Below are 46,450 nucleotides of genomic sequence, written 5' to 3'. Positions count from 1 at the left end.
GGCCCCGCCGCGATAGCAGGCCACAACCAAAACACATCCCATCCAGATCACCCCCATTCTGGTAGGAGCGGCGGCCCCGCCGCGATAGCGAACTACAACCAAAGCGCATCCCAGTGCGGATAATCCCCAACGCTATCAACCAACCCCGCCCGCAACGGATTGGCGATGATATAACGCGCTGCCTTCCTCAAATCTGCCTCGCGCCGCAACGCATGATCGTGAAAGCCTGCTTGCCATCTGAGCTGCCCAATCTGACGAGACGAAATGGACTTCACCCGGTGCATCAACAAATCCAGCCGATCATCCTGTAATTGCACCAGCCAATGCAGGTGATCCGGCATAACCACAAAGGCATAGCTGGCGACTTTGCCCACCTTGTGTTGGCGGGCGAGGATACGGATCAAAGCGCGAGCTGCGTGCAGGTCTGAAAACACCGGATTGCGCTGCCGGGTGACAGTCGTCAACAAATAAAACCTGCCTGACTCCGAAGTACGGCCAAGCCGCAGCCGGTGGCTTTCGGGTGGGTGTTTTGATTGCATGGGTATCATCCTTGATGTTGTAACTGCAGTTTGTTGGATGTTTAGGGTTGGTTGTAGTGGCTGGTAGAGGATTTGTGGAGTGGGTCACACCCATCGCGGCGAGGCCGCCGCTCCTACCCAGAGAGTGCACACATAGGAGCGGCGGCCCCGCCGCGATAGCAGACCACAACCAAAACACATCCCATCCAGATCACCCCCACCCTGGTAGGAGCGGCGGCCCCGCCGCGATAGCAGACCACAACCAAACCGCATCCCATCCAGATCACCCCCCACCCTGGTAGGAGCGGCGGCCTCGCCGCGATAGCGGTCCAACCGACCAGCCGCCCCACCAACCGACAAACACGCAACCCCTGACGCGCGCGCCCGCCATTGGGTACAATTGGCATCCGATTCCCGACCGATACCCATCATGACTCAAACCCAGGACCCGGCTGCCCGTGCGATTGAGTTGCGCGAGCAGATTGACCTTCACAACCATCGCTATTACGTGCTCGATGAACCCTCGATTCCCGATGCGGAATACGACCGCCTGTTCAACGAACTCAAGGCCATTGAACAAGCGCAGCCTGACCTGATTACCCCTGACTCGCCGACCCAGCGCGTGGGTGGTTCTGCTTTGGAGGCCTTTGGTACGGTCACCCACGAAGTGCCCATGCTCAGCCTGGGCAATGCCTTCGACGAGCAAAGCATGCGGGATTTCGATCGGCGTGTGCGTGAAGGGCTGGATCTGCCAGAGGGTGATCTGTTTGGTGGTGGTGTGGGAGCTGATACGCAGGTGGAATACTGCTGCGAGCCCAAACTCGACGGCCTGGCAGTCAGCCTGCTGTACGAAAATGGCCAACTGGTGCGCGGGGCTACCCGCGGCGATGGCAGTACCGGCGAAGATATCTCCAGCAACGTGCGCACCATCCGCAATGTCCCGTTAAAGCTGCGTGGTCAGGGTTGGCCCGCAGTGCTCGAAGTGCGCGGCGAAGTCTTTATCAGCAAGGCCGGGTTTGACGCGCTGAATCAGCGTGCCCGTGAAGCCGGCACAAAGACCTTCGCCAATCCGCGCAACGCTGCGGCCGGTTCGCTGCGGCAACTGGACCCCAATATCACCCGTTCGCGTCCGCTGGAGTTCTGTTGTTACGGCATCGGCCGCGTCGACGGTGACCTGCCGGACACTCAGGTCGGCATCCTGCACCAGCTTCGCGAGTGGGGGCTGAGTATCAGCAGGGAGCTCAAGCTGGCCGCTGGCGTGGACGCCTGTCTGGATTATTACCGGGATATCGGCGAGCGCCGCGCCGCGCTGGGTTACGAGATCGACGGCGTGGTGTTCAAGGTAAATAAACTGGCCTATCAGCGCGAACTGGGCTTCCGCGCCCGCGAACCGCGCTGGGCGATAGCGCACAAATTTCCGGCAATGGAAGAAGTCACCGAACTGCTGGATGTCGAATTCCAGGTGGGCCGCACCGGCGCGGTGACGCCGGTGGCGCGCTTGCGGCCGGTGCTGGTTGCCGGGGTAACCGTGTCCAACGCCACTTTGCATAATATGGACGAAGTCGCGCGGCTGGGGTTGATGATCGGCGACAGCGTCATCATCCGCCGGGCGGGTGACGTGATTCCCCAGGTCGTGCAGGTGGTTGCCGACCGCCGCCCGGCAGATGCGCGCGCGGTAGAGATTCCGCGGCAATGCCCGGTGTGTGGCTCGGATGTCGAACGCACGCAACTGGTCAAACGCGGCAGAGGCCGGGAAACCATCAGCGAAGGCGCCGTATATCGTTGCGTGGGCCGTCTCACCTGCCAGGCGCAGCTGAAGCAGGCGATCATTCATTTTGTCTCGCGGCGTGCGCTGGATATCGACGGTCTGGGTGAGAAGATCGTCGAGCAATTGGTTGATACCGGGCTGGTCAGCTCGCCAGCGGATCTGTATCTGCTGACCTATGAGCAGGTACTGGCGCTGGAAGGTTTCGCCGAAATATCGACCAAGAACCTGCTCGGCGCGATTCAGGACAGCAAGCAACCAACGCTGGCCAGGTTTATCTATGCGCTGGGTATTCCGGATGTAGGCGAAGAGACCGCCAAACTATTGGCGCGCTCGCTGGGGTCGCTAGAGCGCATCAGTCAAGCAATGCCGGAGGTGCTGGTGTACCTGCCGGAGGTGGGCGCGGAAGTGGCCCACGAGATTCATTCTTTCTTTGCCGACGAGCATAACCGCACGGTCATCAGTCAGTTGCTCGAGCGCGGGCTGGTATTGCAGGAAGAGGGCGATCTCAACCCGGACCTGGCCGCCAGTGTCAGCCTCGCCGAATTTATCGCCCGGCTGGAAATACCCGGCGTAGCCAAGACCGGCGCTGAACGATTAGCGGCAACGCTAGGCAGCCTGGAAGCCATCATGCAGGCCGACTGGCTGGAACTGAAGCGGGTAGAGCGTTTCAGCGAAAAGGCCCAGAGCGGATTGCGCGACTACTTCGCCGATCCTCAGCGCCGCGATCGCGTGCTGCAGATCGAGCAGCAGCTCAAGGCCTTCGGCATGCATTGGGAGAGTGCCAAAGCGGTGCAAAGCGAAGGCATGCCCCTGAGTGGTCAGACCTGGGTGCTGACCGGCGCGTTGGAAACCTTCTCCCGCGATGTAGCCAAGGATCACCTGGAAAGCCTGGGTGCCAAGGTCGCTGGTAGCGTATCGGCCAAGACCTACTGCGTGGTCGCCGGGCCTGGTGCGGGCAGCAAGCTGGCCAAGGCTGAACAGCTGAATGTGGCCGTGATGGATGAGCAAGGCCTGCTGGATCTGCTTAAAGACCACGGTATCGAGCCGTGATCAAGCAGGCTGCTATTGGCCAAGGCATGCCGCTTATCGTACTGGCGCCGATGGAGGGCCTGGTCGATCCGCCCATGCGCGATATTCTTACCCGGATTGGCGGTATTGATCGCTGCGTCAGCGAATTTATGCGCGTGACTGATACTGCCTTGAACCTGGGCACGGTAGAGCGCTTTATTCCCGAGATGCATCATGGCTGGAAAACCCGCGCAGGCGTTCCCGTGCACCCGCAATTGCTCGGCTCGGACGCCCACTGGCTGGGTGTGAATGCCGCGCAATTGGCGCAATGGGGCGCGCCTGCCATAGATCTGAATTTCGGTTGCCCGGCGAAGACGGTGAACCGCCATGGCGGTGGTGCGACCCTGCTGCGCGAGCCGGAGCAACTGGCACGTATCGTGACTGCCGTGCGTGCAGCCACCCCCGCGGGCATTCCGGTGACCGCCAAGATGCGTCTGGGTTACAGCGACACCAGCCTGACCCTTGACTGCGCCCAGGCGCTGGCTGAATCGGGTGCGGCAGAAATTGCCGTGCATGCCCGCACCAAGATGGACGGCTACAAACCACCGGCCCACTGGGAATGGATCGCGCGTATTCGTGAAGCGGTCACAGTGCCGGTGATCGCCAATGGCGAGGTCTGGGACCAGGCCGATCATCAGCGTATACAGGCTCTCAGTGGCTGCGAATCGGTGATGATCGGCCGCGGGCTAGTGGTGCAACCCGACCTGGCGCTACGGATCAGCCGTGCACGCGCCGGCCAACCGATCGAGCCCATGGACTGGCAGGCACTGTTGCCGTGGATCGCCGAATTCTTTGTGCAGACCCGCGCGCGCATGATTGACCGCCACTCCCCAGGGCGGATCAAGCAGTGGCTAAGCCTGATGACCCGCCAATACCCCGAAGCAACCGAGTTGTTCACGCAGTTGCGTCAGGAAGTGCAGGCGGATCTGATCGAACAGATATTACGTGAGCTGGCGGATCCACGGCGGGCGGCATAGATTTGCGGCTTGTTCTGGATAATCGTTCGCTTTCAGGCCGCCCCCTCTCTGCCTTACACCCAGGTCAAAATGGATTCCCGCCTGCGCGGGAATGACGGAGTAGGGCGGGAATGACGGAGTTGAGCGGGAATGACGGAGTAGGGCGGGAATGACGGAGTAGAGCGGGAATGATGGAGTAGGGCGGGAATGACGGAGTAGGGCGGGAATGACGGAGTAGGGCGGGAATGGCGGTGGTGGGCGGGTTAGATGCGTCCCGCCTTACACCGCCTCCGGCCGATACCCCAATCTGATCCCACCCCAGTGCCGCCCGCGCACGCGAATGGGTACGGACAGGTCGTGCATGATCTCGCCGGTATCGCGCTTGTAGGTCTGCAGCAACAGGGTTTTTTCATGGCTGCCGCAACGTGAGCCGGTCCGGTCGTTGAATAGCCGTTTGGTCCGGCAGTACTGGGTGTCATGTTGCAGATTGCCGTTAGGGCGAGCGCAAAAGGCACTGTTGTGGGTGGGCACGTAGCCGGCGATGGTGGTCGCGATGGCATACACCAGCGCGGAATTATCCCGCAGCAGCGGCTCCTGGATCCCTGGCAGTACCTGGTCGGTATAAGTGTCGAATTCGCTATGGTACTGCTGCGGCCGGGTGCCGTCGATGGGTTTGAGGGTGGTATTGAACAGCCGGTCCAGGCTGAGGTCGCCACTTTGAATATCAGCCTCGAAGCGCTCCTCAATGGCTCGGGCGGCAGCTTGCGCCGCTTCATAGCAACGCTGGTGATAAGGGTCCAGCGCGATCTCAGCCAGCATCTCACTGACTTGTTCGGCAATCTCCACCAGTTGGTTAGCTTCGTTGCCGAGTAGGCGTGTTTGTTCGTCACTGTCGGCCAGGTCTGAGCGCACCTGCTCTACTGCGGTGGAGAGGCTGTCCAGTTGGTCACGATTGGCGGCGCTGCTGTGGGCGATCAGCGCGGTAGCTTGTTTGACCGCATCACCTTGCTGGTTGATGCCCGCCAACTGTGTGTCTGCCTGTTGGATCAGTTGCACGCCCGCTTGGATTTGCCCAACCAGTTCGTTGATGCCCCCGGTGACGAGTCCGGCTTGCTGATGCATCTCATCGATAATGATGGACACTTCCGAAGTCGACTGGCTGGTGCGGCTGGCCAGCGCTCTAACTTCATCGGCCACCACCGCAAAACCACGGCCCATATCCCCTGCGCGTGCGGCTTCGATCGCCGCGTTCAGGGCCAGCAGATTGGTCTGGCTGGCGATGCCTTCGATAACTTGCGTGACCTGCACGATCTTGGCGGCCCGGTCATTCAGTTGTGCGAGCATGCCCAGGCTGTCGTCGGCCTTGCTCGCCAGCTGTTGCATCAAGGCGGTGGTGTGATCCAGTGCCTGCTTGCCGGACGCGCTGCTACTCAGCGCTGCTTCGGCGGCCTGGTCGGCGTTGGCAGCGTAGCTTGCAGCCTGTTCCACCTGTTGTGCGATGGCGCCGGCATTGCTGGCGGCTTGTGTAGTGGCAGCGAGCTGCGAAGAAATGCGCCCCGCCAGCTGTTCGACCGAGTAGGACACCTCGGCTGCGGCGATGGCGTTACTACAGGTAGATTGGGACAGTTTTCTCGCCAACTCAGCAAGGCTGTTGGCGCTATCTTCAGTGGTGGCGGCGTCTGAGCGGCCCAGTAGCGTGAGCCAGGGCAACAATGCCAGAGGCACGGCAAACCATAGGGCGGAGACACCCAAGTACCAAGCTGCTCCGATCAGGATCAGCAGTTGGGCGATGAGACAGAGCTTTTTATTATTAGACCCGTTCAGCATGGCTCTCTTCCTTGGCCAGACCAGTATGATGGCAAAGCGCAATCAACGATGGCTGAGCATTGATTATGTGGACAGGTGCCTAGCCTAACAATGCGCCTTTGGTCTAGCGTTTACTACGCCGAAAGGTTAATGGCGATGACCGTGCGTCTGGTCGAGAGATATGCGATGGCGTTGCATAAAGCCGATATCCAGACGGTCCTTCCACCAACCCATCAACCGGCCCGACGCAACCCAGCGGCCATAACTCATCAGCGCGCCACCGTCGGCGGTGGCCAGCAATGCCAGTGCCTGGCGCTGTGGTTGGTAATGCCGCAGTGCAGTGCCCTGCAGTTGGCCGAGGATATTGTCCGCCAGAAAAGCGCCCTGGCGCACCGCATATACACCCGAACGCAACGCGCCGGGGAGGCTGGCGCAATCGCCTGTGGCAAACACCTCAGGGTGGCTGGTGCTGATCAGGCTCTTGCCAATGCGGGCAAATCCGTCTGTATCCACGGCCAGGCCGCTGCCGCGCAGCCAGTCGGGAGCGCTGGCGCCAGTAGCTGCCACCACAGCCTCGCATAGCAGTAATGGCTGATCGCCATTGAACAGCTGGCCGTGGTATATGCGGGTGATTTTTTGTTGCTCGATCAACCTGACGCCGCGTTCCCTTAATAGCCGCTGAGCGCGTGCTATCAGCGCAGCGGGATGGCTTGCGAGCAGACGGGAGGCGCTTATCAATACCACGTCGGTAGCGGGCAGGCTGGCTCGCAGAGCAAGTGCCAGTTCAAATGCGGCCGGGCCACCGCCGAGTATCGCGACACAGGTCGGCGCGGTTGATGTGGGCTGCTGCCAAGCAGTCCAGGTCTGGTGAAGTTTGGGGAAGGGCTTGGCCGGCAGCAGAGCGACGCTATTGTCCCGGACCTCGGGCAGCGGCGGAATCGAGCCAGTGTTAAGTGACAGTCGCTGGTAGTCGAGCTGTGTGCCGTCGGTAAGAGACAGCGAGCGGGCATCGGCATCCAGCGCCTGGATCTTGCCCATATAGAGCTCGATATCGCAGGCCCGGCACAGTGGTGCCAGGTCGATGGCGCAATCCGCGGCGCTGAACCGGCCAGCCAATAGTCCTGGCATCATCCCTGAGTACCAGGCCGCCGGTGTTGGATTGACTAGCAGCGTACCAGCAGGCGGGCGAAAACCGCGGTCAATCCAGTTACGCAATGTCACCAGATGGGCATGCCCGGCCCCGGCCAATACTAGAGGTCGATTCATTGTCTATCCTGCGTCCAGAGGTGTCAGCTTGGCCTGGTTCTGGCGGGCATTGCAGCCCAGGGCGTCGCCTGTACGCAGTACCCTATCACGGCAATGAAAGCAGTTCCGGCGTTTGGGTTATAGCTGCGGATGATGGACCCGCATGCCACTGGGTAATTGACGATTTTCGGAATCGACTTCCGCACTGCGAACCTGATAATCTTTTTTGATGCTCACTGTCCCTCGCCCGAATGGAGTTGCTCGTGTCTAACAATAATAGTCTCTACCCAACAACGGCACGTGCCTGGGGCACGGTATCCGTTCTGTTGTTGTGTTATGTGCTGTCTTTTATTGATCGGCAAATTCTGAACTTGTTGGTAGGCCCTATCCGTCGCGATCTGGATATTACCGACACCCAGATGAGCCTGTTGATGGGTCTGTCTTTTGCGGTTTTTTACGTGATCTGCGGCATTCCCATGGGCCGGATCGCGGACAGCAAGAGCCGCAAGGGCTTGATTGCCTTTGGCGTGTTTGCCTGGAGCCTGATGACCGCTGCCTGCGGTCTGGCACAACAGTATTGGCATTTTGTGCTGTTCCGGATCGGTGTCGGCGCGGGCGAGGCGGCATTATCCCCGGCGGCCTACTCGCTGATGGCCGACAGCTTCCCGCCGGAAAAGCGCGCCACGGCAATCAGCGTCTACTCCATGGGTATCTACCTTGGTGCGGGCATGGCTTTCTTGCTGGGCGGCATGGTGGTGACCTTTGCTTCTGCCAAGGGTGACGTGCTGTTGCCTATTGTTGGCATGGTGCGCCCGTGGCAGCTGATTTTCTTGATTCTCGGCGCTGCGGGTATCGCCTTCTGTTTCGTGCTGCTGGCGCTCAAAGAGCCAACCCGCAAGGGTATTGGCGCTGGTGTCGCCGTACCGCTGAAAGATGTGGGTGCTTATCTGATGAGCATCCGTAAAGCCGTTCTCTGTCACAACTTCGGTTTCGCCTGCCTGTCGTTCGCGTCCTACGGCGCCTCGGCCTGGATACCCACGTTCTTTATTCGCAACCATGGCCTGACCCCCGGCGAAGTAGGTATGTACTACGGCAGCATTGTGATGGTCGCGGGCTCATTGGGTATCGTATTTGGCGGCCGTCTGGCGGATTATCTGGCCAAGCACGGCTACACTGATTCCAACATGCGCGTAGGTGTATTAGCCGCTGTGCTGACGCTGGGCTGCAACGTGGTCTTTCTGATCGATAATCTGACCATCGTCTGGTTCGTGATGTTCTTCAACGTCTTCACTGTGGCCATGCCCTTTGGTGTGGCACCGGCCGCGATCCAGGAAGTCATGCCCAACGCCATGCGCGGGCAAGCGTCGGCCATCTATCTGTTCACCGTCACGCTGATTGGTTTGGGCATTGGGCCGACCGCAGTCGCACTGGTGACTGACTATGTGTTCATGGACGACATGGCCGTCCGCTATTCAATCTTCTGGGTCGCCAGCATCATCACCCTGTGCTCGGTCGTCCTGCTGTGGATGGGTCTGAAACCCTATCGCGAAGCGCGCAAGACGTTAGTCCGCTGGGGCGAAAAACAGGGCCAACTGGTCTGAAAATCTGATCTGAGTAAGTGCCATCTGAATCATTAACAGGAGCGACATTATGTCTGACGCAGTTATTGTATCCACCGCCCGTACCGCACTGGGCAAGTCCTATCGCGGCGCATTGAACAACACTCACAGTGTCGATATGGCCGGTTATGTCATCGAGCACGCCGTCAAGCGCGCGGGCATCGACCCCTCACTGGTGGAAGATGTGATCCTCGGCGCGACCTTCCACGAAGGCGCCCAGGGCAAGAACATGGCGCGTCTGGCAGCCATCCGTGGCGGCCTGCCGGTGACCACTGCGGGCATGTCGATCAACCGTTTTTGCAGCTCCGGTCTGCAGTCCATCGCGATCGCCGCCCAGCGCGTGGTCAGCGAAAAGATTCCAGCCATCGTAGCTGGCGGCGTTGAGTCCATCAGCCTGTGCCAGAACGACAAACTGAACATGTTCCATGGCACCAATCAGTGGATCAAAGAGCACAAGCCCGAGCTGTACATGTCCATGATCGAGACCGCAGACATCGTCGCGGCCCGCTACAACGTCAGCCGTGCATCCCAGGACGAATACGCACTGATCAGCCAGCAGCGCACGGCCGCCGGTCAGGAGAGCGGCAAGTTCGATGATGAAATCGTGCCCTACCTGGTCAAAATGATGGTCCAGGACAAAGAAACCGGCACCATCAGCGAGAAGGAAGTGAACCTGGTCAAGGACGAGTGCAACCGTCCAAGCACCACGCTGGAAGCGCTGCAAGGCCTGCAGCCAGTGCGTGGTCCCGAGCACTTTATCACCGCCGGTAACGCCAGCCAGCTGTCCGACGGCGCCTCTGTTTGCGTGGTCATGAACAGCACGGTAGCGGAGCAGCAGAACATCGAGCCCATGGGTATTTTCCGCGGCTTTAGCGTCGCCGGTTGCGAGCCTGACGAGATGGGCATTGGCCCGGTATTCGCTATTCCGCAACTGCTCAAGCGCAATGGCCTGACCATGGACGATATCGGCCTGTGGGAACTGAACGAAGCCTTCGCCTCCCAGGTAGTGTACTGCCGCGACAAGCTGGGCATTCCGATGGAAAACCTCAACGTCAACGGCGGCTCCATCGCCATCGGCCACCCCTACGGTGTAACTGGCTCACGCCTGACCGGCCACGCGCTGATCGAAGGCAAGCGTCGCGGCGCCAAGTTCGTCGTTGTCACCATGTGTATTGGTGGTGGTCAGGGCGCTGCTGGTCTGTTCGAAGTGCTGTAAGCCGCTGCTGGCGGCTAGCTGCAAGCTTCAAGCCTTTAAGCTACAAACAAAACCCGGGTTATGCCCGGGTTTTGTTTGTCTGGGGTTTAGGTTAAGAGGTCGGATCAGGTGACTTTTCTGAAGGTCAGGTTGTAGCGTACTGCGCCAGTAAGCGGGTGTTCGGCGCGCTTGCCCAGCGGTGCGACGCCGTGGAAGTGCAGACGGCTTTTGCCGCCCCAGACCACCGCATCGCCGTGTTGCAGCAGCCAGCGCGAGGGTTTGTCGCTGCGCTGCATGCCGCCAAACAAAAAGCTGATGGGCGCGCCCAGCGATAAGGAAACGATAGGTGCGTCAAAGTCGGCCTCATCCCGGTCCTGATGCAGCGCCATGCGCGCGCCGGTCTCGTAGCGATTGATCAGACAGGCCTGGGGCTCGAAGTCGGGGTAGCCAGCCACTGTAGCGGCGCGCGCCGCGATCTCGTGCAGCAGCGCGGGCAAGGCGGGCCAGGGTTGATCGGTGAGTGGGTCCTTGGCGCTGTAGCGATAACCCTGACGGTCAGTCACCCAACCCCAGTCGCCGCAACTGCTCATGGCGGCAGACATACTGTAGCCACCCGGCGTGACCTGATGCCGGAACGGCGCCTGGCTGGCGACCTGCTGAATGGTATCCAGCAACTGCTCCGCCTCACCCAGCACAAACCCACGCAACAACCAGGCACCCTCGGCAATCTGCTCCGGTGCGGCGGGGGAGAGGTCGGCAAACAAATCGTCGGTAGGAGACATGCAAAAGCTCCGAAGTAGTAACCACCCGGTAGGAGCGGCGGCCGCGCCGCGAAGCAGTCTGCACCCATCGCCGCGAGGCCGCGGCTCCCACCGGATTGGAGTTGGCCCGGTACTATAGCGGGTGTAGTCGCAGCCCACACACCCCATGGTAGGAGCGGCGGCCGCGCCGCGAAGCGATCTGCACCCATCGCCGCGAGGCCGCGGCTCCCACCTGATTGGAGTTGGCCCGGTACTATAGCGGGTGTAGTCGCAGCCCACACACCCCACGGTAGGAGCGGCGGCCGCGCCGCGAAGCGATCTACACCCATCACCGCGAGGCCGCAGCTCCCACGGGATCGGGGCCGGCTTAGACCTTCATGCCCGGCAAATTCAGCGATGCGGTATTGCCGCCATCCACCGCCAGCGCTTGGCCGGTCACATAGCTGGCATCGTCGCTGGCGAGAAAGGCGATGGCGCTGGCGATCTCTTCAGGCCGACCGTAGCGGCGCAGTTCGCAGCGGGCGCCGAGCTTCTGCTCCTTGTTGTTGGAGCGGGCGTAGTCAAACACCGGTTTAGTCATACCGGTCTCCACCAGACCGGGGCACACCGCGTTGACGCGGATATTGAACTGTCCCAGATCACAGGCAGAGGTCATGGTGAAGTTGATCACCCCAGCCTTGGACGCGCTATAGGCATTACCGCCCGCACCCGAGCGGATGCCGGCCACCGAAGCGGTGTTGACGATGGCGCCCTGGCCCTGGGTTTGCATCTGACGTGCGGCGTATTTGGTAAACAGCATCACACCGTACAGGTTCACACCGATGATTTTCTGCCAGGTCTCCAGGCTCTGTTCGGTGGCAATATTGTAATCACCCCCGGCAATCCCGGCGTTATTGCACAACACATCCAGTTGGCCAAAGTGCGCGATGGTCTCGTTGACGCATTGCTCGACAGCCGCCTCATCAGCCACATCCACCGTACGGGTCTGTATCTGTGCACCGGCGGGCAGCTCAGCGATGGTCTCCTTGAGACCATCCTCATTGCGATCGACCAACATCAACCGTGCACCTTCGGCGGCCATACGTTTGGCCGTGGCACGCCCGATACCACTACCGGCGCCAGTGATCAGTACCACCTTGTCGAGGAATCGTTGCATGGTGTTCTCCTTGTTTTCAGTTTCACGCTTGAAACTGGGATTAATGATCAATGCTCGGATCCTGCCCCGCACCTGCCAGTTCACTGTCACTCTGGTAGGCAATGCCGAGTTTTTCCGACATGGCTTGACTGTCGATCTGCCAACTGGCGATATCGCGCTCGAAGCGCAGCGGTGAGATGCTGATCCGGCCAGCGCGCAGGGCGCCTACGTCGGTATCCAGGCCGATAATGCGCTCGGTCTGACGCTGAAAACCCAACCAGTAGTAGGGCACATCGCGGGTATCCCGGCGGCTTTCGATGTTGATGCCGCCAATGCTGCCACCGCGGGCGCGGCAGGTGGCAACGCCGGTGACATCTTCTGGCGGGCTGGCGGGGAAGTTGACGTTCATCGCGCAATCGGTCGGCCAGCCTTTTTCTAGCAGTTGCCGAACAATGCCGGCGCCGAAGTGGCTGGCTGTTTCCCAGTGAATGTCGTTGCCCTTGTGATAGGCCTGGGATAGCGCTATCGAGGGTATGCCCATAAGGGTCGCGGTCAGCGCGCCGCCAATGGTGCCGGAGTAGGCCACCGAGTCGCTGATGTTGGCGCCGGCGTTAACGCCAGACAGCACCAGATCGGGCGGTACTGGCATCAACTCGCCTACGGCGAGCAATACACAGTCACTGGGGGTGCCGCTGACGCTGAAACGCCGCTCTCCGAATGGGTGCACGCGCAGCGGCGAGTGCAGGGTAATGGACATGGATACGCCGCTTTGATCCAGGTCTGGTGAAATGATCCAGACCTCCTCGGCGATCTGCTCGGCGATGTCTTCCAGAATCTTGAGGCCTGGGCCGCGCCAGCCGTCGTCGTTAGTCAGCAGTACGCGCTTGATTGGTTTGGACATCTGTTGTTCTCCTGAAGTGGTGTGAAATCGCGGTTTTCAACCCAAAAATGGATCCTCGCGTTCGCGAGGATGACGTGGCTGGGAGTACGGATGCGAATCCATACGCGCCGTCAGTCCCGCGCAGGTGGACGTTTTTCCAACGCGTGATCCGCACGCAGGCAAGAGTCCATACAGCTAATCATTGCCGCGCGCAGAAACTATCCTCCGCGTCATTCACACCCCTTCGGGACCCCACACACCAGGTCATACCCGCGAAGGCGGGCATCCATTTTGACTTTAGCTTTGCGCTATCTCCCAGCCCCGTTCAGCCAACAGCCCGGCGCGCTTGCCCACTTCCAATGCATCGGCATTACTGGCATTACCCTGCACGGCGCGGTGATAAACGCCCTGTAGAATTGCCGCCAGGCGGAACAGTGAAAACGCGAGGAAGAAATTCCAGTCGGGTATCTCGCTGCGCCCGCTGTACTGGCAATACCATTCCAGTACCTGCTGCTCTTCAGGCAAGCCCATGCCCTTGAGGTCAGCTCCGAGCATGCCTTTGACGCCATTAATCCCGGCAGGCAGGTGGTAGGGCAGGCAGCAGTAGGCCAGATCAGACAGCGGGTGGCCGAGGGTCGCCAGTTCCCAGTCCAGAATCGACACAACCCTGGGCTCGGTGGGATGCAAAATCAGATTGCCGATACGGAAGTCGCCATGGGCGATGGTGGTGTGGTCGTCCTTTGGCATATTGTCTGGCAGCCAGGCCATCAGCGCGTCCATGGCCGGCATGTCGCCGGTGCGGCTGGCTTCGAACTGGCCGCTCCAGCGCTTGATCTGGCGTGGAATGTAGCCCTCGGTCTTGCCATAATTTTCCAGGCCGACCGCCTTCCAGTCGACGTTATGCAGTTGGGCCATGGTCTCGATCATCGAGCGGTAAATCGGCAGACGCTGGCTTTGTTCAACGTCACCCAGCAAGGGTTGCGTATGCACACGGCCCTCGACGTAATCCATGATGTAAAAAGCAGTGCCGATTATCTCGGGGTCTTCGCACAGCAGGCGGGCAGTCGGCACAGGTACATTGGTGCTGCCCAGGGCGTTGATCACTTGGTACTCACGCTCAACCATATGCGCCGAAGGCAGCAATTTGCCCGGCGGCTTCTTGCGCAGTACGTAACGGTACTCGGCCATGCTTAGCAAGTATGTCGGGTTGGACTGGCCACCCTGAAACTGCTTTACCTGCATACCCTGTTCAGCGCCGGCCAGGCGGCCAGTCAGGTAGGAAAGCAGGCGGGCTTCATCAAAACGGTGCGCAGGTAGTACGTCAATCAGGGTTGCTTCGCTCATCTAGAAGGTCCTGTGCTATTAGAATTGTCAGGTTCATAACCTATCACGCCAGACCGAAGTCTGGCGTGATAGCAAGCCGGTGAATCCATCGCCATCACGCTAAAGTGAGAATCCAAGCGGGCTACTCGAATAGCAAAAGGCAGCCTTACAAATACCGGCTCATTTCCAGCTTGGCAATCGTGCCCAGGGGCACCTCATCCGGGCCGTCGGCCAGGCGCAGGGTGCGGGCGTAGGCAGAGGCGAGGACGGGTCCTGGCATACACACGGCAGCGGCGTGAACCTGAATCGCCCGGTCGAGCACATGGCAGCGCATCGCTGCATGGAGGTGACCATATAGTCAGCTAACTACGGGTGGAACTATGTCCTATGGATGGAATGAATCTGTATAAACGGCTGTGATGTTGCCCGCACGGCATTATAAGTGGCGAGTGACCGAGCCCGAATGATTAGGCTTTGGATGCTGGCTGAAAAGCACCGAACTAGAGGGGCATAAGGGGTATGGCATCAAGGCGTGGCAGATCAGCAGGCTCGTCAAGATCCCATAATACCGGGCCTTCCCAAAGGGTCATGCCCGCTGTGGCCAGGCGCTGGCGGGTATTGGCCATAACCTGGGGGTGGCTCCAACGCATATCAGTGAACGCGGTTGTATCAGGCTGGCGCTGGCCGATCATCACATAGCCGCCATCCTCGCTGGGGATGATGGCGGTGTCGTGTGTGGCCAGTGCTTGATCTGCCTCAAGTAATACCGCGGTGCTGATCAGCGGGCAGTCGGTACCGATCAGCAATCCACCGCCCGGATGCTCGGCCAACGCCTGCGCCATACGCGAACCCAGATCGTCGCCGTACTGCTGGCGCAGTTGCAGATGATGCTCGCTGGCCAGGCGGGCAAACAGCGGATGGGTCGTATCTGGAGCGCAGTAGAGAAAACGCTGGCCCGGCCAGTCGCCGGTTTGTTTCAAGGTGTGCCGCAGCAACTGCTGATACAGATCACAGGCGCCTGCTGCGCCCAGGGCAGGCATCAGCCGGGTTTTGACAGTGCCAGGGATGGGCGCCTTGGCGAAAATCAGCAGCGGGCGGGTTGTTTGCCGATGCGGAGTCTCGGGGCGAGCTGGTGTCGAGGTGGAACTCGACACTCCCGGATTGGACTCGGGCGCTGATTGCGCTTGCTCAGTGGTTTTGGTGGTACCCGGGAAGGCCGAGTTCCATCTCGGCCAGCGGTGGCGTGGCTGACGCTGTTGTGTCGAGGTGGAACTCGACACTCCCGGGGTGGGCTCGGGCGCTGATTGCGCTTGCTCATTGGTTTTGGTGGTACCCGGGAAGGCCGAGTTCCATCTCGGCCAGCGGTGGCGTGGCTGACGCCGTTGTGTCGAGGTGGAACTCGACACTCCCGGGGTGGGCGCGGGTGCTGATTGCGCTTGCTCAGTGGTTTTGGTGGTACCCGGGAAGGCCGAGTTCCATCTCGGCCAGCGGTGGCGTGGCTGACGCTGTTGTGTCGAGGTGGAACTCGACACTCCTGGGGTGGGCTGGCTCTTGGGGGCGGCGCCGTAGTACTGGCGCACCAGACGTTCGGGTGAGACGCCGGCCCAGTACTGCAGCCGTATCCACCACATGAGGCAGATAGTTCGCCAGACGCCGTGTTTTTGCCATTTTCGGCTGGACGTGGTCACTGGTGGGCGCAGGCAGGCTGGGCTGGAGATTTTGCGCAAGCGGTGGCTGAGGTCGATATCCTCCATCAATGGAATATCGGCATAACCACCCAGTTGGTCGAACAGGTCGCGGCGCACGAAGATGGCTTGGTCGCCGGTGCAGATGCCGGTTAGCCGCGAGCGTTGGTTCATCATCCAGGCCACCAGGTTTAACAGCGGGGAGGTGGGTGTTAGTCGCACATCGAAGCGGCCCCAGAGTTTTGCTGAGTTTGGTGGGATCGCTATCGCGGCGAGGCCGCCGCTCCCGCCGGTTTGGATGGGGGGTTGGGGCTGGGCTTGGGTGGCGTGTTGGGTAGGGGCTATCGCGGCGAGGCCGCCGCTCCCACCGGTTTGGGTGGGGGGCTGGGGGTGGGGCTGGGCTTGGGTGGAGTGTTGGGTAGGGGCTATCGCGGCGAGGCCGCCGGTCCCACCGGTTTGGGTGGGGGGTTGGGGGTGGGGCTGGGCTTGGGTGGAGTGTTGGGTAGGGGTTATCGCGGCGGGGCCGCCGCTCCCACAGGTCGAGGTCGAGGTTGAGGGTGGGGTTGGGGAGGTTGCAGGGTTTGGTGTGCCAGAATTCGGTATTGCAGAATTGGGTATGGCAGGATCAGGTATTGCAGGAGTGGGTATGGCAGGGTTTGGTGGGAGCGGCGGCCTCGCCGCGATAGCGGGCTGGCCAAACACCGCAGCCTCTATCAACGCCACAAACCCATCAGGCAACTGCGTATCAGCATGCAAAAACAGCAACACATCCCCGCGCGCAGCAGCAGCCCCGACATTCATCTGCCGCGCCCGGCCCGGCCCTGACACCAGCACCCGATCGGCCAAAGGGCGCGCCAGTTCACAGCTGTTATCGCTACTGCCGCCATCCACCACTAGCAGTTCAATCCGGTCGCGTACCGGCTGCAGCGGCAGCAGGGCATTGACTATCCCCGCTGCCTCATTGAGTACCGGCAATACCACCGACAAGCGCATAAATCAGCGCCCCAGCCGCCGACGGTGCAAACGCTCAACCCAGCGCAGTACCCCGGCAGGCGCATGCGCACGTTTCCATTCGCCGGCCGCGTACTTGTTGGCTTCGGCCATGGTCGGATAGCTGTGAATGGTGCCCAGAATCTTGTTCAGACCCAGGTTGTGCTTCATTGCCAGCACGTACTCAGCCAGCAACTCGCCGGCATGCTGACCGACAATAGTCACGCCCAGGATCTTGTCCTTGCCTGGCACGGTAAGCACTTTGACAAAACCCACCGCAGCCTGATCGGCAATGGCCCGGTCCAGGTCGTCGATACCGTAGCGGGTCACTTCAAAATCGATCTCCTGCGCTCGGGCTTCGGCTTCCGACAGCCCGACACTGGCCACTTCAGGGTCAGTAAAGGTCACGCGTGGGATCACTCGATAATCGACCTTGAAGCGCTTGAAGGTGCCGAATAGCGCATTCACCGCGGCATACCAGGCTTGGTGCGCGGACACATGGGTAAACTGGTACGGCCCGGTCACATCGCCCACGGCATAGATGTTGGGAAAGCGCGTGGCCAGATACTCATTGGTTTGCAGTGTACCGTTCTCGCGTAATTCCAGTTCCAACTCCTCGGCGCCATAACCCGTGGTGTTGGCCTTGCGGCCGACAGCCACCAGTACCGCATCGAAGGGGATTGCCACGTACTCGCCGTCATCCAGCTGTTTGGCGACCAACTGCTGCTGCCCGCCTTCCAGCACCTCAAACCGCTCTGCCTGATGGCGCAGGCGCAGATCCACACCCTCGTTACGCAGATGCTGCATAACCAGGTCGCTGGCATCGGCGTCTTCTCGCGGTAGCGGCCGTGGGCCCATTTCCACCTGAATTACCTGGCTGCCCAACCGCTGGAAGGCCTGGGCCAGTTCGCAGCCGATCGGCCCGGCGCCCAGCACCAGCAGGCGTTTGGGTTGCTCGCGCAGGCCCCACAGGGTATCGGAGTTGTAAGCGGTGACCTGATCCAGACCCGGAATCTCCGGCATAAAGGGCTTGGCGCCAGCGGCGATGATGATATTGCGCGTAGTCAGCGCCCGGCCATTGACCTCGATCTGCCAGGGGCTGGTGATGCGGGCCTCGCCCTGAATCACTTCCACGCCCAGTTCGGTATAGCGCTCGACCGAATCATGGGGCTCGATATCGCCGATCACCCGCTGGATGCGATCCATCACCCGGGCAAAATTCACGCTGGCGCTGGCCTCGTTATAGCCCAGCTCATGCGCCTTGTTGATTTCCGCTGCCAGCTTGGCCGAGCGGATCAACGCCTTGGACGGCACGCAGCCAGTGTTCAGGCAATCGCCGCCCATCGCATGCTTCTCGATCAGGGTGACATTGGCCTTCACCGCCGCCGCGATATAAGCGCTGACCAAACCGCCGCTACCGGCGCCGATCACCACCAGGTTGTGGTCGAAACTGGCAGGCTTGTTCCAGCCCTTATAAACCCGCCTTGCCTTGACCCACTCAAGGATTTTGCGTGCAATCAGCGGGAACAGCCCAAGCAGCACAAAAGCACCGATCAAACCGGGAGACAGAATGCCGCCCAGCGAGTCGATCTGGCCCAGCTCGCGGCCGGCGTTTACATACACCAGCGTACCGGGCAGCATGCCGATCTGGCTGACCCACCAGAAGGTGGTGACTTTAAGGCGAGTCAGGCCCATCGCCAGGTTGATCAGAAAGAACGGGAACACCGGTACCAGGCGCAGAGCGAAGAGATAGAAGGCGCCTTCGTTATCCACGCCCTGGTTGATCGCCTTCAGCCGATTGCCAAAACGCTTCTGCACCCAGCTCTGCAGCAAAAACCGGCTGATAATCATCGCCAGGGTAGCGCCCAGTACCGAGGCAAAAGACACCAGCAACAGGCCCCAACCCAGCCCGAACAACGCGCCGCCGACTAGCGTCATCAGCGCCGCGCCAGGCAATGACAACGCCGTAACCAGCACATAAACACCGAAGAAAATCGCCGCCGCCGCTAATGGTTTAGCCGCTACCTGCGCGTCCAGGCTGGCCTGCTGGCTTTTTAGCCACTCCAGGCTGAAGTACTGATTGAGGTCGAACAGGAAAAAGCCGGCCACCAGTACAGCGATCAGCAGAACGACAATGATTTTTCCGGCTTTCATAGCACGTATCACTCCAGATTCAGTAAGGCCGCCAGACTCAGCGGTGGTAAAGCGCAGTCAGTTGTTCGTGGCGCTGTCGGTTCAAACCCATATCGGACTTGCCGGCGCGGCTGGCGGAGCGAAAGTGCACCTCTTTGTTCTCTGCATCCAGATAGAACTCAACGTCGTCACGAAAGCGCATTTTGGGTGTCACGAACACCACTCGCAGGTAATCGCTGGTTTCACTGACCTGCTCAGCGCCACCATGGCTAGCGACGGCATTCTTGATGGCTTGCATAGTCTCAGCCTGGTCAGTCTTGAACGGCCAGGTGGCCACGCGCTTGTCTGGGTCGCTGGCCTGGGTCGATACGCCATTCGGGTTGTCACTCAAAGGCTTGAACTGCCCATTGGCGTGGCCCAGCTCGGGAATCTGGCCGTTCTGCCAATAGATATAGGCAAATCCGGCGCCCAGCAGCACGATGATCGCGATTAGTATCCATTTCATAGTAGCGCTTCTCCAAACTAATTTATCTTGTGCGCAAAACAATAGGCGAGACCTCTTGACGGGTCAATACCTTGTGCGCAAAATAAATGTACTGCCTTATGCCAAGTCCTGATGCCGAGCCGCCCATGACCGATACCCATAACCCATTGCTGCTGCGTAACCAGCTTTGCCATTCGCTCTACAGCGCGAGCAACGCCATGGTCCGTGCCTACCGCCCACTGTTGGCGCCGCTCGGGCTGACCTACCCGCAATACCTGGTCATGCTGGCGCTCTGGGAACACGACAGCGTACCGATTAAACAACTGGTGGAAGACACCCGGCTCGACTCCGGCACCCTGACGCCGATTCTAAAACGGCTGGAAAGCAAAGCCCTGATCGGCCGCCGCAAGGGCGCGGAAGACGAGCGCCAATGGCTGATCATCCTCACCGCCAACGGCAGGGCCATGCGTGACCAAGCCAGTGACATCCCGCACAAAATGTTCTGCATGACCAGCATGAATCTGGAGCAGGCCCGCGCCCTCAAGCTCGCCGCCGAGCGCATCTATCAGGACGTGCTGCAGCATACAGACGCCGCCGCTACGGATTGACCCCCAGCCCTGGGAGTGTCGAGTTCCATCTCGACACAAGTGCTTGTAACGACTCAGCTGGTCGAGGTGGAACTCGACCGTCCCAGAAACTGACCCCATCGCGCCGAGGCCGGCGCTCCTACCAGAAACAACCCCATCGCGCTGAGGCCAGCGCTCCCACAAAAAAAACCGGCGCTCCCAGCAGAATCGGTATGTAGCCACATCACCGCTAGGAGCGCCCGCCTGGGCGTGGATGTCTGGGAGTGTCGAGTTCCATCTCGACACAAGTGCTCGTAACGACTCAGCTGGTCGAGGTGGAACTCGACCGTCCCAGACACTGACCCCATCGCGCCGAGGCCGGCGCTCCTACCAGAAACAACCCCATCGCGCTGAGGCCAGCGCTCCCACAAAAAAAACCGGCGCTCCCAGCAGAATCGGTATGTACCCACATCACCGCTAGGAGCGCCCGCCTGGGCGTGGATATCTGGGAGTGTCGAGTTCCATCTCGACACAAGTGCTCGCAACGACTCAGCTGGTCGAGGTGGAACTCGACCGTCCCAGACACTGACCCCATCGCGCCGAGGCCGGCGCTCCTACCAGAAACAACCCCATCGCGCTGAGGCCAGCGCTCCCACAAAAAAAACCGGCGCTCCCAGCAGAATCGGTGTGTAGCCACATCACCGCTAGGAGCGCCCGCCTGGGCGTGGAACCCTGGGAGTGTCGAGTTCCATCTCGACACAAGTGCTCGTAGCGACTCAGCTGGTCGAGGTGGAACTCGACCGTCCCAGACACTGACCCCATCGCGCCGAGGCCGGCGCTCCTACCAGAAACAACCCCATCGCGCTGAGGCCAGCGCTCCCACAAAAAAAACGGCCCCTACCACAACCGGTGTGCCTGCCCGGTCAGGCTAGCGCGCCGCCGCAGCTTGAGCCTTGGCCTGCAGTGCAGGCGAAACAGTGATCGCGCGTCACAATGGGGTTGTTCTCCATCCGCGCATCCAGCAGGTCGCGCAGGTGGCTGCGGTCGCGCGCGAGCAGGTTCATGGGTAGATCGAGCATCTGGTTGAAATCGCAGTCGTACAGGTAACCTTGCCAGTCCACACTGACCATGCTGCGGCACATCAGCGCGGCCATATTGGCGTCGCCGAAGTTGTCGCGCAGCAGCGCCATGTACTCATTGAACTGCCCTTTGCTGATCAAGGTGCTGCCAAAGCGCGCAATCGGCTGATTGGTAATGGTGTGCAACTGATTGAAGACGATGCCGAAGTCTTCGGCCAGGTGGCTCTTGTAGTCCGCCTGTAGCGCGGCCTGGGGTGGGGGTAGATTGGGGCCCTGCGGATTGTAGACCAGATTCAGTTCCAGATCGGAGCCGGGCTGGCCATAGCCCAATTTATTGAGCAGCTGCAGGCCTTCAATGCTGCGCACGAACACGCCATCACCGCGCTGTTTATCGACGTTATCGCGGGAATAGCAGGGCAGGGACGCGGATACGCGCACGCGGTGCTGAGCAAGAAACTCCGCCAGGCCTTCGTAACCAGGCTCGCTGAGAATGGTCAGGTTACAGCGGTCTATCACCTCCAGCCCCTGCTCGCGCGCATGCACGACAATATCGCGGAACCGCGGGTGCATTTCCGGTGCGCCCCCGGTCAAGTCGAGTATTTGAACCGAATGGGCATCGATCACGTCATACAAGTTGCCCAGCACGGCATCGCTCATCGCTTCCGTGCGCGTCGGCCCGGCATTAACATGGCAATGCAGACAGCGCTGGTTACAGGTATAAGTAAGGTTCACCTGCAGTGTTTGCAGCCCGCTGCGAGCGATGGCAGGAAATGACAATCGATCCAGCAGGGGTAACGTATCGCGCACAGGGATTGGCCTCTCTAGCTATTTGCTGATTGGAGTCAGGCATAGGGTGATTGTTACAGCTTGGAAAGAAAAAACCCATCAAGAACATGACCCTTATGTATCCAACTGTTAGGGTCATCGAAGAATTTTTAACATGAGGAGCGATGATGCGGCGTTTGTTGATAGGAATGGCTTGTTTGACCGCAGCCTATGCAGCCCAAGCCCAGGTAGTGCCTGACTCGGAGACTGCGCCCCCGGTATTGCAGTATGAAGACGTGGAAGTCATCCGCCAGGCGGTGGCCAGCAGCTCGCGGTCAATATCCAACATCATGCGCGATGCCCATCGCAATCCGGCGCAAACACTCAGCTTCTTCGCGCTCGAGGCCGACCACACCGTAGTGGAAATCTGGCCGGGCGGCGGCTGGTATACCGAGATCCTTGCGCCGCTGCTGCGCGAAGACGGCAAGCTCATCGCTGCGCATTTTGATCCGGAAGGCGGCCCCGAGTTTTTCGCCAAGTCGCGCAGTGACTATGAACGCAAGTTGCAGAGCCGGGCCAAAGTCTATGACCGGGTCGAGCTGGCGACCCTCAACTACGACCCCGAGCAGCCAATAACCGAGCCGAACAGCGCCGACCGGGTAGTGACCTTCCGCAACGTACACAATTGGCTGGCAGCGGGTATGGACGAGACCAAAGTGGTGTTCCAGAAGATGCACGCCGTGCTCAAACCCGGCGGCATGCTAGGCCTGGTCGAACATCGCGCGCGCCCAGGTAGCTCGTTGGAGGATATGGTCAAAACCGGTTATGTCGATGAGCAACTGGTTGTAGACCTGGCTGAGGAGGCCGGCTTTGAGCTGGTGTCGCGCAGCCCCGTCAACCATAACGCCCAGGATCTCGCCGACCACCCACACGGCGTCTGGAGTCTGCCCCCGACCTTGCGTGGCGGCACTGAAGGGCGGGCACGCTATATGGGTATTGGTGAAAGCGACCGGATGACGTTGCTGTTTGTGAAACCGGAGTAGGGCGGGGTCAGTGCCAAAGCAGCGCTGAGGTAATCGGCGGAAGCTGGGTACCCGCCTAAGGCGCCAGCAACTGCCGCTTGAACGCCGTAGGGCTCATATCCGTCCAGCGGCGGAACGCGCGGGTAAAGCTGCTTGGGTCGAGAAACCCCAGTTCATAAGCAATACTGGTCAAAGACAGCTGCCCCTCGCTGATCATGCGAATCGCCGAATCGCGGCGTACTTCATCCACCAGTTGTTCATAGGAGGTACCCTCCTGGCTTAGCTTGCGGCGCAGGTGGCGCGGGCTGATGTTCATTGGCGCCGCTACGCGCTCTTCCGACATATCACCAGAACCAAGCAATATATGAATCCGCCGCTTGACCTGTTCTACCAGGTCATTGCTCGGCATATTTGCCAACAGATCCTGCATGGCTTCGGTAAAGCGCGGTAATAGAAAGCTGTCTGCGGTGGCAAGTGGCTTGTCCATTAGCTCACGCTTGAGTTGCAGGCTGTAATGCTCGCCAGTGTTTACTGCCACTGCTTCCAACACCCGTGCGCACAGGTCAGTATCGGCATGGGTACGGCCCAGGGTAATGTTCTTGAGCAACCCTTCCTCATCCAAATCCAACTGATTGACCAGCCGACTCATATAGCCGGTAAGCGCCTCAAGATGCTGGGCATGGGGCGCACCCTGGGGAATCAGGATGATCTCCACGACATCATCAACCGCTCTGATTTCCAGCTTCACCTGTGTGCTGACAATAGAAAAAAAGCGGGTCATGTTATTCACTGCCGCGCCGAGGTTGGGGCAGGCCTGGGCGGTCAGGGCAATGGCGTTGATCGGGGTAGGGCAGAAAACCCGGTGCAAGCGCATACCAAATAAGGGATCGTCGGCCAGCCGCGTGGCTTCCTCCCATATCAGGGAGCAGCAGGCCTGGTCTATAAAGCCGCTATTAAGCTGGCTGGCGCTCAGGTTCTGCACGAGGCTGGAGCGCTCTAGTGATCGCTCGTACTGTTTAAGCGCCTGGTCAATCACCGGGATCCAGAACACCCGTTCACCTAGTTGAGTACTTGTTCCTTTCTTGCCGTCGACTCTCATTCAATTCCTTATGGCAGTATCATCATGGCGGCTTGGCCGTACTTCGTAAGCATGAAATGCCATTCCGCAATGCGGAACGGTGTTCGAGCCCCCTTGAAGGCTCGCAGTGCTACTTCAGGGCTCCCAGCTTCAAAGCAACTATTGAGCTAAAGGGCTTTAATGCCTAAGCATGCGTACGCTTCCAATAGCCAGTTAGAGTGCAGTAACTGCCTGTTTGTCCAAAGCGATTGCTGCCTGACGCTGTAACAATATCTTTCAAGCCCATTCGCAGGCTCTGTGCAACCGTTGAAATCTATAACGCAAATTCATGCCCTGAATGGCCGGCTAAGTTAATTAATTTGGCCTTTTGGGGCAAGTCTTTACTGCAGAGTGCGTGCCAGACTGCTGCTGTCCTGAACGTGTCTTCAGATACACAGGTTCATGTCACCCAAACGGAGCAGCACAATGACAAAAAAAATGCATGCTTGGTCGCTTGCGGCCTTGCCGCTGGCTATTGGCCTAGCCAGTTTCACAGGTTCTGCAAACGCAGCTAATTTCAATATCGGTCCGATTACTGGCCAGATTGACTCGCAGATGTCTATCGGCGCAAGTATGTCGACTACCGATGCGGATGATCGTTTTATTTCGGTTGATAACGGTGGGCGAGCCGCTGCACGCACTTCGGACGATGGCCGGCAGAATTACAAAAGTGGGGATATCTTCTCCAAGATTTTCAAGGGTTCCCATGACGTAGAAATGCGCTATGGCGATTCCGGCGCGTTCTTGCGCGGCAACTACTGGTACGACTTTGAAACCAAAGACGGTAGCCAGCGTTTCTATGATATCAGCGATTCCGGCCGTGACCCGCTGCAGAAGGGTTCAGGCGTTCAGCTGCTTGATGCTTTCGTTTATCACAACTACTCCATCGGCAATAACCCAGGCAACGTGCGTTTGGGTCGCCAGGTAGTGAGCTGGGGTGAAGGCCTGTTTATTCAGAACGGCATCAACTCCATCAACCCTATCGATGTGTCTGCCTTCCGTCGTCCCGGCGCAGAGCTGAAAGAAGGCTTGCTGCCTGTTGAGATGCTTTACTTCTCTCAGGGACTGACTGACAACCTGAGTATGGAAGCTTTTTACCAGATAAAATGGGCGCCAACCGTAGTTGATAACTGCGGCACCTTCTTCGCAGGAAGTGACGTTGCAGCTAAAGGTTGTACTGATCGTCTTGTTTATTCAGGCGCTGACTTCCCACAAGGTCAACAGCCAGAGCTGACCTACATCGCACGTTCCAGCAAAGATAAGGACGCAAGCGATGACGGACAGTTCGGTGTTGCATTCAGATACTTTGCTCCTGCTCTGAACGATACCGAGTTCGGCTTCTTCTTCATGAATTATCACAGCCGCACTCCGTTGTATTCCAACATAGCTGGCCGGGTTGCCGGGCCTAGTGGGCTGCTAAATGGCGGCTTTATAACACCTGAGCAGTTTGCCGCGTTAGCCGTTCCCGTCCCAGGCTACCAGGGTGACTTGGGTGGTGCAGGTTATTTCTTTGAGTACCCAGAAGACATCCGGATGTACGGTGTGAGCTTCCAGACTGACATCGCTGGGGCCTCTGTAGCGGGTGAGTTGAGCTACCGTCCGAACATGCCTCTGCAAATCAATACAGGCGATATGAGCCGCACGGCATTGCTTGCCGCCGGATCAGGCACTCCTTTCCTGACAGGGCAAGACAATACGCATCGTGGCCTGGAAAACGGAACCATGCCAGGCGATGAAATTCGCGGCTACGAACGCAAAGAGTTCTGGCAGGCGTCGATGAGCGCTGTGCATTTCATTGACCGCGTATTGGGTGCAAGCCGCCTTTCCCTGGTCGGCGAAGTAGGTGCTAACTACATCAGTGGATTGGGAACGGGTGATGGCACTACCAAGTTTGGTCGTGACTCGCTGTTTGGCCAAAGTCCTTTTGCTGATGGCACCTGCTCATCCAATGAAGGTACTGCCGCTGCGGCCAGATCGCCAAAAGCCGCCAGCTGGTGCGAAAACGACGGTTTCTACACTGACTTCTCCTGGGGTTACCGCATGCGCGCGTCCCTGGATTACAGCAACGTAATCGCCGGTATCAACCTGACCCCGAACGTTGCCTTTTCTCATGATGTAGAGGGCTACAGCCCGAACTTCAACGAAAATGGCAAATCTGTGAGCATTGGCGTCAACGCCGATTATGCGAACAAGTACAACGCCAGCCTGAGTTACACCAACTTCTTTGACGGCAAGTACAACACCATGGTTGATCGCGACTTTGCCGCCGTCAGCTTCGGCGTAAGCTTCTAAACAGGCAACTGGAGATAAAAATAATGATCCGTATGCAAAAAACTCTATTAGGTGCTGGTGGTCTGGCGTTAAGCCTGCTGGCATCTGGCGTTATGGCTCAGAGCCTGACGCAAGAAGAAATCAATAGCCTGGGCAATACTCTGACGCCAATCGGCGCAGAGAAGGCCGGTAACGCTGCAGGTACCATCCCTGAGTGGACTGGCGGTCTGGGTACTGACGCAGGCCGGGAGCTGGCGAACAACTTCCAATCCAACCCGTTCGCGGACGAGCAGCCTGAATTTGTCATCACTGCCCAGAACTACAAGGAACACAGCGACAACCTGACCCCTGGCCAGATTGCTCTGTTTGAGCGCTATCCAGAAACCTACCAGATGCCGGTCTACAAGAGCCACCGTACTGTTAATTTTCCGCAGTCGGTTTACGACCAGGTCAAGGAAACCGCTGGCCAGGCCAAGCTGGTTAACGGCGGTGATGGTATCGAGGGTTTCTCCCACGGCACCTTCGCCTTCCCGATTCCCAAGTCCGGTGCGGAAGTCGTCTGGAACCACAACACCCGCCATCGCATGAACATCAAGCGCTGGTACATGCAGGCCATGCCGCAGGCGAATGGTTCCTACACCCTCATCAAGATGGAAGAGGAAGTAGGTTACCCCGCGCAGATGTCTGACGTGGACGCGTCCACCGTGCCCAACACCCTGCTGTACTTCAAGCAGCGTGTAAACGCGCCTTCGCGTTTGGCCGGTAACGTACTGTTGGTTCACGACTCCCTGGATCAGTTGAAAGAGCCACGCATGGCGTGGGTCTACAACGCTGGCCAGCGTCGTGTACGTCGCGCACCGCAGGTAGCCTATGACGGCCCAGGCACCGCTTCCGACGGCATGCGTACTTCTGACAACTTCTCCATGTATAACGGCGCACCTGACCGTTACAACTGGAAGCTGGTTGGCAAGAAGGAAGTTTACATCCCGTACAACAGCTACGAGATGGCAAACCCTGAAGTGAAGTATGACGATGTGCTGAAAGCCGGTCACATCAATCCCGAGCACACCCGTTTCGAGCTGCATCGCGTATGGGAAGTGCAGGGTAACGTCAAGGATGGTCAGCGCCATATTTACGCCCAGCGTAACTTCTTTATGGACGAAGACTCCTGGATGATCAGCCTGGCTGACCATTACGACGGTCGTGGCACGCTGTGGCGCGTAGGTGAAGGTCACCTGGCATTCAACTATGTTGAGAAGCTGCCTGGTTACACCATCGAAACCCTGTATGACCTGCTGGCTGGTCGGTACATCGCCTTGGGCATGTACACTGAAGAAGCTTCTGCTCCTCAGTATGACTACAACCCCAGCTACAACCAGTTCACTCCGGCAGCCCTGCGGGCCTCTGGCGTGCGTTGATCTGATCACCTTCGGGTAATCAATAAAAAAGGAGCCTTCGGGCTCCTTTTTTTGCTTTGTACTTCTGCGCTCTCAAACCCGCCAATGGATCCCCGCTTTCGCGAGGATGACGAAACACTAGTCATTCCCGCGCAGGCGGGAATCCATTTTGACCTTGGTGCTCGGTAGGCACAAATTCGCGTGCCCAAACCCGCCAATGGATCCCCGCTTTCGCGAGGATGACGGGGGGGCTAGATCCCGCCTTCACGAGGATGGCAGTGGTGTTTGGGGCCCTGGCTGCGTGAGGGTGGCGGAAAATGACGGAGATATGCATTCGGCTCGCCTGGTTCTTGTGGGAGCGGCGGCCCCGCCGCGATGGAGGCTGCCTACCGCACCAGCCTACCGAATACCCACCAATCCAGCCGCACCACAAAAGGCACAAACCCGCTGTTTTTAAACCCGCCAATGGATCCCCGCTTTCGCGAGGATGACGAGGGTGCTAGATCCCCGCTTTCGCGAGGATGACGAGGGTGCTAGATCCCCGCTTTCGCGGGGATGAGGAGGGTTCTAGATCCCCGCTTTCGCGAGGATGACGAGGGTGCTAGATCCCCGCTTTCGCGAGGATGACGGGGGTGCCAGATCCCGCGTACGCGAGGATGACAGGGGTGCTAGATCCTGCTTTCGCGAGGATGAGGGCTATGCTAGATCTCGCCTGTGCGAGGATGACGACCCACCTGTCAGCCTGCGAACGGCATCACAGAGCGGTACTGTCGGTCTGCCTGAATTGATCACGAAACGCCGTCGGGCTCATATTGGTCCAGCGGCGAAAGGCCCGGGTAAAGCTACTGGGGTCCAGAAAGCCCAGTTCAAAGGCGATGCGGCCCAGATTCAGCTTGCCGTCTTGAATCAGGCGTATTGCCAACTCCATACGCACTTCGTCCAGCAGCTTTTCATAGGTGGTTTGGGTTTCGCTGAGTTTACGGCGCAAGTGCCGGGGGCTCATATTGAATGGCGTAGCGACCAGATCCTCGGATACTTCACGCTCAGCCACCAGTACGCGAATGCGCTGCTTCACTTGCTCGGCAAAGTCAACGTTCGGCATATTCCCGAGCATGTCTTCCAGCGAACTATCCAGGCGTTTAAGCAGAAAGGCATCAGCGCTCGACAGCGGGGTCGCCAATACCTGCCGGTTCAGCCTGACTGCAATCCGTTTGGAGCCCAGGCGTATGCGCTTGCCAAATACCTGCTCACAGCGAGAACGGGATTTTTCATGGTCACCGATCAGGCGGGTTTCCAATACCAGCGGCATGGACGCCGTCTCCAGGGCCCTCCATATATTCTGGCAATGGGTCACCAGCGCCTCCATATGCATGGGGTGGGGTGCGCCTTTAGGTTGGAAGTACACGGTCAGATGTTGCTCGTCTTCCACTGAGTAGAGCTGCACCTGGGTGCTGAACACCGGGAAGAAGCGAATGATGCGCTGAACCGCCTGGCCAATGGTCTCACTGGACACAGCAGCCAGCGCGAGCACCTTGAGCGTATTGGAGCGGTATACCTCACCCATCTTTATGCCAAAGCAATCGTCCTGCGAAAGCTTGGCCGCCGCATACCACAGGCGGTTCATGTCAGTCTGGCTGATCCGCGCCATGCTCAGGTCACTTGGCGAGCAGAACTCGCGCAAATCCACCGGCAGGTCAGCAACCGACCGGCCGTACTCATTTAGTGTCAGGCCAATCCCTTGAGCCCAAAAAGCCCGCTCCTGCAGCCGCGCACAGGGCAACGGATGAAGTATCTGGTTCATAGTGGCAGAGCTCTCTTTCTATTTATTTTTATGGTCGCTGAGAACTAACTCGTGTTTTAACAACATAATTCAAAAGTGCTTATTATGCAAAAGCATGCAACAGATAATTGCGGCTAACAGATAGTGGCCATTCAGACCATGAATGTCCCTGAAGGACAAAGTATTCGTCCGTTTGGGACAAATCAAAACCATTCTCCGTGACAGACTTATCCCCGATGCCAGACGCCTCCCGGCCTGCTGGTGTCCATGATTCAATCTAACGGAGCAGCACAATGACAAAAAAAATGCATGCTTGGTCCCTCGCGGCACTGCCGCTGGCCATCGGACTAGCCAGCTTTGCTGGATCAGCTAACGCAGTTAGCTTCAATATTGGTGATGTTCAAGCCCAGTTTGACTCGCAGCTGTCGATCGGCGCGAGCATGTCGACGCAGAATGCTGACAGGCGCTTCGTCCATTTCCAGACCGCAGTCGATGGCGATCCTCAGGGTGGCCAAGCTGTTGCGCGTACCTCAGACGATGGTCGTCTGAACTACAAGGCTGGTGACGTTTTCTCCAAGATTTTCCGCGGTGTTCATGACCTTGAATTGAACTATGGCGACTCTGGTGCATTCTTCCGTGGTAAATACTGGTACGACTTTGAAACCAAAGATGGCAGCCAGCGTTTCTACGATATCGATGATTCAGGTCGCCCACCGTTGGTGAAGGGTGCTGGTACTGCGCTGCTTGACGCTTTCGTCTACCACAACTACACCATCGGCAATACTCCCGGTAACGTCCGTCTGGGTCGTCAGGTCGTGAGCTGGGGTGAGAGTACTTTCATCCAGAACTCGATCAACTCGATCAACCCGGTTGACGTGGCTGCATTCCGTCGTCCAGGCGCCGAGATCAAAGAGGGTCTGCTGCCAGTTGAGATGCTCTATATCTCCCAGGGTTTGACAGATAACCTTTCCATGGAAGCGTTCTACCAGCTGAAGTGGGCGCCATTTGCTATCGATAACTGCGGTACCTTCTTCGGTGCTGACACCCTGGCCACGGGCTGTAATGACCGCCTAGTGTACGCTGGCGCTGATCGGCCTCAAGGTGATCCAAGCCTCAGCGGTGATATCATTGCCCGTGCCCAGAAGGACGAAGATGCCAGTGATAGTGGTCAGTTCGGTGTTGCCTTCCGCTACTACGCTGCGGCATTGAATGATACTGAGTTCGGTTTCTACGCGATGAATTACCACAGCCGCGCGCCTATCTACAGCAACATACAAGGCCCTTTTAACCCGCTAGTGCCTAATGGTAATGGTCCTGGGTTGGGTGGGCTGAATGGCGGAGCTGGCTATTTCTTCGAATATCCTGAAGACATTCGTCTCTTCGGCGTTAGCTTTGCTACCAATATCTCCGGCACGGCAGTCAGTGGTGAAGTCAGCTATCGTCCCAATCAGCCTATGCAGATCACTACCGGCAGCATGAGTCTTGCAGCTTTGACAGGTAGTGGTGCAGTGATTGGTCGAGACCAGGCTTATACCGGCGGCGATTACATTCAAGGCTATGACCGCAAAGGTATGTATCAGGCTCAAGTAACGGCTATTCACTTTATTGAGCGTGTTCTGGGCGCAAGCCGTCTGTCACTGGTGGGTGAAGCAGGTTACAACTACATTGAAGGCTTAAGCCACACAGACGGTTCGACCTTCTACGGTCGCGATTCGTTGTTTGGTCAGAGCCCAACTGCGGACGGCAGCTGTGCTTCTCAGGCTGCAGCTCCTTTCTCAAAGTATGCCAACAGCTGGTGTGAGTCCGACGGTTTCTACTCCAGCAGCTCTTGGGGTTACCGTGTTCGCGCTTCACTGGACTACAGCAACGTAATCGCTGGCGTCAACTTGAGCCCAAGTTTGACCTGGTCCCACGACGTAGATGGTTGGGGTCCGAACTTTAACGAAGGCTCCAAGGCCGTTAGTCTCGGTCTCAACGCCGACTACGCCAACAAGTACACCGCCAGCTTGAGCTACACTGATTTCTTTGACGGAAAATACAACACAAACGTCGATCGTGACTTCGTGTCCGCAAGTCTCAGCGTAAGCTTCTAAGACCAGCAACTGGAGAATAAAAATTATGATGCGTATGAAAAAAACTCTATTGGGTGCTGGTGGTCTGGCTCTTAGCCTGCTGGCATCCTCCGTTATGGCTCAAAGCCTGACTCAGGCAGAAATTGACAGCCTGGGCAACTCGCTGACGCCAGTGGGTGCAGAAAAAGCCGGCAACGCTGCGGGCACTATCCCCGAGTGGACCGGCGGTATTGGTCCTGATGCTGGTCAGATGCTGGGTGAGAACTTCCAATCGAACCCCTTTGCCAATGAGCAACCCGAGTTCGTTATTACTGCCCAGAACTACCAGGAACACCGTGATCACCTGACGCCTGGCCAGGTTGCCTTGTTTGAACGTTATCCGGAAACCTTCCAGATGCCGATCTACAAGACGCACCGTACTGTCGGTTACCCGCAGTCAGTGTATGACCAGGTCAAGCGTACTGCTGGTCAGGCCACGCTGGTTAACGGCGGCGACGGTATCGATAACTTCTCCCACGGCACCTTCGCCTTCCCGATTCCAAAGTCGGGCGCAGAAGTCGTCTGGAACCACAACACCCGCTATCGCGTAAACATCAAGCGCTGGTACATGCAGGCCATGCCGCAAACCAACGGTTCCTACACCCTCATCAAGCTGGAAGAGGAAGTGGGCTACCCGCAATTGATGGATGACGTTGACGCGTCGACCGTGCCCAACACCCTGCTGTTCTTCAAGCAGCGTGTAAACGCACCGGCCCGTCTGGCGGGTAACGTACTGCTGGTACACGACACCCTGGATCAGTTGAAAGAGCCACGCATGGCGTGGGTTTACAACGCTGGCCAGCGTCGCGTACGTCGCGCACCTCAGGTAGCCTATGACGGCCCAGGTACCGCTTCGGACGGCATGCGTACTTCTGACAACTTCGCCATGTACAACGGTGCACCTGACCGTTATGACTGGAAGATGGTTGGCAAGAAGGAAATCTACATTCCGTACAACAGCTACAAAATGGCTCAGCGTGATGTCAAGTACGATGACGTCCTCAAGGCAGGTCACATCAACCCCGAGCACACCCGTTTCGAGCTGCACCGCGTGTGGGAAGTACAGGGTAATGTGAAATCCGGTCAGCGTCATATCTACGCCCAGCGTAACTTCTTCCTGGACGAAGATTCCTGGCTGATCACCCTGGCTGACCATTACGACGGTCGCGGTACGCTCTGGCGCGTAGGCGAAGGCCATGTAGGCTTCAACTACAAAGAAAAGCTGCCGGGTTACTCGATCGAAACCCTGTATGACCTGTTGGCCGGCCGTTACATCGCCCTGGGCATGTACACCGAAGAAGTCTCTGCTCCACAGTTTGACTTCAAGCCGAGCTACAACCAGTTCACTCCTGCCGCTCTGCGTGCATCGGGTGTTCGTTAAGTCATAGTGCTGCTCAAGTAATCGTTTGGGTTTTAAGGGGCATCCTCGGATGCCCCTTTTTTTGTGGGAGCGCTGGCCTCGGCGCGATGGGGTTAGTGCCTGGGACGGTCGAGTTCCACCTCGACCAACTGAGTCGTTACGAGCACTTGTGTCGAGATGGAACTCGACACTCCCAGGGTTCTACGCCCAGATGGGCTCTCCTACCGGTGATGTGGGTACATACCGATTCTGGTAGGGGCGCCGGTTTTTTATTTCTGTGCATTGCGCAGTCATTCCCGCGCCTCGACGCCCCCCCCTTGATGTTGGTGGGAGCGGCGGCCCCGCCGCGAAAAAGGCCGCCCAAGATACCCAAGCCCTGAATACCCACCAAACCCTTCGCGGCGAGGCCGCCGCTCCTACCCACGCCCGCCGCTCCCAGTCATTCCCGCCCCCACTCGTCATTCCCGCCTCCCACTCGTCATTCCCGCGCCCCCGCTGGTCATTCCAGCCCCCTCGTCATTCCAGCCCCCCGCTGGTCATTCCCGCCCCTTCATCGTCATTCCCGCGCAGGCGGGAATCCATTTTGACCTTCCTCCCGCCACCACGGTGTTACACTACCCACCATTCAACCCGATCACCGCCGTCCCCCGAGGTAAGCATCCTTGTTTAGCGAATTTGCCCTGCACGAACGTCTGCTCAAAGGTCTTGAAGAACTCAAGTTCGACACCCCGACCCAGGTCCAGGAGGCAGCCATCCCCCTGGCCATCGAGGGCAACGATCTGCACGTCATCGCCCAGACCGGCAGCGGCAAAACTGGCGCCTTCGTGCTGCCCCTATTGCAGCGGTTGATGACCGAGGAGAGTCAGGCCCTTGAGCCTCGTGCTTTGATTCTGCTACCCACCCGCGAACTGGCACGGCAAATCCTCAGCGAAGTGCAGCGCTTCGCCAAGTTCACCTTTATCAAGGCAGAGCTGATCACCGGCGGTGAAGACTTCAAAGTTCAATCAGCCAAAATGCGCAAAAACCCGGACATCATCATTGCCACGCCGGGCCGTGCGCTGGAACATCTGGCCGCCAACAGCCTGATTCTTTCGTCCATCCAGGTACTGGTGCTAGATGAAGCCGATCGCATGCTCGATATGGGCTTCACCGAAGATGTCATGAAGCTGGCCAATGCCTGCCCGCCGGAACGCCAGACCATGCTGTTCTCCGCGACCAAAGGCAGTGCCGCGCTCAAGCGCGTGGTGGAAGAGGTTCAGCGTACCCCGAATCTGCTGCAACTCAGCACCGTGCGCGATGACACCCCGGCCATCACCCAACAGGTGATCGCCGCCGACGACCAGGCTCATAAAGAAGCCCTGCTCAAGTGGCTGCTGGTCAACGAAAGCCCCGGCAAAGCCATCGTCTTTACCAACACCCGGGTCATGGCGGATCGCCTCAACGGCGTGCTGCGGGCCATGGATCTGCGTGTGTATGTGCTGCACGGGGAGAAAGACCAGAAAGACCGCAAACTGGCCATAGAGCGGCTTAAACAAGGCCATGTCGGCATACTGGTCGCCACCGACGTTGCCGCGCGCGGTCTGGATATTGACGAGCTGGATCTGGTCATCAACTTCGACATGCCGCGCAGTGGCGATGATTACCTGCACCGCGTGGGTCGTACCGGGCGGGCAGGGGCGGAAGGCATCGCCATTTCGCTGGTAGCGCCGCACGAATGGAATTTGATGTCGAGTATCGAGCGCTATCTGCGCCGGCAGTTCGAGCGTCGTTTGGTCAAAGAGCTGCCCGGTAGTTACAAAGGACCGAAGAAGACCAAATCCTCCGGCAAGCCGGTGGGTAGCAAGAAGAAAAAAGACGACAAAAAGAAAGAAGGCAAAAAGCGCCCCAAATCCAAACCCGCCGCCAAACGCAAGCCCGCAGCGCCAGCTGGGCAGGTAGTCACCAGCTCAGACGGCTTCGGCCCGCCAACCAAGCGCAGCTGACTTATCAACCCACCCTGGTAGGCGCGGCGGCCTCGCCGCGAAGGGGCTGGGGGGGCGTTCGGTAGATGGGTGTTTTGGGCGGCCTCTTTCGCGGCGAGGCCGCCGCTCCCACAAGAACCAGGCGAACCGAATACACACCCGCGTCATCTTCGCCCTTATTCGGTCATTCTCGCCCTTATTCGGTCATCCTCGCTCTTGCTCCGTCATTCTCGCTCTTACTCCGTCATCCTCGCGAACGCGGGGATCCATTGTCAGGTTCTAGAAAAGTGAGTCTGTGCATCACTCCCTTGCGCTGCGCTTTCCCCACCATTGCAGCAACAAGATAACCAGCCAACCAACCACCACGCCAACGCCGTTCACCACCAGATCAAACCAATCAGCAACGCGCATCGGATGAAACGACTGCACATACTCAATGACAGCACCAAGACCGAATATCGCCAGGCCCCGCGCCCACCAGTACCAACGTGGGAAGCTCAGATAGCTCAGCAGCATCAAAGAGAATAGCCCGCCCGCGTGATACAGGTCGCTCACCCAGGTATAGCTGGCAGGGGTCGGTGAGGGGCGTAGGCCTAGGTAGAGTGCTAGCGTCAGCACCGCAAAAAAGAGCACTTTGAATAGGGGCCGCCACTGCCCGCCACTGCCTGGAATGCTCAACCGCATAGATCACGGCGAACCAGAAGTAGCCTGCATGCAATGCCAGTGCGTTGCCCGGGGAGAAAGCTTATCTGACTGTTAAACTTGAGAATTTTCATAGAGGCGAATCATAACTCGAAGTTTTTGCGAATCCGAGCCTTAGCGAGGAAAAAGGGCCGCTTCCGTGATAATTCGCGTTGGTCGGCTATAGTGAAACAGACTGGTGCCGGCCGCACACAGATCACCAGAATAACAACGAAAAACACCTGGCAATGCTCGTTCTCAAGAATCCGACAGTGAATCTTGTGGCGGTAGCGTACTTACACAGCCAACTAGCACTCCATAGCCAGCATCGGAGCCACTGTGACCACCCCCACCACCGCGCGACGATACAGCAGGAGTGACGAGATCGACTTGTTCGAGCTGGCCCAGCAACTGTGGCAGCAAAAATGGTTGATGGTCGGCATCGCCGGCTTGGTCATTCTGATCGCTGTGGCTTATGCACTGCTCGCTACGCCAGTGTATCAAGCGACGGCAAGGGTCATGCCCCCACACGCAGCTGACATCGCGCCCATTAATCTGGGGCGGGATCAGGCCGAGATTAAGCCGCTGGGCGTGGAAGAGGCTTATGCTATCTTCACTCGCAACCTGAGATCGCAAGCCTCCAGACGCTGGTTCTACCAGGAGCTTTACCTTCCTTACCTGCAAGAGCAGCGCATTTCCGGCACGCGCGGCAACCTGCTCGGGCAAAAGGGCGAGGTGTTGATTGTTTATGTGCCTGACGTGCGAAGCAATCCAGACAACTATGCAGTCCAAGTCAATCTGAGCGACCCAGAGCGCGCAGCGCAATTGGCCAACAGCTTTATAGCGGAAGCCTCTCGGCGCGCACTGGCCGATCTGGAGAAGAACACGCGTGCCCAGGTAAATAACAAACGCCGGGAGCTGGAAGAGCACATTGAAGCGCTGCGTGTTTCTGCCAATGATCAGCGTCGCGACCGGATCGCCAGGTTGCAAGAGGCCCTGTCAGTTGCTGAGGCGATAGGGCTTGAGAACCCCCAGGTGACCGGGGGCAGCACCCAGGTGACCGTGGGTGGTTCGCCTGCGGCTGATACCGCGCAGATGTCCGATGGCAGTATGCTGTTCCTCAATGGTACCAAGGCGATTAGCGCAGAACTCGCATTGCTGCAGGCGCGCAAGAACGATGATCCTTTTATTGGCCCGCTTCGTGGGTTGCAGCTCGAGATAGCAATGCTGAATCTGGTTGAGCCGCTTCCCGAACTGGCCCAGTTGTTCACATTGGATAGCGCCGCGGATGTGCCTGAAAATCCTGCCAGGCCCAATAAGGCGATGATTGTGCTGCTAGGGGTGGTACTTGGCGGGATGTTGGCCAGCGCGACGGCTTCAGTGTGCATCGCGCTACGCCGGCGTAAGAATAGAAACCACATTAATGCCCGTAGTTAATCTTCAAAAATGAAAGAAAGCGCGCAAAACCTGCCGCCCAAACGGGCAACTCAAGCTGGATGGCTTAACGTTAAATGATGATGCAAACACCTAGCCGTATGCTTTGGTTCTTGAATGCGTAGACAGCTCGCTATCAAAGCAATCTCCTTGTTGTGGCTTGGCTCAATACTCGGCGCGGGCTGTGCTTTTCTTACGCAGGTGCTCATTGCGCGTGAGCTAGGCCCCGGTGCGTTCGGCGCATTCGCCGCTGCCCTGGCGACGGTATCACTGGTCACGCCCCTGGCCAGTTTCGGCGTCGGTGGGTTCTGGCTCAAAGTGTTCGGTGAAGAAGGGTGGCAGGCCGTGCGCTGGCTGCGTGGCTCTCTCAGGTTTGCCACCTATACAACGGTGTTGGCGTTGGCGCTGATACTGATCTGGGCCCAGTTTGGCCCCCACGATGACGTCACGCGTTATCTGCTTGTACTGCTTGCAACCTATGTGCTTGGCCAGGTCGGCGTGGAGCTGGTCAGTGCAAAATTACAGCTAGAGGGCCGCTATGCTGTCTTGGCATTATGGCAATTCCTCCCTCACCTATTGCGCTTGTTGTTGGTTGCAGTCTTTATGGTAGCGGTGTTGGAAGTGATGACGCCCAACCGTGTTGCTTATATATACGCGCTCATCTCCATTAGTGTGTTCTTGGCTGCGGCTTTAGTGATCTGGCGGATGTTCCAAGGCCGGTTGGCGCTTCAAGGTCACGGGCCGCGGGATCTCAGTGCCAGTGGCGTTGGCCGATCATTCAACATGAGAGAGGTAGCCAAACAGACCTGGCCCTTCGGCTTGGCGGGTGTTTTCCATCTTGTCTATTTTCAGAGCGATGTCATTCTGCTCAAGTATCTTGATGGTGACGAAGCGGCAGGGATTTATAATGTCGCCTTTCTGATAATGACAGCGGTCTATATGCTGCCGAGCGTTATATTTCAGAAATTCCTACTGCCCAAAATACACCGCTGGGCAAGCCATGACCGCACCCAGTTTTATCAGGTTTATCGCTCGGGCAACAAAATCATGTTGTTCGTGGGTGTGCTGGCTATGCTGAGTATATGGCTGTTGGCACCGTGGGGCGTTGTCTTGCTGTTTGATCACGGCTACCTGGGCGCTGTATTGCCTTTAACCATTCTTGCGCTGGGCGCGCCCATTCGCTTTGTCGCCACGAGCGTGGGCTCCGTATTAGTAACGCTTGAACATATGCGAGCCAAAGTGCTTTATATGGGCATAACCGCGGTCATTAACATCGGGTTGAACCTATGGCTAATTCCCCTCTATGGGGTAGCAGGTGCAGCGGTGGCCACGGTTGCAAGTGAGGTTGTGTTGTTGCTGTTGTACTTTAAAGGCACTAAGCGCGTATTCAACAAAAGTGATGTGACGCTATGAAGATAAGCAAGAACGTTAAAGATGCTCTTAGGCCGATAAGAGATATCGTCAGCACCTACCTTGGTTATCAATATGATTTTTACAGGTATTTCAGATACGCCGGGTGGCGATTGCCAAGCCGTTATTCGGTAAGGGATTACAAGGCGGCGAAAATATATCATCGGCTTGAGAAGAGTTTGAGCTTCCGCAATCGTGATCCTGAGTCAGGGTGGAGCGCCGCCGATGATCTGGTACGGCATCTCAAACGGTCTCAGGCAATAAAGGGTGGCTTTACCTTTCACGAAAAGATTGGCTTGAAAGTACTGGGGGATTTTATTGCGCTAGCGCCGGTACAGCAAAAGCAGGATCGGTTGGGGGTAATCGACTTTTGGCAGCAGCATAAAGACATTGCTTCCGGGCAAGGCGGTGTGCTGGAGAAGAATTTAGTCTCGTTGCAATCGGGCAAGTTAGCCGACCCTGAAGCCTTTTTTTCGTCACGCGTTTCAGTCAGAGATTTCAGCTCTGAAGCTGTGGCAAAAGAAGATATTGAAAAGGCGCTGTTGTTGGCACTCAATACCCCGTCGGTTTGCAACAGACAGGCCACCTTTGTGTATTGTCTTAACGCCCGTTCAGACATCGATACCGCGCTGTTATTACAGAACGGCAATCGCGGATTTGGTCATGAAATCCCTTGTTTGTTGATTCTATGCGCCGATCTGTCAGCATTTGATACCGCAGGCGAGCGTTACCAGCATTGGATTGATGGCGGCATGTTTTCCATGTCAATCATCTGGGCTCTGCATTCGCTTGGGCTATCGTCATGCTGCCTGAATTGGAGCAAAGGGCCAGGGGATGATTTGAAGCTGCGCAAGCTGATTGATATTAAAGACGAACACACGGTTCTGATGATGCTGGCGGTCGGTGTGGCCCGTGAGAATGTGAAGGTCTGTTATTCGGCCAGGAAAACGGTTACCGATTTCTATCACTACATGGACTGACAATGAAAAGATTTTATCTTACCGGTCAGCGATCCTTCAGTAATCGCGGGTGCGAAGCTATCGTGCGAAGCACGGTGATGATGTTGAATAAAACCTTCGGCCAGGTCGAAGTGCTGGTGCCTTCCGATGATATAACCCGCGATAAAAAGCAATGGCCAGATGCCGCCGAGCATGGCGTGCGCTTCGTCGACGCCTATATTCCCTGGCAGACAAGGTACTGGGCGCATCTGCAGCGGCTGCCTTGTGCATTGATTAAATCAGCGGGTTGGCCTTTTGCGTTTCCTGACGCATTGCGCGAGCAGATAAACAGTGTCGATGTGGTGCTGTCGGTAGGCGGTGACAATTACTCCTTAGATTACCGTTTGCCCTCCCTGTTGATGGGCATGGACAAGTTAGCCGTAGAGCTTGGCAAGCCGGTATGTATCTGGGGGGCATCAGTAGGGCCGTTTGAAAAAGAACCGCAGTTTGTGCCCAGGGTTCGCAAGCACCTGGCGACAATGACGCTGATCACCGTCAGGGAATCCATCAGTTATCAGTATTTGACCCAAACACTCGGCCTTAATAACGTCATGCAAATGGCTGACCCGGCGTTCACGCTAACTAAAGAGCCGGTAGATACCAGCCCCTTTTGGCCGCAAGCGACTGACAAAGGCGTTATCGGCTTTAATATTAGCCCGCTGATTGAGCGCTACAAACGCAATGGCCAAGACCTGCGAGCCGAAGCGATTCAATTTATACGAGACGCAGTAGCCAAAGGCTTTGGCGTATTGCTCGTACCCCATGTCGTTCCGCTGGATGGGGCCCAGAGCAATAACGACGCGAGCTATATGGCGGGCATGTTACAAGAGCTGAACGCACTGGGTGAGGCGGTTCGCATCATGCCTGCGCAGGTGAACGCCGCCCAGATCAAACACGTGATCAGCCAGTTGCGTTACTTTATCGGCGCCCGTACGCACGCCACCATAGCCGCGTTATCCAGCGGCGTACCAACGTTATCCATTGCCTATAGCGTCAAGGCGAAGGGCATTAATAAAGATTTGCTGGGTGAGATGCCGGTGGTTCTGCCCACCCCGGAACTGACCGCCGAATCCCTCATGTCAGGCCTGAATTACCTGATCAGCAACGAACAGATCATCAAAGCCAAGCTTGCTAGCAACTTACCTGTATGGTGCGAGCGTGTAGCCCTGGCTGCCGATGCGCTTAAAGCCAGAACAGCGACTCATGTCTGAGTCAGCACAGGTCAGCGTGATCATCCCTTGCTACCACTGCAGCAATACCATTGGCCGTGCGCTGGCCTCAGTGGTGGCACAAACGCTGAAGCCGGCAGAGGTGATTCTGGTTGATGACTGCAGCAAAGATGCAACGCTGGCAATGCTGTACAGATTACAAACCGAGTATGGCCAGGATTGGGTCAAGGTGATTCCATCCCCGGTGAATGCCGGGCCGGGTACGGCACGCAATATCGGCTGGGCCGCTGCCACGCAGCCCTATATTGCCTTTCTTGACGCCGACGATGCTTGGCATCCACAGAAAATCGAGATTCAGTATGGCTGGATGATCAAGCACCCCGAGGTGGCGTTGACGGGCCATGCCTGTCAGCAATGGGCCAAGACTAACAGCGGCGCTCCAAGCTACTCGGTTAATGATGATTCCGCGTTTACCCGCGTAAGTAAAAACACCCTGTTGCTCTCCAATCGCTTTTCTACCCGCTCAGTAATGCTGCAGCGTGCCATTGAACAGCGCTTTGTAGAGGGCAAGCGCTATTGTGAAGACTACCAATTATGGCTAGAAATGGGCTTTGCTGGCCTGGCTTGTTACCGCTCTGACTTGCCGTTGGCGTACCTGTTTAAAGCGAGCTATGGCGAGTCAGGGCTCAGTGCCTCATTGTGGAAAATGCAAAAAGGCGAGCTAGAAGCCTACCGGCATATTTACAAGTTGAAAGAAATATCGCTGCTGCAATTGATGGGCTTATACCTATGGTCCAATGCTAAGTACGCCAAGCGTGTTGCCGTGTCCACTGTCGGTAACGCACTCAAGGCGTCCTGATGATCTATTTGCTCGGGTGGGGCCTCTTGCTGAATGTCTTATTGATTCAGCAGACGACTCGCTACCAGGGTAGGTTTTTGATCTTTTCCATGCTGGCTTTTTTTACCCTGGTGGCGGTTGTACGTAACAACGTGGGTACCGATACCGCAAACTACCAGTTGATGTTCGAGCAGTTTTCCGAGGGTTATAGCTGGGAGGGTATAGAGCCAGGTTTTTTCGGTCTTGGCTGGCTGTTGGCCGCATTAGCGCCGAGCATAGACATCGCCGTGCGAGCCGTGGCTTTGGTGTTTTTCGGCCTTATCGCCTGGTTTGTTGCGCGCTCGGACCACAACGAACGATTTCTATTGCTGGCCTATCTCTTGCCCGCGTTTGCCTACCAATACAGTATGAATGCGTTGCGCATAGGCCTGGCCTCAGCGCTGCTGCTATTGGCGGTCCAGGTGTTCAGGCGAAAAGGCGACATGCCCGCCCTCTGTGTGGGCCTGCTGGCACTGCTTTTTCATTACTCTGCATTGTTTTCCCTATTGTTTATTGCGCTAACCCAGCGGCCATGGCTTAGGTTATCCACCCTGTTGGGCCTGCTGGTGGTGTTGCTGGGTTTTGCTGTTGGGTTGATATTTATCGATTTCTATCTGCTTGAGAAAATTCAAGCCTATCAACAATTACAAGCCCCAGGCGGGCTGTCCGGCGTGAGCAAGGTGGTGCCGCTGGTGATTATGCTGGCGGGGATGCTGTTGAGTAGCTTGCCACGGCAGCTGAAGCTGAAAGCGTTCATCGTATACTCGGTATTTATCAGCGCTGCCTGGCTGCTCACCCAGTTCAGTTACGCAGGGTTAAGGTTTTTGGATTTGCTGTCTTTTTCGGTTCCTCTGTCCATTCTCGCCACTTACTCCCACCTGCAGTTGGATTTTGATCGTCAGATTAAAGTGTCTATGTTGGCCGCCGGCTTGGTGTCGATCGCGGGTATTTGGCGTGGTTTTTTACTTGAGCGCGGAGAGGGCAAGTCGCCCTTTTTGCCTTACGAGGTTCTGAGTGTGGGCTGGTTTTAAAGGGTACGGTTTTTATACACCATGGGTGAGGTCTGGGCCATGAAGGTGTTAGTGACGGGAGGTGCAGGTTTTATTGGCGCGCGCTTGGTGCAGGCATTATGTAATGCGGGCCATCAAGTGCGCATGTTGTCGCGCAAGCCGCCTCAAACTTTACCCGGGGGCGATGCTTCAATTGAGCTGCTGCAGTGCGATCTGTTAGACGCCTCATATGATCTTGAGCAACTGGTTGACGGATGTGCAGTGGTATTTAATTGCGCCGGCGAATTGCATGACCAGGCATTGATGGAAGCCCTGCACGTAGACGCCACCCGTCGACTAGTCCAAGCCTGCAAGGCCGTTGCAAAAACCTCTGGCCAGCAGGTGCATTGGGTCCAGTTAAGCAGCGTGGGCGCTTACGGGCCGGTTACGCATAAGCCAAATACGCCGAGGATTGTCACCGAGGAAACAGTGACCGCCCCAGCCAATCAATATGAGCTAACCAAGACCCGGGCTGATGAACTGATCAGTGCTGCAGCCGAACAAGGGGTTTTCAGTTACACCCTCTTGAGACCGTCTAATGTGTATGGGCCAGGCATGCCCAACAATGCCATCAGGCAATGGGCCCGGCTGATAAAAAAACGCTTGTTCTTTTACGTCGGCAGCGCGGATGCGGTCGCAACCTACGTCCATGTTGATGATGTGGTCAGTTGTTTGCTGATATGCGGGTTCGACCCGCGCGCGCGCGGCGAGGTGTTCAATCTGTCTAATGATTGCGCTCAAACCGAATTAGTCACTGCTATGGCCAGGGCGCTTAAGGTTGCTCCGCCCTCGGTGCGCTTGCCTGAAAGCGTGGTGCGCCGCGTGGCCTTTTTGTTTTCAGGAATAAAATCATTCCCGGTCAAACCCTCGAGAATTGATGCGCTGGTCGCTAGAACCTATTACCCCACCCACAAGCTGAAACGTGTTTTGGACTATCAGCCTGAGAAACCGGTGGGCAACACAATTGCAGACGTGCTCGATGAGAGGCTGTGATGGCGGCAAAGAGACGCACGATCAACGGGGTTAGAATCGTCAGAGTGTCGACGGTGGTTTTTTTTGTTGAGACGCAGTTGCGCGAGCAGATTGCGGCGCTAGCGAAAGCGGGTGCCGAGGTGACGGTAATCGCCAGCGAGCCCAGGTTGACTCAAGATATTGCCGGTACCCAGTATCTCTCAATACCCATCCCGAGAAAAATAAGCCTGTTTAAAGATGTAAGCGCATTGCTAGCTTTATGGCGTTTCTTCCGGCGGTACCGGCCGCAGATCGTCCACTCAACAACGCCCAAAGCAGGCTTGCTGAGTGCGCTGGCGGCGAAGTTGGCAGGTGTTCCCGTCAGGCTTCATACGTTTACGGGTCAGCCGTGGGTGGGCTTGAGCGGCGTTAAACATATGCTTTCCAAGCGCAGTGACAAGCTGATAACCGCACTAAATACGCACTGCTACGCAGACAGCCCGTCGCAAAAACAATTTATTGTCGACAGGGGTGTCGCTCGCTCCGAGCGCATCAGCGTGCTGGGCACTGGATCCTTGGCGGGCGTAGATCTGAAGCGCTTTAATCCAGCTCGGTTCACCGGCGGTGAAAATCTTAAATTAAAAGAGGAATTACAGCTTCCAGCCGATTCTCACATCCTCTTGTATGTGGGTAGGCTGACCGCGGATAAAGGCATCGTTGAATTGCTCCAGGCTTTTGCAAAAGTGCTTGCAGATAATGCAGATGCGTACTTGATCTTGCTGGGCCCCTCTGAGATGGACGTTGATGCTCTGCTCAGTAGCTTGCCGGCAGTGGTATCGCAAAGGGTGGTTATGCCGGGCTTTTCCAATGAGCCAGAGCGGTTTATGGCAATTGCTGATGTCTTGGTGCTGCCCAGTTATCGCGAAGGCTTTGGTACTGTGGTGATCGAAGCGGCTGCTATGGGCGTCCCGGCTATCGGCACTGACATTTATGGGTTGTCTGATGCCATCGTCAATGGCCAGACCGGCTTATTAGTGCCGGTTAAAACGGTAGATGAACTCGCGCAAGCCATCAGTTTGCTATTAAAAGATGAGCCGCTACGCTCAACGTTCAGCCGCAATGGTCGGCAGCGGGTTGAAAGTGAGTTTGCAGATGAGCAGTTCAATCAATTGATCATCAATGAATATGAGCGGCTTCTTGAGTTGTGCAGCCAGGGCAGTGAATAACCTCAGCTGAAAAGCCCAGAGCGGGTGGGGTTTATATGACCACACAACATCCCAAGGTGTTTATTACCGGCGCAACTGGCTTTGTGGGCTTGGCCCTGGTCACGGCGCTCTTGGCTAAAGGCTATGCTCTCAGAGCACTAGTGCGAGAGATGTCTGAGCGGTTGCCTGGGGCCGTTGAGCAGGTTGTAGGTGAGCTAGGTCAGCCAGTAGATCTAGCGGGTGCGCAAGTAGTCATACATGCTGCCGCCCGCGTTCACGTTATGCAGGATAAAACCGCCGACCCCTTGGCGGCATTTCGCGCGGTCAACGTCGAGGGCACGCTGGCCCTGGCGCGCCAAGCTATCGCCGCCGGGGTCAGGCGTTTTATCTTTGTCAGTTCCATCAAGGTGAATGGCGAGGGTACCGCGCCGGGCAAGCCTTACACCGCGCACGACGCTCCGGCGCCCGTTGACCCCTACGGTATCTCCAAGCTGGAAGCCGAACAGGGGTTGAAGGCGTTGGCGCACGCGTCTGGAATGGAGCTGGTGATTATCCGGCCGGTGCTTGTGTATGGCCCAGGGGTAAAGGCCAACCTGCGTAGCATGATGAACTGGTTGCACAAGGGCATCCCCCTACCGCTGGGGCGGGTTGCTAACAAGCGCAGCCTGGTTGCCCTCGACAACCTGGTCGATCTGATAGTGACCTGCATCGAGCATCCGGCTGCCGCGAACCAAACCTTTCTTGTCAGCGACGGCGAGGATCTGTCCACCACCCAATTGTTGGCTCGCATGGGCAAGGCGCTCCATCGGCCGGCGAGGCTTGTGCCTGTTCCAGTGGCGCTCCTTGAGCTGGGCGGCAAACTATTGGGCCGGCAGACCATGATCAACCGGCTGTGTGGCTCGCTACAGGTCGATATTAGCCACACGCGCGAAACATTGGGATGGGCACCACCGGTCTGTGTAAACGACGCCCTGCAGAAGACCGCGGAGCACTTTCTCTGCACAGATTGACACCCACATCAGCACGCCAGGATGGCCACCACCGGTATCGGTAGATCACGGATCGAGGAGGTGTTGCGATGATCAGGTTCTTTGATTTCGTTTTTGCCTTGGCTGGGCTGGTGCTTGGCTTCCCGGTGTTGGCCGTTATTTATATCATCGGCTTGTTTGACACAGGTTCGCCGTTGTTCTTGCAGGAACGGGTAGGGCGCCACAAACAGCCCTTTAATCTGGTGAAATTCCGGACCATGGCTGTGGATACCGCTTCGGTAGCCAGTCATCTGGCTTCGTCGTCTTCGATTACCCGGCTGGGTAGCTTTCTGCGCAGAACCAAACTGGACGAATTGCCGCAATTATGGAACGTGCTATGGGGCGACATGAGTCTGGTCGGGCCCCGGCCTAACCTGTTCAATCAACCTGAGCTGATCGCCGCGCGTGATGCGCTTGGGGTCTACGCAGTGCGTCCTGGCATTACCGGGCTAGCGCAGGTTAGCGGCATCGACATGTCGATGCCGCTGCTGCTGGCAAAAACCGATGCCGAAATGATTTCCAAACTGACATTGAAAACCTATTTCGCACTGATTCTGCAGACGGTTATCGGCAAAGGCGCTGGTGACCGCGTGAGCTAGCCACGCTGAGCCATACCAACGCCGCCACTCCCACACCCGCCATGCCCGCCCCAC

At 57.6% G+C, this 46,450-nt stretch carries 35 protein-coding genes; 21 read left to right on the top strand and 14 right to left on the bottom strand.

All coding sequences use genetic code 11. The features are described from left to right. Positions 1-92: 92 nt before the first annotated feature. Entirely contained in the window at positions 93-539 is a 447-nt protein-coding gene (locus K787_RS0119480; protein WP_022964489.1) for an REP-associated tyrosine transposase, read from the bottom strand. Positions 540-948: 409 nt separating this feature from the next. Here K787_RS0119480 and ligA point away from each other — a divergent pair, with 409 nt between their 5' ends. Next, entirely contained in the window at positions 949-3,336 is a 2,388-nt protein-coding gene (ligA, locus tag K787_RS0119475) for an NAD-dependent DNA ligase LigA (RefSeq protein WP_022964488.1), read from the top strand. A gap of 26 nt (positions 3,337-3,362) precedes the next feature. Next, the gene (locus K787_RS0119470) at positions 3,363-4,331 is read left to right on the top strand and encodes a tRNA dihydrouridine synthase (RefSeq protein WP_040641165.1); all 969 of its coding nucleotides are present in this window, start codon (positions 3,363-3,365) and stop codon (positions 4,329-4,331) included. 258 nt (positions 4,332-4,589) lie between these two features. Here the strand turns inward: K787_RS0119470 and K787_RS0119465 are convergent, their stop codons facing one another. Together K787_RS0119465 and K787_RS0119460 are read right to left on the bottom strand one after the other, a co-directional pair. Further along, a complete protein-coding gene (locus tag K787_RS0119465) occupies positions 4,590-6,137 on the bottom strand; it encodes a methyl-accepting chemotaxis protein (RefSeq protein ID WP_022964486.1) in 1,548 nt (515 codons plus the stop codon). 126 nt (positions 6,138-6,263) lie between these two features. Further along, positions 6,264-7,382: an FAD-dependent oxidoreductase gene (locus K787_RS0119460; protein ID WP_022964485.1), complete on the bottom strand. Its 1,119-nt coding sequence runs from the start codon at positions 7,380-7,382 to the stop codon at positions 6,264-6,266. A gap of 242 nt (positions 7,383-7,624) precedes the next feature. On the opposite strand from K787_RS0119460, the gene K787_RS0119455 reads away from it, so the two are divergent. Together K787_RS0119455 and K787_RS0119450 are read left to right on the top strand one after the other, a co-directional pair. After that, entirely contained in the window at positions 7,625-8,962 is a 1,338-nt protein-coding gene (locus tag K787_RS0119455; protein WP_022964484.1) for a spinster family MFS transporter, read from the top strand. A 49-nt stretch (positions 8,963-9,011) separates the two neighbouring features. After that, complete coding sequence (locus K787_RS0119450) at positions 9,012-10,196, top strand: acetyl-CoA C-acyltransferase (protein ID WP_022964483.1); 1,185 nt, start codon at positions 9,012-9,014, stop codon at positions 10,194-10,196. 104 nt (positions 10,197-10,300) lie between these two features. Here the strand turns inward: K787_RS0119450 and alkB are convergent, their stop codons facing one another. From alkB to K787_RS0119405, 7 genes are all read right to left on the bottom strand, one after another. Beyond that, positions 10,301-10,957, bottom strand: coding sequence for a DNA oxidative demethylase AlkB (gene alkB / locus K787_RS0119445; protein WP_022964482.1), 657 nt, complete (start codon positions 10,955-10,957; stop codon positions 10,301-10,303). A 346-nt stretch (positions 10,958-11,303) separates the two neighbouring features. Further along, a complete protein-coding gene (locus K787_RS0119440; protein ID WP_028615123.1) occupies positions 11,304-12,092 on the bottom strand; it encodes an SDR family NAD(P)-dependent oxidoreductase in 789 nt (262 codons plus the stop codon). Between the two features lie 40 nt (positions 12,093-12,132). Further along, positions 12,133-12,972: a 5'/3'-nucleotidase SurE gene (gene surE / locus K787_RS23845; protein ID WP_022964480.1), complete on the bottom strand. Its 840-nt coding sequence runs from the start codon at positions 12,970-12,972 to the stop codon at positions 12,133-12,135. Between the two features lie 276 nt (positions 12,973-13,248). Continuing rightward, positions 13,249-14,295 (bottom strand): phosphotransferase, encoded by a 1,047-nt coding sequence (locus tag K787_RS0119430; protein ID WP_022964479.1) that lies wholly within the window; start codon positions 14,293-14,295, stop codon positions 13,249-13,251. Positions 14,296-14,774: 479 nt separating this feature from the next. Continuing rightward, positions 14,775-16,952 (bottom strand): TIGR04282 family arsenosugar biosynthesis glycosyltransferase, encoded by a 2,178-nt coding sequence (locus K787_RS24430; RefSeq protein ID WP_022964477.1) that lies wholly within the window; start codon positions 16,950-16,952, stop codon positions 14,775-14,777. 3 nt (positions 16,953-16,955) lie between these two features. After that, positions 16,956-19,103 (bottom strand): dihydrolipoyl dehydrogenase family protein, encoded by a 2,148-nt coding sequence (locus K787_RS0119410; protein ID WP_022964476.1) that lies wholly within the window; start codon positions 19,101-19,103, stop codon positions 16,956-16,958. 37 nt (positions 19,104-19,140) lie between these two features. Then, entirely contained in the window at positions 19,141-19,587 is a 447-nt protein-coding gene (locus tag K787_RS0119405) for a DUF1499 domain-containing protein (protein ID WP_022964475.1), read from the bottom strand. A gap of 125 nt (positions 19,588-19,712) precedes the next feature. Between K787_RS0119405 and K787_RS23830 the strand changes: the two genes are divergently transcribed. Beyond that, a complete protein-coding gene (locus tag K787_RS23830) occupies positions 19,713-20,174 on the top strand; it encodes a MarR family winged helix-turn-helix transcriptional regulator (RefSeq protein WP_040641160.1) in 462 nt (153 codons plus the stop codon). A gap of 881 nt (positions 20,175-21,055) precedes the next feature. On the opposite strand, the gene arsS is transcribed toward K787_RS23830, so the two are convergent. Then, the gene (arsS, locus tag K787_RS0119395) at positions 21,056-22,018 is read right to left on the bottom strand and encodes an arsenosugar biosynthesis radical SAM (seleno)protein ArsS (protein ID WP_022964473.1); all 963 of its coding nucleotides are present in this window, start codon (positions 22,016-22,018) and stop codon (positions 21,056-21,058) included. A gap of 176 nt (positions 22,019-22,194) precedes the next feature. Between arsS and K787_RS0119390 the strand changes: the two genes are divergently transcribed. Further along, positions 22,195-23,019: a class I SAM-dependent methyltransferase gene (locus K787_RS0119390; RefSeq protein ID WP_152486869.1), complete on the top strand. Its 825-nt coding sequence runs from the start codon at positions 22,195-22,197 to the stop codon at positions 23,017-23,019. Between the two features lie 55 nt (positions 23,020-23,074). Here the strand turns inward: K787_RS0119390 and K787_RS24425 are convergent, their stop codons facing one another. After that, entirely contained in the window at positions 23,075-24,097 is a 1,023-nt protein-coding gene (locus tag K787_RS24425; RefSeq protein WP_084672208.1) for an AraC family transcriptional regulator, read from the bottom strand. A 444-nt stretch (positions 24,098-24,541) separates the two neighbouring features. On the opposite strand from K787_RS24425, the gene K787_RS0119380 reads away from it, so the two are divergent. Both K787_RS0119380 and K787_RS0119375 read left to right on the top strand, forming a co-directional pair. Next, a complete protein-coding gene (locus K787_RS0119380) occupies positions 24,542-26,407 on the top strand; it encodes a DUF1302 domain-containing protein (protein ID WP_022964470.1) in 1,866 nt (621 codons plus the stop codon). 32 nt (positions 26,408-26,439) lie between these two features. Then, complete coding sequence (locus K787_RS0119375; RefSeq protein WP_028615121.1) at positions 26,440-27,804, top strand: DUF1329 domain-containing protein; 1,365 nt, start codon at positions 26,440-26,442, stop codon at positions 27,802-27,804. 733 nt (positions 27,805-28,537) lie between these two features. Here the strand turns inward: K787_RS0119375 and K787_RS0119365 are convergent. Further along, positions 28,538-29,584 (bottom strand): helix-turn-helix domain-containing protein, encoded by a 1,047-nt coding sequence (locus tag K787_RS0119365; protein ID WP_022964467.1) that lies wholly within the window; start codon positions 29,582-29,584, stop codon positions 28,538-28,540. Between the two features lie 272 nt (positions 29,585-29,856). On the opposite strand from K787_RS0119365, the gene K787_RS0119360 reads away from it, so the two are divergent. The 3 genes from K787_RS0119360 to K787_RS0119350 all read left to right on the top strand — a co-directional run bounded on the left by K787_RS0119360 (position 29,857) and on the right by K787_RS0119350 (position 35,016). After that, positions 29,857-31,656 (top strand): DUF1302 domain-containing protein, encoded by a 1,800-nt coding sequence (locus tag K787_RS0119360; RefSeq protein ID WP_022964466.1) that lies wholly within the window; start codon positions 29,857-29,859, stop codon positions 31,654-31,656. Between the two features lie 34 nt (positions 31,657-31,690). Continuing rightward, on the top strand, positions 31,691-33,055 hold the full coding sequence (locus tag K787_RS0119355; RefSeq protein ID WP_028615120.1) for a DUF1329 domain-containing protein: 1,365 nt from the start codon (positions 31,691-31,693) through the stop codon (positions 33,053-33,055). Positions 33,056-33,696: 641 nt separating this feature from the next. Then, complete coding sequence (locus tag K787_RS0119350; RefSeq protein ID WP_022964464.1) at positions 33,697-35,016, top strand: DEAD/DEAH box helicase; 1,320 nt, start codon at positions 33,697-33,699, stop codon at positions 35,014-35,016. A 279-nt stretch (positions 35,017-35,295) separates the two neighbouring features. Here K787_RS0119350 and K787_RS0119345 read toward each other — a convergent pair whose 3' ends face one another. Beyond that, positions 35,296-35,679 (bottom strand): VanZ family protein, encoded by a 384-nt coding sequence (locus K787_RS0119345; RefSeq protein ID WP_022964463.1) that lies wholly within the window; start codon positions 35,677-35,679, stop codon positions 35,296-35,298. Positions 35,680-36,015: 336 nt separating this feature from the next. Between K787_RS0119345 and K787_RS0119340 the strand changes: the two genes are divergently transcribed. The 10 genes from K787_RS0119340 to K787_RS0119295 all read left to right on the top strand — a co-directional run bounded on the left by K787_RS0119340 (position 36,016) and on the right by K787_RS0119295 (position 46,396). Then, a complete protein-coding gene (locus K787_RS0119340; protein ID WP_022964462.1) occupies positions 36,016-37,113 on the top strand; it encodes an LPS O-antigen chain length determinant protein WzzB in 1,098 nt (365 codons plus the stop codon). Between the two features lie 114 nt (positions 37,114-37,227). Then, complete coding sequence (locus K787_RS0119335) at positions 37,228-38,523, top strand: oligosaccharide flippase family protein (RefSeq protein WP_022964461.1); 1,296 nt, start codon at positions 37,228-37,230, stop codon at positions 38,521-38,523. After that, positions 38,520-39,500: a nitroreductase family protein gene (locus K787_RS24420; protein WP_052185419.1), complete on the top strand. Its 981-nt coding sequence runs from the start codon at positions 38,520-38,522 to the stop codon at positions 39,498-39,500. Before K787_RS0119335 ends, K787_RS24420 begins: the two co-directional genes overlap by 4 nt. Positions 39,501-39,502: 2 nt before the next feature. After that, positions 39,503-40,729, top strand: coding sequence for a polysaccharide pyruvyl transferase family protein (locus K787_RS0119325; RefSeq protein WP_022964459.1), 1,227 nt, complete (start codon positions 39,503-39,505; stop codon positions 40,727-40,729). Then, positions 40,722-41,546: a glycosyltransferase family 2 protein gene (locus tag K787_RS0119320; protein ID WP_022964458.1), complete on the top strand. Its 825-nt coding sequence runs from the start codon at positions 40,722-40,724 to the stop codon at positions 41,544-41,546. The genes K787_RS0119325 and K787_RS0119320 overlap by 8 nt, the downstream gene beginning before the upstream one ends. Further along, complete coding sequence (locus K787_RS0119315; protein WP_022964457.1) at positions 41,546-42,595, top strand: EpsG family protein; 1,050 nt, start codon at positions 41,546-41,548, stop codon at positions 42,593-42,595. Before K787_RS0119320 ends, K787_RS0119315 begins: the two co-directional genes overlap by 1 nt. 21 nt (positions 42,596-42,616) lie before the next feature. Next, complete coding sequence (locus K787_RS0119310; RefSeq protein ID WP_022964456.1) at positions 42,617-43,606, top strand: NAD-dependent epimerase/dehydratase family protein; 990 nt, start codon at positions 42,617-42,619, stop codon at positions 43,604-43,606. After that, on the top strand, positions 43,606-44,790 hold the full coding sequence (locus K787_RS0119305) for a glycosyltransferase family 4 protein (protein WP_040641156.1): 1,185 nt from the start codon (positions 43,606-43,608) through the stop codon (positions 44,788-44,790). The genes K787_RS0119310 and K787_RS0119305 overlap by 1 nt, the downstream gene beginning before the upstream one ends. Positions 44,791-44,825: 35 nt before the next feature. Continuing rightward, entirely contained in the window at positions 44,826-45,779 is a 954-nt protein-coding gene (locus K787_RS0119300) for a UDP-glucose 4-epimerase family protein (RefSeq protein WP_022964454.1), read from the top strand. 68 nt (positions 45,780-45,847) lie between these two features. Then, complete coding sequence (locus K787_RS0119295) at positions 45,848-46,396, top strand: sugar transferase (protein ID WP_022964453.1); 549 nt, start codon at positions 45,848-45,850, stop codon at positions 46,394-46,396. The last annotated feature ends 54 nt before the right edge of the window (positions 46,397-46,450 follow it).

The organism is Halopseudomonas pelagia CL-AP6, from assembly GCF_000410875.1.
Taxonomy (GTDB): Bacteria; Pseudomonadota; Gammaproteobacteria; order Pseudomonadales; family Pseudomonadaceae; genus Halopseudomonas; species Halopseudomonas pelagia.
Note: the sequence above shows the minus strand (reverse complement) of the source record. Positions and strands in the feature narration are given on the sequence as shown.

Bases quoted from the DNA above. Each gene is read 5' to 3' on its own strand.
- K787_RS0119480 (WP_022964489.1), bottom strand. From the start codon at position 539: ATGCAATCAAAACACCCACCCGAAAGCCACCGGCTGCGGCTTGGCCGT.
- ligA (WP_022964488.1), top strand. From the start codon at position 949: ATGACTCAAACCCAGGACCCGGCTGCCCGTGCGATTGAGTTGCGCGAG.
- K787_RS0119470 (WP_040641165.1), top strand. From the start codon at position 3,363: ATGCCGCTTATCGTACTGGCGCCGATGGAGGGCCTGGTCGATCCGCCC.
- K787_RS0119465 (WP_022964486.1), bottom strand. From the start codon at position 6,137: ATGCTGAACGGGTCTAATAATAAAAAGCTCTGTCTCATCGCCCAACTG.
- K787_RS0119460 (WP_022964485.1), bottom strand. From the start codon at position 7,382: ATGAATCGACCTCTAGTATTGGCCGGGGCCGGGCATGCCCATCTGGTG.
- K787_RS0119450 (WP_022964483.1), top strand. From the start codon at position 9,012: ATGTCTGACGCAGTTATTGTATCCACCGCCCGTACCGCACTGGGCAAG.
- alkB (WP_022964482.1), bottom strand. From the start codon at position 10,957: ATGTCTCCTACCGACGATTTGTTTGCCGACCTCTCCCCCGCCGCACCG.
- K787_RS0119440 (WP_028615123.1), bottom strand. From the start codon at position 12,092: ATGCAACGATTCCTCGACAAGGTGGTACTGATCACTGGCGCCGGTAGT.
- surE (WP_022964480.1), bottom strand. From the start codon at position 12,972: ATGTCCAAACCAATCAAGCGCGTACTGCTGACTAACGACGACGGCTGG.
- K787_RS0119430 (WP_022964479.1), bottom strand. From the start codon at position 14,295: ATGAGCGAAGCAACCCTGATTGACGTACTACCTGCGCACCGTTTTGAT.
- K787_RS24430 (WP_022964477.1), bottom strand. From the start codon at position 16,952: ATGCGCTTGTCGGTGGTATTGCCGGTACTCAATGAGGCAGCGGGGATA.
- K787_RS0119410 (WP_022964476.1), bottom strand. From the start codon at position 19,103: ATGAAAGCCGGAAAAATCATTGTCGTTCTGCTGATCGCTGTACTGGTG.
- K787_RS0119405 (WP_022964475.1), bottom strand. From the start codon at position 19,587: ATGAAATGGATACTAATCGCGATCATCGTGCTGCTGGGCGCCGGATTT.
- K787_RS23830 (WP_040641160.1), top strand. From the start codon at position 19,713: ATGACCGATACCCATAACCCATTGCTGCTGCGTAACCAGCTTTGCCAT.
- K787_RS24425 (WP_084672208.1), bottom strand. From the start codon at position 24,097: ATGAGAGTCGACGGCAAGAAAGGAACAAGTACTCAACTAGGTGAACGG.
- K787_RS0119380 (WP_022964470.1), top strand. From the start codon at position 24,542: ATGACAAAAAAAATGCATGCTTGGTCGCTTGCGGCCTTGCCGCTGGCT.
- K787_RS0119375 (WP_028615121.1), top strand. From the start codon at position 26,440: ATGCAAAAAACTCTATTAGGTGCTGGTGGTCTGGCGTTAAGCCTGCTG.
- K787_RS0119365 (WP_022964467.1), bottom strand. From the start codon at position 29,584: ATGAACCAGATACTTCATCCGTTGCCCTGTGCGCGGCTGCAGGAGCGG.
- K787_RS0119360 (WP_022964466.1), top strand. From the start codon at position 29,857: ATGACAAAAAAAATGCATGCTTGGTCCCTCGCGGCACTGCCGCTGGCC.
- K787_RS0119355 (WP_028615120.1), top strand. From the start codon at position 31,691: ATGAAAAAAACTCTATTGGGTGCTGGTGGTCTGGCTCTTAGCCTGCTG.
- K787_RS0119345 (WP_022964463.1), bottom strand. From the start codon at position 35,679: ATGCGGTTGAGCATTCCAGGCAGTGGCGGGCAGTGGCGGCCCCTATTC.
- K787_RS0119335 (WP_022964461.1), top strand. From the start codon at position 37,228: ATGCGTAGACAGCTCGCTATCAAAGCAATCTCCTTGTTGTGGCTTGGC.
- K787_RS24420 (WP_052185419.1), top strand. From the start codon at position 38,520: ATGAAGATAAGCAAGAACGTTAAAGATGCTCTTAGGCCGATAAGAGAT.
- K787_RS0119325 (WP_022964459.1), top strand. From the start codon at position 39,503: ATGAAAAGATTTTATCTTACCGGTCAGCGATCCTTCAGTAATCGCGGG.
- K787_RS0119320 (WP_022964458.1), top strand. From the start codon at position 40,722: ATGTCTGAGTCAGCACAGGTCAGCGTGATCATCCCTTGCTACCACTGC.
- K787_RS0119315 (WP_022964457.1), top strand. From the start codon at position 41,546: ATGATCTATTTGCTCGGGTGGGGCCTCTTGCTGAATGTCTTATTGATT.
- K787_RS0119310 (WP_022964456.1), top strand. From the start codon at position 42,617: ATGGGTGAGGTCTGGGCCATGAAGGTGTTAGTGACGGGAGGTGCAGGT.
- K787_RS0119305 (WP_040641156.1), top strand. From the start codon at position 43,606: ATGGCGGCAAAGAGACGCACGATCAACGGGGTTAGAATCGTCAGAGTG.
- K787_RS0119300 (WP_022964454.1), top strand. From the start codon at position 44,826: ATGACCACACAACATCCCAAGGTGTTTATTACCGGCGCAACTGGCTTT.
- K787_RS0119295 (WP_022964453.1), top strand. From the start codon at position 45,848: ATGATCAGGTTCTTTGATTTCGTTTTTGCCTTGGCTGGGCTGGTGCTT.